The sequence below is a fragment of the Stenotrophomonas lacuserhaii genome (assembly GCF_014836545.1).
GTDB classification, from domain to species: domain Bacteria; phylum Pseudomonadota; class Gammaproteobacteria; order Xanthomonadales; family Xanthomonadaceae; genus Stenotrophomonas; species Stenotrophomonas lacuserhaii.
In genome coordinates, this window is sequence record NZ_JACSQS010000004.1 from 67,114 (window position 1) to 117,709 (window position 50,596).

The 50,596-nt window shown below is 67.2% G+C and carries 46 protein-coding genes, 1 other RNA gene, 1 pseudogene and 1 riboswitch; of the genes and pseudogenes, 20 read left to right on the top strand and 28 right to left on the bottom strand.

What is annotated here, in order from left to right; genetic code table 11:
* Window positions 1–80: 80 nt before the first annotated feature.
* From leuB to ilvC, 9 genes are all read right to left on the bottom strand, one after another.
* Window positions 81–1,145, bottom strand: coding sequence for a 3-isopropylmalate dehydrogenase (leuB, locus tag H9654_RS05750; protein ID WP_191769730.1), 1,065 nt, complete (start codon window positions 1,143–1,145; stop codon window positions 81–83).
* Window positions 1,135–1,713, bottom strand: coding sequence for a 3-isopropylmalate dehydratase small subunit (gene leuD, locus H9654_RS05755; protein ID WP_191769732.1), 579 nt, complete (start codon window positions 1,711–1,713; stop codon window positions 1,135–1,137). The genes leuB and leuD overlap by 11 nt, the downstream gene beginning before the upstream one ends.
* On the bottom strand, window positions 1,713–3,131 hold the full coding sequence (gene leuC, locus H9654_RS05760; RefSeq protein ID WP_191769734.1) for a 3-isopropylmalate dehydratase large subunit: 1,419 nt from the start codon (window positions 3,129–3,131) through the stop codon (window positions 1,713–1,715). Before leuC ends, leuD begins: the two co-directional genes overlap by 1 nt.
* A gap of 62 nt (window positions 3,132–3,193) precedes the next feature.
* Window positions 3,194–3,967 (bottom strand): class I SAM-dependent methyltransferase, encoded by a 774-nt coding sequence (locus tag H9654_RS05765; protein ID WP_191769736.1) that lies wholly within the window; start codon window positions 3,965–3,967, stop codon window positions 3,194–3,196.
* A gap of 10 nt (window positions 3,968–3,977) precedes the next feature.
* Window positions 3,978–5,561 (bottom strand): 2-isopropylmalate synthase, encoded by a 1,584-nt coding sequence (locus tag H9654_RS05770; RefSeq protein ID WP_191769738.1) that lies wholly within the window; start codon window positions 5,559–5,561, stop codon window positions 3,978–3,980.
* A complete protein-coding gene (locus H9654_RS05775) occupies window positions 5,558–6,658 on the bottom strand; it encodes a threonine dehydratase (RefSeq protein ID WP_191769740.1) in 1,101 nt (366 codons plus the stop codon). Before H9654_RS05775 ends, H9654_RS05770 begins: the two co-directional genes overlap by 4 nt.
* A gap of 87 nt (window positions 6,659–6,745) precedes the next feature.
* Window positions 6,746–6,997: an ACT domain-containing protein gene (locus H9654_RS05780; RefSeq protein ID WP_101099002.1), complete on the bottom strand. Its 252-nt coding sequence runs from the start codon at window positions 6,995–6,997 to the stop codon at window positions 6,746–6,748.
* On the bottom strand, window positions 6,981–8,717 hold the full coding sequence (ilvG, locus tag H9654_RS05785) for an acetolactate synthase 2 catalytic subunit (protein ID WP_101099003.1): 1,737 nt from the start codon (window positions 8,715–8,717) through the stop codon (window positions 6,981–6,983). Before ilvG ends, H9654_RS05780 begins: the two co-directional genes overlap by 17 nt.
* Window positions 8,718–8,756: 39 nt before the next feature.
* Window positions 8,757–9,731, bottom strand: coding sequence for a ketol-acid reductoisomerase (gene ilvC, locus H9654_RS05790; RefSeq protein ID WP_101099004.1), 975 nt, complete (start codon window positions 9,729–9,731; stop codon window positions 8,757–8,759).
* Between the two features lie 522 nt (window positions 9,732–10,253).
* Between ilvC and ggt the strand changes: the two genes are divergently transcribed.
* On the top strand, window positions 10,254–11,963 hold the full coding sequence (ggt, locus tag H9654_RS05795; protein ID WP_191769944.1) for a gamma-glutamyltransferase: 1,710 nt from the start codon (window positions 10,254–10,256) through the stop codon (window positions 11,961–11,963).
* A 512-nt stretch (window positions 11,964–12,475) separates the two neighbouring features.
* Here the strand turns inward: ggt and H9654_RS05800 are convergent.
* Window positions 12,476–14,053, bottom strand: coding sequence for a BCCT family transporter (locus tag H9654_RS05800; RefSeq protein WP_191769742.1), 1,578 nt, complete (start codon window positions 14,051–14,053; stop codon window positions 12,476–12,478).
* Between the two features lie 201 nt (window positions 14,054–14,254).
* Window positions 14,255–14,356, top strand: a riboswitch (TPP riboswitch).
* A gap of 81 nt (window positions 14,357–14,437) precedes the next feature.
* On the opposite strand from H9654_RS05800, the pseudogene thiC reads away from it, so the two are divergent.
* The 5 genes and pseudogenes from thiC to H9654_RS05825 all read left to right on the top strand — a co-directional run.
* Window positions 14,438–16,216: pseudogene (gene thiC, locus H9654_RS05805) on the top strand (phosphomethylpyrimidine synthase ThiC); the annotation flags it as partial.
* Between the two features lie 123 nt (window positions 16,217–16,339).
* Complete coding sequence (locus tag H9654_RS05810; protein ID WP_191769745.1) at window positions 16,340–17,017, top strand: ion channel; 678 nt, start codon at window positions 16,340–16,342, stop codon at window positions 17,015–17,017.
* Between the two features lie 251 nt (window positions 17,018–17,268).
* On the top strand, window positions 17,269–19,647 hold the full coding sequence (locus tag H9654_RS05815; RefSeq protein WP_191769747.1) for a winged helix-turn-helix domain-containing protein: 2,379 nt from the start codon (window positions 17,269–17,271) through the stop codon (window positions 19,645–19,647).
* 125 nt (window positions 19,648–19,772) lie between these two features.
* Window positions 19,773–20,672 (top strand): helix-turn-helix transcriptional regulator, encoded by a 900-nt coding sequence (locus H9654_RS05820; protein ID WP_057509181.1) that lies wholly within the window; start codon window positions 19,773–19,775, stop codon window positions 20,670–20,672.
* Window positions 20,673–20,719: 47 nt separating this feature from the next.
* Window positions 20,720–23,557, top strand: a complete 2,838-nt coding sequence (locus H9654_RS05825; RefSeq protein ID WP_191769749.1) for a TonB-dependent receptor plug domain-containing protein — start codon at window positions 20,720–20,722, stop codon at window positions 23,555–23,557.
* A gap of 208 nt (window positions 23,558–23,765) precedes the next feature.
* On the opposite strand, the gene H9654_RS05830 is transcribed toward H9654_RS05825, so the two are convergent.
* Window positions 23,766–24,893, bottom strand: coding sequence for an HDOD domain-containing protein (locus H9654_RS05830; protein ID WP_191769751.1), 1,128 nt, complete (start codon window positions 24,891–24,893; stop codon window positions 23,766–23,768).
* Between the two features lie 151 nt (window positions 24,894–25,044).
* A complete protein-coding gene (ppa, locus tag H9654_RS05835) occupies window positions 25,045–25,581 on the bottom strand; it encodes an inorganic diphosphatase (RefSeq protein WP_042614993.1) in 537 nt (178 codons plus the stop codon).
* A 157-nt stretch (window positions 25,582–25,738) separates the two neighbouring features.
* Between ppa and H9654_RS05840 the strand changes: the two genes are divergently transcribed.
* Both H9654_RS05840 and H9654_RS05845 read left to right on the top strand, forming a co-directional pair.
* On the top strand, window positions 25,739–26,287 hold the full coding sequence (locus H9654_RS05840; protein ID WP_191769752.1) for a hypothetical protein: 549 nt from the start codon (window positions 25,739–25,741) through the stop codon (window positions 26,285–26,287).
* Window positions 26,284–26,736 carry a hypothetical protein gene (locus H9654_RS05845; protein WP_191769754.1) on the top strand — a complete coding sequence of 151 codons (453 nt, stop codon included), beginning with the start codon at window positions 26,284–26,286 and terminating at the stop codon, window positions 26,734–26,736. Before H9654_RS05840 ends, H9654_RS05845 begins: the two co-directional genes overlap by 4 nt.
* A gap of 10 nt (window positions 26,737–26,746) precedes the next feature.
* Here H9654_RS05845 and H9654_RS05850 read toward each other — a convergent pair whose 3' ends face one another.
* Both H9654_RS05850 and H9654_RS05855 read right to left on the bottom strand, forming a co-directional pair.
* Entirely contained in the window at window positions 26,747–27,004 is a 258-nt protein-coding gene (locus tag H9654_RS05850) for a DUF2789 family protein (RefSeq protein ID WP_191769756.1), read from the bottom strand.
* A gap of 99 nt (window positions 27,005–27,103) precedes the next feature.
* Window positions 27,104–29,131: a sodium-translocating pyrophosphatase gene (locus H9654_RS05855; RefSeq protein WP_191769758.1), complete on the bottom strand. Its 2,028-nt coding sequence runs from the start codon at window positions 29,129–29,131 to the stop codon at window positions 27,104–27,106.
* A 241-nt stretch (window positions 29,132–29,372) separates the two neighbouring features.
* Here H9654_RS05855 and H9654_RS05860 point away from each other — a divergent pair, with 241 nt between their 5' ends.
* The gene (locus tag H9654_RS05860; RefSeq protein WP_191769760.1) at window positions 29,373–29,876 is read left to right on the top strand and encodes a hypothetical protein; all 504 of its coding nucleotides are present in this window, start codon (window positions 29,373–29,375) and stop codon (window positions 29,874–29,876) included.
* Between the two features lie 42 nt (window positions 29,877–29,918).
* Here the strand turns inward: H9654_RS05860 and H9654_RS05865 are convergent, their stop codons facing one another.
* Window positions 29,919–31,175: a 6-phosphofructokinase gene (locus tag H9654_RS05865; RefSeq protein WP_191769762.1), complete on the bottom strand. Its 1,257-nt coding sequence runs from the start codon at window positions 31,173–31,175 to the stop codon at window positions 29,919–29,921.
* A 135-nt stretch (window positions 31,176–31,310) separates the two neighbouring features.
* On the opposite strand from H9654_RS05865, the gene H9654_RS05870 reads away from it, so the two are divergent.
* The 3 genes from H9654_RS05870 to H9654_RS05880 all read left to right on the top strand — a co-directional run bounded on the left by H9654_RS05870 (window position 31,311) and on the right by H9654_RS05880 (window position 34,135).
* Entirely contained in the window at window positions 31,311–31,880 is a 570-nt protein-coding gene (locus tag H9654_RS05870; protein WP_191769764.1) for an adenylate kinase, read from the top strand.
* A 315-nt stretch (window positions 31,881–32,195) separates the two neighbouring features.
* Entirely contained in the window at window positions 32,196–33,560 is a 1,365-nt protein-coding gene (mpl, locus tag H9654_RS05875; RefSeq protein WP_406833455.1) for a UDP-N-acetylmuramate:L-alanyl-gamma-D-glutamyl-meso-diaminopimelate ligase, read from the top strand.
* Window positions 33,557–34,135: an LON peptidase substrate-binding domain-containing protein gene (locus tag H9654_RS05880; protein ID WP_191769767.1), complete on the top strand. Its 579-nt coding sequence runs from the start codon at window positions 33,557–33,559 to the stop codon at window positions 34,133–34,135. The genes mpl and H9654_RS05880 overlap by 4 nt, the downstream gene beginning before the upstream one ends.
* Before the next feature lie 11 nt (window positions 34,136–34,146).
* On the opposite strand, the gene H9654_RS05885 is transcribed toward H9654_RS05880, so the two are convergent.
* Window positions 34,147–36,138, bottom strand: coding sequence for a bifunctional DedA family/phosphatase PAP2 family protein (locus H9654_RS05885; protein WP_191769769.1), 1,992 nt, complete (start codon window positions 36,136–36,138; stop codon window positions 34,147–34,149).
* A gap of 96 nt (window positions 36,139–36,234) precedes the next feature.
* Here H9654_RS05885 and H9654_RS05890 point away from each other — a divergent pair, with 96 nt between their 5' ends.
* The 3 genes from H9654_RS05890 (at window position 36,235) to H9654_RS05900 (ending at window position 38,802) form a co-directional block, all read left to right on the top strand.
* Window positions 36,235–36,897, top strand: coding sequence for a protein kinase family protein (locus H9654_RS05890; protein ID WP_191769771.1), 663 nt, complete (start codon window positions 36,235–36,237; stop codon window positions 36,895–36,897).
* Window positions 36,898–36,934: 37 nt separating this feature from the next.
* On the top strand, window positions 36,935–37,792 hold the full coding sequence (locus H9654_RS05895; RefSeq protein ID WP_101098196.1) for an SDR family oxidoreductase: 858 nt from the start codon (window positions 36,935–36,937) through the stop codon (window positions 37,790–37,792).
* 71 nt (window positions 37,793–37,863) lie between these two features.
* Entirely contained in the window at window positions 37,864–38,802 is a 939-nt protein-coding gene (locus H9654_RS05900; RefSeq protein WP_191769773.1) for a YiiG family protein, read from the top strand.
* A gap of 40 nt (window positions 38,803–38,842) precedes the next feature.
* Here H9654_RS05900 and H9654_RS05905 read toward each other — a convergent pair whose 3' ends face one another.
* Entirely contained in the window at window positions 38,843–39,718 is an 876-nt protein-coding gene (locus tag H9654_RS05905; protein WP_191769775.1) for an ion transporter, read from the bottom strand.
* 65 nt (window positions 39,719–39,783) lie between these two features.
* Between H9654_RS05905 and H9654_RS05910 the strand changes: the two genes are divergently transcribed.
* Window positions 39,784–41,010 carry an acetylornithine transaminase gene (locus tag H9654_RS05910; protein WP_191769777.1) on the top strand — a complete coding sequence of 409 codons (1,227 nt, stop codon included), beginning with the start codon at window positions 39,784–39,786 and terminating at the stop codon, window positions 41,008–41,010.
* Between the two features lie 31 nt (window positions 41,011–41,041).
* Here H9654_RS05910 and H9654_RS05915 read toward each other — a convergent pair whose 3' ends face one another.
* Window positions 41,042–41,656, bottom strand: a complete 615-nt coding sequence (locus H9654_RS05915; RefSeq protein WP_191769779.1) for an HAD-IA family hydrolase — start codon at window positions 41,654–41,656, stop codon at window positions 41,042–41,044.
* A 105-nt stretch (window positions 41,657–41,761) separates the two neighbouring features.
* On the opposite strand from H9654_RS05915, the gene azu reads away from it, so the two are divergent.
* Window positions 41,762–42,211: an azurin gene (azu, locus tag H9654_RS05920; RefSeq protein WP_191769946.1), complete on the top strand. Its 450-nt coding sequence runs from the start codon at window positions 41,762–41,764 to the stop codon at window positions 42,209–42,211.
* On the opposite strand, the gene hemL is transcribed toward azu, so the two are convergent.
* Window positions 42,208–43,488 (bottom strand): glutamate-1-semialdehyde 2,1-aminomutase, encoded by a 1,281-nt coding sequence (hemL, locus tag H9654_RS05925; RefSeq protein ID WP_191769781.1) that lies wholly within the window; start codon window positions 43,486–43,488, stop codon window positions 42,208–42,210. The genes azu and hemL overlap by 4 nt on opposite strands.
* Window positions 43,485–44,120, bottom strand: a complete 636-nt coding sequence (thiE, locus tag H9654_RS05930) for a thiamine phosphate synthase (RefSeq protein WP_191769782.1) — start codon at window positions 44,118–44,120, stop codon at window positions 43,485–43,487. Before thiE ends, hemL begins: the two co-directional genes overlap by 4 nt.
* A gap of 34 nt (window positions 44,121–44,154) precedes the next feature.
* Between thiE and H9654_RS05935 the strand changes: the two genes are divergently transcribed.
* On the top strand, window positions 44,155–44,388 hold the full coding sequence (locus H9654_RS05935) for a rubredoxin (protein ID WP_406833456.1): 234 nt from the start codon (window positions 44,155–44,157) through the stop codon (window positions 44,386–44,388).
* Window positions 44,389–44,409: 21 nt separating this feature from the next.
* Here H9654_RS05935 and H9654_RS05940 read toward each other — a convergent pair whose 3' ends face one another.
* The 8 genes from H9654_RS05940 to H9654_RS05975 all read right to left on the bottom strand — a co-directional run bounded on the left by H9654_RS05940 (window position 44,410) and on the right by H9654_RS05975 (window position 48,456).
* A complete protein-coding gene (locus H9654_RS05940; RefSeq protein ID WP_191769786.1) occupies window positions 44,410–45,255 on the bottom strand; it encodes a SirB1 family protein in 846 nt (281 codons plus the stop codon).
* A gap of 88 nt (window positions 45,256–45,343) precedes the next feature.
* A complete protein-coding gene (locus tag H9654_RS05945) occupies window positions 45,344–45,790 on the bottom strand; it encodes a DUF192 domain-containing protein (RefSeq protein ID WP_042612971.1) in 447 nt (148 codons plus the stop codon).
* Between the two features lie 61 nt (window positions 45,791–45,851).
* The gene (gene rpiA, locus H9654_RS05950) at window positions 45,852–46,499 is read right to left on the bottom strand and encodes a ribose-5-phosphate isomerase RpiA (protein ID WP_101098205.1); all 648 of its coding nucleotides are present in this window, start codon (window positions 46,497–46,499) and stop codon (window positions 45,852–45,854) included.
* 21 nt (window positions 46,500–46,520) lie between these two features.
* Complete coding sequence (locus H9654_RS05955) at window positions 46,521–47,000, bottom strand: EVE domain-containing protein (protein ID WP_191769789.1); 480 nt, start codon at window positions 46,998–47,000, stop codon at window positions 46,521–46,523.
* Complete coding sequence (locus tag H9654_RS05960; protein ID WP_191769948.1) at window positions 46,997–47,584, bottom strand: 5-formyltetrahydrofolate cyclo-ligase; 588 nt, start codon at window positions 47,582–47,584, stop codon at window positions 46,997–46,999. Before H9654_RS05960 ends, H9654_RS05955 begins: the two co-directional genes overlap by 4 nt.
* Window positions 47,585–47,678: 94 nt before the next feature.
* A non-coding RNA gene (gene ssrS, locus H9654_RS05965) (6S RNA) lies at window positions 47,679–47,864 on the bottom strand.
* 80 nt (window positions 47,865–47,944) lie between these two features.
* Entirely contained in the window at window positions 47,945–48,238 is a 294-nt protein-coding gene (locus H9654_RS05970) for a cell division protein ZapA (protein WP_101098310.1), read from the bottom strand.
* Window positions 48,235–48,456 carry a TIGR02449 family protein gene (locus H9654_RS05975; protein WP_057509155.1) on the bottom strand — a complete coding sequence of 74 codons (222 nt, stop codon included), beginning with the start codon at window positions 48,454–48,456 and terminating at the stop codon, window positions 48,235–48,237. Before H9654_RS05975 ends, H9654_RS05970 begins: the two co-directional genes overlap by 4 nt.
* 139 nt (window positions 48,457–48,595) lie before the next feature.
* Between H9654_RS05975 and H9654_RS05980 the strand changes: the two genes are divergently transcribed.
* Together H9654_RS05980 and H9654_RS05985 are read left to right on the top strand one after the other, a co-directional pair.
* Window positions 48,596–49,144 carry a UPF0149 family protein gene (locus H9654_RS05980; protein ID WP_191769791.1) on the top strand — a complete coding sequence of 183 codons (549 nt, stop codon included), beginning with the start codon at window positions 48,596–48,598 and terminating at the stop codon, window positions 49,142–49,144.
* Window positions 49,145–49,164: 20 nt separating this feature from the next.
* On the top strand, window positions 49,165–50,487 hold the full coding sequence (locus H9654_RS05985; RefSeq protein WP_191769950.1) for an aminopeptidase P N-terminal domain-containing protein: 1,323 nt from the start codon (window positions 49,165–49,167) through the stop codon (window positions 50,485–50,487).
* Window positions 50,488–50,596 lie beyond the last annotated feature (109 nt).

Here is a 50,596-nt window from a genome sequence, read left to right on the forward strand (position 1 = left end):
CCCCCCCCCCCCCCCCCCCCCCCCCCCCCCCCCCGCCAACTCGCGGCCTTGCAGCTTCTGACGTTGACGTTGACGTTGCCTCAGCCCTGCAGTCGTTCGAGCACTGCTGCAGTGGCCTGCGTGGTGGACACCGCGCTGCCGGCGACAGCGAGATCCGCAGTGAACACACCTGCATCCAGCGCCGCGTGCACGGCCGCTTCAACCGCCGCGGCCTCGGCTTCCAGGCCCAACGAATGGCGCAGCAGCATCGCCGCGCTGAAGATCGTCGCGTAGGGATTGGCGATGCCCTTGCCGGCGATGTCCGGCGCCGAACCGTGGATCGGCTCGTAGATGCCGACCGAACCGGGCTCGCCCAGCGATGCCGACGGCAGCAGGCCCAGCGACCCGGCCAGCATCGAGGCTTCATCGGTCAGGATGTCGCCGAACATGTTCTCGGTCACGATCACGTCGTACTCGCGTGGCTTGGCCAGCAGGTGCATGGCCATCGAATCGACCAGCTGGTGTTCCAGCGCTACGTCGGGGAACTCATCGCGGCCCAGCCGGGTGGCAACGTCGCGCCACAGCCGCGAGGTTTCCAGTACGTTGGCCTTGTCCACCGAGGTGACTCTGCCACGGCGCTGGCGGGCCAGCTGGAAGGCGCTGCGCAGCACCCGCTCGATTTCCACCACGCTGTAACTGCACAGGTCACTGGCGGCGTCCGCAGTGCGGGTTTTTTCGCCGAAGTAGATGCCACCGGTCAGTTCGCGCACCACCACGAAGTCGACGCCGCGCAGCAGTTCGGCTTTGATCGGCGAGGCGCCCAGTGCCGCTTCATGGGTGCGCACCGGGCGCAGGTTGGCGTACAGGCCGAGTGCGCGGCGGATCGCCAGCAGACCTTGTTCCGGACGTACCTTCGCATTCGGGTCGGACCACTTCGGGCCGCCCACCGCGCCCAGCAGGATCGCGTCCGCCGCCCGGCAGGCGTCCAGCGTGCTGGCCGGCAGCGGTTCGCCGTGGCGGTCGATGGCAATGCCGCCGATGTCATGCTCGTTGAAGTTGAAGGTGTGGTTGAAGCGGGTGGCGACAGCTTCCAGCACGGCCACGGCGGCGGCGGCCACTTCCGGGCCGATGCCATCACCGGGCAGTACGACGATCTCAGCGTGCATGTTCAGTCTCGTAACGTTCGATTTCGGGGACGCGCCCCAGCAGGTAACCCAGCTGGTCGACACCTTCCAGCAGGCAGGTCTGCGAAAAACCATCCAGCGGGAAAGTGTAGACGCGGCCATCGGGCGTGCGCAGCTCGCGCGCGGCGATGTCCAGGGTCAGCACGTCATCCGGGCGCTGCATCAGCGCCTGTACGTCGGCCTCGTCGAGCACCACCGGCAGCAGGCCGTTCTTCAGCGAATTGCCACGGAAGATATCGGCGATCTCGCTGCTGACGATGGCGCGCAGGCCGAGGTCGGTCAGTGCCCATGGCGCGTGTTCGCGCGAGGAGCCGCAGCCGAAGTTGCGGCCCGCCAGCAGGATGCTGCGGCCGGCGTTATGCGGCTGGTTGAAGGCGAAGTCGGCATTGGGCGTGCCATCGGCGGTCCAGCGCCAGTCGTTGAACGCGTTGCGGCCCAGGCCGGCACGTTCGGTGGTGGACAGGAAACGCGCCGGGATGATCTGGTCGGTGTCGATGTTGGTCTGGCGCAACACCACGCTGGCCGACGCCAGGGTGCGGAAGCCGCTCATCAGGCCACCTCCTGGTTGAACAGATCACGGGTATCGGCGACGCGGCCATTGACGGCCGCCCACGCGGCGGTCATCGGCGAGGCCAGCAAAGTGCGCGAGCCCGGGCCCTGGCGGCCCTCGAAATTGCGGTTGCTGGTGCTCACCGCCAGCTGGCCCGGTGCTACCAGATCGCCGTTCATCGCAATGCACATCGAGCAGCCGGGCTCGCGCCATTCGGCACCGGCGGCGCGCACGATGGCATCGATGCCTTCGGCCTCAGCCTGGCGCTTGACGATTTCCGAGCCCGGCACGACCAGCATGCGCACGTGATCGGCTACCTGCCGGCCACGCAGCACCTGGGCGACTTCACGCATGTCACTCAGCCGCCCATTGGTGCAGGACCCCACGAACACCACGTCCACCGGCGTCCCCTTGAGGGTGTCGCCGGCATGCAGCTGCATGTAGTCCAGGCCCTTCTGTGCAGCGGCATCGTTGGCCGCCGGGATCGGCGCGTCCACAGCGATCGCGGTACCTGGATGGGTGCCCCAGGTGAGGGTCGGACGGATGTCGGCCGCGTTGATCGAAACCTCTGCATCGAAGCGTGCGCCGTCATCGCTGCGCAGCTGCGACCAGCGCGCCACGGCGGCATCGAAGTCGGCACCCTTCGGCCCGCGCGGGGTGGCGGCCACCCAGTCAAAGGTGACCTGGTCGGGGGCCACCATGCCGGCGCGTGCACCGGCTTCGATGGACATGTTGCACAGGGTCATGCGCTGCTCCATGTCCATCGCCGCGATGGTACTGCCGCGGAACTCCAGCACATGGCCGGTGCCGCCGTTGACCCCGATCACGCCGATGATGTGCAGCACCACGTCCTTGGCGCCGACGCCGGCCGGCAGCGCGCCGTCCACGGTGATCGCCATGGTCTTCGCCTTGCGCTGCAGCAGGCACTGGGTGGCCAGCACGTGGCCGACTTCACTGGTGCCGATGCCGAACGCCAGCGAACCGAACGCACCATGGGTGGAGGTATGGCTGTCGCCGCAGACGATGGTCATGCCGGGCAGGGTGAAGCCCTGTTCCGGCGCGATGACATGCACGATGCCGCGGTCGGCCGAGGCCATGTCGAACAGTTCCACGCCGTACTCGGCGCAGTTGCTGGCCAGCATCGCCACCTGGGCTTCGGAGGCCGCGCTGGCATAGGGCAGGGAGCCATCGGCGCGCGCGGGCAGCGTCGGCGTGGAATGGTCCATGGTGCCCTTGGTGCGGTCCGGCCGGCGCGGCGACAGGCCGCGTTCGCGCAGCTCGGTGAAGGCCTGTGGCGAAGTCACTTCGTGGATCAGGTGCAGGTCGATGTACAGCACGGCGGGCGCGCTGTCGGATTCGGGGACGACCACGTGGGCGTCCCACAGTTTGTCGTACAGGGTGCTGGGTGCGGGGGTCATGCGATGGCCTGGCAGGAAGGTGCGATGAAGAACATCAGGGGTAATCGGGAGGAGGTCAACACTCAGCGGCGACGCGCAAGCACGCGCAGCCGCACATGGTCGGCGAGCGGCAGGCCCGACGCATCACGTGGCAGGTCCGCCAGCAGTGCTTCGGCGGCACCACGCATGCGACAGGCAGTCGTGCTGTCCAGGTCGGCCAGCAACGGCGCGGCGAACACCCGCAGCCAACCCGCGATGCCGGTGGGCAGCGGCGTGGGGCGCTCCACGCGCTCGGCGAACTGCACGTGGAAGCCATGCTGGCGCAGCCGGTCGCTGTAGGCTTCCACGGTGGGAAAGTACCAGCTGAACGCGCTTTCGCCGTGGCCGTGCGCCACGCGGGCGGCCTGCACGGCACCGACGATGGCGGCGACGTTGCCATCGCCACCGAACTCGGCGACCAGGCGTCCGCCGGGTTTCAATGCACGCCGCACACCAGCCAGTACGCGGTCCGGCTCGCGCATCCAGTGCAGCGCGGCGTTGCTGAACACTGCATCGAATTCGCCATCGAAGGCCAGCGCATGGCCGTCCATGACCTGCGCATCGACCCCGCGTGCGCGCGCGGCGATCACCAGCTCGGGCGAGGCGTCCACGCCGATCACCTGCGCGCCGGTCAGTGCCAGTTCGGTGCTGAGCACGCCGTCGCCACAGCCGAGGTCGAGGACCCGTTCACCCCGCCGCGCATCGAGCAGGCGCGCGATCGCGCTGCCCAGCACCGGCACGAAGCCGGCGTCGATGGCGTAATCCTGGGCATTCCAGGTCTGGCCGGCGTCGATGCCGACGGAGGTGAAAGCGCTCATGCTGGGATACTCAGGCGTGGGCCGCCGCAGCGGCGGTGTCAGGGGCGGCAGTGGCTTCGCGCTGGCGCAGCAGGCGGTTGGCGACGTCCAGCCAGGCCAATGCCGAGGCCTCGATGATGTCGCGGCTGGTGCCGGTGCCTTCGAAGACGTCCTCGCCACTGCGTACGCTCAGGTTGGCCTCGCCGCGTGCGTCCGCGCCGATGCCTACGCTGTGCACCTGGTAGCTGTCCAGCTGCAGGCTGACGCCGGTGGCCGAAGACAGGGCACCGAACAGCGCATCCACCGGGCCATCGCCCTGTGCGGTTTCGGCCACCCGGTTGCCATCCGGATCGGACAGTTCGACCAGTGCATTGGCACGGCTGCCGACATCGCTGATGGTCATCGAGGCCAGACGGTAGCCCGGGGTGCTGGCGCCGCCCTGCATCAGGGTCTGCAGGTCCGCATCGGTGACCACGCGCTGCTGCTCGCACAGCGACTTGAACTGTTCAAACACCAATTTCAGTTCTTCTTCTTCCAGCCAGAAGCCCAGTGCACGCAGGCGCGCCTCGACCGCGGCGCGGCCGCTGTGGCGGCCAAGCACCATCTGCGAGTCTTCCCAGCCCACGTCTTCCGGGCGCATGATTTCGTAGGTGCCGCGGTGGCGCAGCATGCCGTGCTGGTGGATGCCGGATTCGTGGGCGAAGGCGTTCGCACCGACGATTGCCTTGTTGCGCTGTACGGGCATGCCGACCAGCCGCTGCAGCAGCTGCGAGGTACCGACGATGCGCGGGGTGTTGATGGATGTGTCCTGCTCGTAGAAGGCCTGGCGCACCTTCAGCACCATGGCGATCTCTTCCAGCGAGCAGTTGCCGGCGCGCTCGCCGATGCCGTTGACGGTGCATTCGACCTGGCGGGCGCCGCCTTCGATGGCGGCCAGCGAATTGGCCACGGCCAGGCCCAGGTCGTTGTGGCAGTGCGTGCTGAAGATCACCTGCCCGGCACCGCTGACATCGGCGACGCCGGCGATGACCTGCTGGAACATCGCGCGGATTTCCTCCGGCGTGGTGAAGCCGACCGTGTCCGGCAGGTTGATGGTGGTGGCGCCGGCGGCGATCGCCACGCGTGACACTTCGATCAGGTAGTCCAGTTCGGTGCGGGTGGCGTCCTCGGCGGAAAACTCGACATCATCAATGTACGAACGCGCCAGCGCGACGTGCTTGTGCACCGATTCCAGCACCTGCTCGCGGCTCATGCGCAGCTTGTGCTCGCGGTGCAGCGGGCTGGTGGACAGGAATACGTGTAGGCGCGGGTGCGCGGCTGCGTCCAGCGAGCGCGCCGAGGTTTCGATGTCGCCGGCCAGGCAGCGCGACAGCACCGCCAGGATCGGGCGCTGCACTTCGCGACCGATCATCGTCATCGCCTCGCGGTCGGATTGGGAGCTGGCCGGGAATCCGGTTTCGATCACGTCCACGCCCAGCTCGTCCAGCGCACGCGCCATGACCAGCTTCTGCTGCGGGCTCATGCTGCAGCCGGGCGACTGTTCGCCATCGCGCAGGGTGGTGTCGAAGATGCGGATGCGCGGCTGGGTAATTCGTTCGTTGGTCGGCGTGGTCATGGGGAAGTCTCCTCGACAGCGGGCAGTGCGGCGTGCAGGTGGGAAGGGGAAGAAGCAGGTTTCAACGCAGGCGGTGCGACCGCCATGGCGGGCGTTCGCAGGGTTTCGGGGCGGCGCCGGCGCGGTTTGCGCGGGGCGCGTGGGCGCACGTCGGTGAGCAGGCCGGCCAGTACCGAGGCGTCGATGTTGCCGCCGGAGACGACCGCGAACTTGCGGCGTCCGGCAACCCGGCGACCGGCGGCCAGGGCCAGTGCGCCGGCGCCTTCGGCAATCAGGTTTTCTTCCAGCGCCAGCCGCACCAGCGTCTCGCGCAGCTCGGCTTCGCGCACGATCACCACGTCGTCCAGCAGCGAGGCGCACAGGCGGCGGGTCAGGAAACCGGGGATCTTCACCCGCACGCCGTCGGCCAGCGAGGGCACCGGGGCAATCGGGCGGACGTCGCCGCGGATCGCGCGGGCCATCGAGTCCACGCCTTCGACCTGCGCGCCGACGATGCGTACGCCCTGCGATTTCAGCGCCAGGGCGACACCGGAGGCCAGGCCGCCGCCGCCGATGGGCACGATCACCACGTCCGGCGAATGGGGGGCCAGTTCGATGCCGACCGTGCCCTGGCCGGCGATGACATCGGCATCGTCGAAGGCGGACAGGAAGCGGTAGTCATGGCGCTGGGCCAGTTCCACCGCGAAGGCCCAGGCGTCGTCGTAGCTCTCGCCATGCTGGCGCACGGTGGCGCCCCAGTGGGCGACGCCGGCGATCTTGTTGGCCGGCGCGCCGTGCGGCATGACGGTGATCGCCTGCACGCCCAGCCGATGCGCGGCCCAGGCCACGCCCTGGGCGTGGTTGCCGGCAGAGGCGCAGATGATCGGACGCAGGTCGCCGCGCTCGCGGCCGGCCAGCAGTGCATTGAGCGCGCCGCGGACCTTGTAGGAGCCGGTACGCTGCAGGTTTTCCAGCTTCAGCCAGGTGCCGAAGCGTTCGGCGTGATGCAGCGGCGTGGGCGGCAGGAAGCGGCGCAGGCGGGCCTGCGCGGCCAGCACGTCGGCGACGGTTACATCGCCTACGTCAGGTTCGGTGCCGGCGCGGTCAGCGGCAGGCATGGTGGACCACGCGTTGTGCGCACGGCCACGACGACGGGCGCCGAAGAAGACGCCTCCGTGCCGGCACCGCTTGCACGGTACGGGCGTTCATGCGGCTGCTCCCTGCAGTTCGGTCACCTGCACCGATACGCAGTCGTAGATTTTTTCGATCTGCCGGCACAGGGTTTCCGGCGGACGGGTACCATCCACCACCAGCTGCAGGTGCCAACGGCCCTGGTCATCGGCATCGGGTGCACCGTGGATGGCGCGCGGGGCGAAGCCGCGTCGCTCGGCCATGCCGATCACGCGCAGCAGCGCGCCTTCGGCCGGATGCAGCACCAGGTCAAGCCGGTATTGCATTGGGAGCCTCCTGGCTGACATGGGCGGGGTTGGCTTCCAGCATCGTGCTGTTGGCGGTGTTGGGCGGCACCAGCGGCCACACATTGGCGCGCGCATCGATGGCCACGTGCAGCAGCGCCGGGCCGGGTTCGGCCAGCAGCGCCGCCAGCCCACCTTCCACGTCGTCACGCGCGTCGATGCGGGTGGCGGCGATGCCGAACACCTTGGCCAGCGCGACGAAGTCCGGGTTGTCGGACAGGTCGATCTCGCTGTAGCGCTCGGCAAAGAACAGTTCCTGCCACTGCCGGACCATGCCCAGCGAGCTGTTGTCCAGCAGCACGATCTTTACCGGCAGGCGACAGCGCGCGATGGTGGTCAGCTCCTGCACGTTCATCATGAAGCTGCCATCGCCGGAGACCAGCACCACGGTGCGCTCGGGGCAGGCGAACTGCGCGCCCATTGCCGCCGGCAGGCCGAAGCCCATCGTGCCCAGCGCGCCGCTGGTCAGGTGGTTGCGCGGGTGGTTGAAGCGGCAGTGCTGGGCCACCCACATCTGGTGCTGGCCGACATCACAGGCGATCACCGCATCGGCCGGCGCCAACTCGCTCAGTCGCTTCAGCAGCGCGGGCGCGTAGATGTGCTTGCCCGGTGCGTCGTAGCGGGCAATGAACTTCTCGCGGTGCTGCGCGCAGCGGTTGCGCCAGGCGGACTGGGTGGCCGGCGGTGCCGGGAAGGCGGCGTGCAGGGCGCGGATGGCCTGGGCCACATTGCCGGGGACGGCGACGTCGGCGGTACGCAGCTTAGAGATTTCATAGGCGTCGGCATCGATGTGCACAACGCGCGCGAAGGGCGCGAACTCGGTCAGCTTGCCGGTGGCGCGGTCATCGAAGCGCGCGCCCAGCACCAGCAGCAGGTCGGCTTCCTGCACGGCCATGTTGGCCGCGCGGGTGCCATGCATGCCCAGCATGCCCAGCGATTGCGGGTGTCCTGCCGGCAGTGCTCCCAGGCCACGCAGGGTCAGCACGGTGGGTATGCCGCTGGCCGCGGCGAAATCGCGCAGCGCATCGACGGCGTCACCCAGTGCGATGCCGCCGCCGGCGTAGATCACCGGCTTTTCCGCGCCTGCAATGGCGGCGATGGCATCGGCGATGGCCTGCCCGGTCGGCGCAGGCGGTGCCTCCACCGTGGCCGGGACATGGGCCGGCAGATGGCTGGCATCGGCGACCTGGACATCCTTGGGCAGATCGATCAGCACCGGGCCGGGGCGGCCTTCGCGCGCGATGCGGAACGCCTCGGCGACCACGCGCGGCAGGTCATCCACGCTGCGCACCAGCCAGCTGTGCTTGACGATCGGCAGGGTCAGTCCGAACACGTCCAGTTCCTGGAACGCATCGGTACCCAGCAACGGCGTGGCGACCTGGCCGGTGATGCAGACCATCGGCACCGAATCCAGCATCGCATCGGCGATGCCGGTGACCAGGTTGGAAGCGCCCGGGCCGGAAGTGGCGATGCACACGCCGACCCGGCCACTGGCACGCGCAAAGCCGTTGGCAGCCAACGCGGCGCCCTGCTCGTGGCGCACCAGCACGTGCTTCAACCGCGAATCCACCAGGGCGTCGTAGAACGGCATGATCGTACCGCCTGGATAGCCGAACAGCGTCTGCACGCCTTCGGCCTCCAGTGCCTGGGTCAGCCAGCGCGCGCCGTTGGGCGGCGCGCTGCGTTGTGCGGGGATGTTCATGGGGAACCTTGCAGAGCGGGTGGGGGAGGGCTGCGTGGATTACGCAGCCTGGCCTTGCAGCCAGACCATCTTGGCGCGCAGTTCCTTGCCTACCTTCTCGATCGGGTGGTCCAGGTCGGCCTGCTTGAACTTGTTGTAGTTCGGCAGCCCCGCTTCGTACTCGGCAACCCAGTTCTTGGTGAACGTACCGTCCTGGATGTCCTTCAGGACCTCCTTCATGCGCTCCTTGGTGCCGGCGTCGATGACCCGCGGGCCGCTGACGTAGTCCCCGTACTGCGCGGTTTCAGAGATGAACTCCAGCATCCGCGAGATGCCGCCTTCGTAGAACAGGTCCACGATCAGCTTCAGTTCGTGCAGCACTTCGTAGTACGCGATTTCCGGCTGGTAACCGGCTTCCACCAGCGTTTCGAAACCGGCCTGCACCAGCGCCGAGGCGCCGCCGCACAGCACTGCCTGTTCGCCGAACAGATCGGTTTCGGTCTCTTCCTTGAACGTGGTCTGGATCAGGTTGGCACGCGCGCCGCCCAGGCCGGTGGCATAGGCCAGCGCATGCTTGGCGGCGTTTCCGCTCTTGTCCTGGTGCACGGCCCAGATGCACGGCACGCCGCGGCCGATTTCGTATTCGCGGCGGACCAGCGCGCCCGGGCCCTTCGGCGCGACCAGCACCACGTCCAGGTCGTCGCGCGGGGTGATCATGTCGAAGTGGACGTTCAGGCCGTGCGCGAACAGCAGCACCGCGCCCTGTTTCATGTTCGGTGCCAGCACGTCTTCGTACAGCTTCTTCTGCACCATGTCCGGGGTCAGCACGGCGACCAGGTCGGCATCCTTCACTGCCTCGGCCGGTGCCTTGACGGTGAAGCCATCGGCCTGGGCCTTGACTTCGGTCGGGCCGCCGGGCCGCAGGCCCACCACCACGTCGAAGCCGGATTCACGCAGGTTCAGTGCGTGCGCGCGGCCCTGGCTGCCGTAGCCGACGACAGCGATCTTGGTCTGGGGCAGGTCGTTGGTGCTCATCGTGGTGGTTCCTTGCAGAGGGGTCGGGTGAGGAGGAAGGGTGTTGCCATGTTCTGAAACGAAAAAACCCGCGCCGGGACCGGTGCGGGTTTTGATCGAGTACCTGTGTGTCTGTTGCTTACACGCTGGCTCGTCCCGCTCCGGTGGGCTGGCTAATAAGTACGAGTACGAGGAGCGAACGCAGCGAGGCGGCGCCGATGGCGGCGGGCTCGAAGTTCGTTGGCGGTGGCGTGTGGCGCTGCAACATGGGTCCGAGGAAAACATGCGGGCCAAGGTGTGTCAACCCTTGTCGATGCCTGCGGATTGGTTGCCGCTGAATCCACGCGAAAGCCTTGTGCCACCTGCATTGTTGCGCATGAAACCAGCGTCGCACCGCAGTGCGGGGCGCGTCGTTCGCGCCATTCGCGCAGTCGCTGGGCAGCGGCGCCGCACGTCCATGACCTATGCCGGATACCCGGCAACGCGCAGACAGGCCACTATCGCGGTATCCCTTCCCAGGAACTTCCCGACGTGACCCGACGACTGACCCGCTGCCTGCTGGCCGCTGCCCTGCTGGCGACGCTGCCGACGCTTGCCCTCGCCGCTGATCGTGTGACCGGCCATGGCTTTGCCACCCGTTCGGAAGTGATCGCGCCGCATGCGATGGCGGCGACGTCGCAGCCGCTGGCCACCCAGATCGCGTTGGACGTGATGAAGAACGGCGGCAGCGCGGTCGACGCCGCAATCGCCGCCAACGCGGCGCTGGGGCTGATGGAGCCCACCGGCAATGGCATCGGCGGCGACCTGTTCGCCATCGTGTGGGATCCGAAAACCCAGCAGCTGCATGGCTACAACGGCTCCGGCCGCTCGCCGCGATCGCTCACCCTGGCCGAGTTCCAACGCCGCGGGCTGAAGGAAATCCCGGCCACCGGTCCGCTGCCGGTGTCGGTGCCTGGTGCGGTCGATGGCTGGTTCGCCCTGCACGAGCGTTTCGGCCGCAAGCCGATGGCCGACAACCTGGCGCCGGCCATCCGCTACGCACGCGAAGGCCATCCGGTGGCCGAGGTCATCGCGTATTACTGGGATCGCTCGGTGCCGCGCCTGTCGCAGTATCCCGGTTTCAAGGAACAGTTCACGATCAACGGCCATGCCCCGCGCAAGGGCGAGCTGTGGAAGAACCCGAACCTGGCCAACACGCTGCAGCAGATCGCCGATGGCGGCCGCGATGCGTTCTACAAGGGCGACATCGCGCGCACCATCGGCAGCTACTTCAAGGCCAACGGCGGTTACCTGAGCTTCGACGACATGGCCGCCCACCATGGCGAATGGGTCGATCCGGTGAGCAGCAACTACCGCGGTTACGATGTGTGGGAGCTGCCGCCCAACAGCCAGGGCATCGCCGCGCTGCAGATCCTCAACGTGCTGGAAGGCTACGATTTCTCGAAGATTCCCTTTGGCTCGGCCGAGCACGTGCACCTGTTCGTGGAAGCCAAGAAGCTGGCCTTTGCCGACCGCGCGCGCTTCTATGCGGACATGGCGTTCCAGCCGGCCGCGCCGGTGGCCAAGCTGATCTCGAAGGAGTACGCGGCCGAGCGCCGTGCGTTGATTTCGATGGACAAGGCACTGAAGGAAGTGCAGCCGGGCACGCCGAAGCAGCTGGAAGAGGGCGATACGATCTACATGACCGTCGCCGACGCCGACGGCATGATGGTGTCGCTGATCCAATCCAACTACCGCGGCATGGGCAGTGGCATGGCGCCCCCGGGACTCGGTTTCATCCTGCAGGATCGTGGTGAGATGTTCGTGCTGCAGAAGGACCACCCGAACGGTTATGCGCCGGGCAAGCGTCCGTTCCAGACCATCATCCCCGGCTTCATCACCAAGGACGGCAAGCCGTATGCGAGCTTCGGCGTGATGGGCGGGGCGATGCAGCCGCAGGGGCATGCGCAGATCGTGATGAACCTGGTGGACTTCGGCATGAACCTGCAGGAGGCCGGCGATGCGCCGCGCATCCAGCACGAGGGTTCGACCGAGCCGACCGGCCAGGCCACGGCGATGAGTGACGGCGGCGAGGTCAACCTGGAAACAGGGTTTGCGTATGACACGATCCGCGCGCTGATGCGCAAGGGCCATCGCGTGGTGTTCGCTGACGGTCCGTATGGTGGCTACCAGGCGATCCTGCGCGACCCGGAGACGGGCGTGTACTACGGCGCATCGGAGAGCCGCAAGGATGGGCAGGCGGCGGGGTATTGAGGGGGGCGTCGAACGGGGAGACCCCCCTCGCGGCTGGGCCGAGAGCCGCCGCCGCGTTTGGGCCGGGCGGTGGGGCTGGTCGGGGGACGGCAAGAGCCGCTCCTGGGGGCCTCGTTTCGCGCCATCCATGGCGCTCAACGCCCCCGCCCAGCCCCCCCGCCCGACCCCCTGACAGGTTCCGGTGGCCTTCACCCGCGTAATTAAGAAAAGAACAAAGGCAGGGGTCAGAGTCCTTTCGCTACGCGAAAGGACTCTGACCCCATCTTTCTCCCACTCTTCCAGTCCCTGCCTTGTCCATGGCCACCATGGACCTGTCGAAGGCGGGGCGGGGTGGGTTGGCGGGAACGCTCATCCGCATGGATGCGGATGGCGAGCCTCCATGGACGGATTCACGGCGATTCCCGCCAACCCACCCCGCCGCGCCAACAAGCAGCATTGCAGGCTGTTGCTTTTGACGTTGACGTTGCTTCGAAGCGGGCCGCCGGGCGCAGCCCGGCAACCCACCACACCCATCAGTCGCGCTCAGCCGCGTTCTCTGCTTCCAGCCGCGTTTCTTCCTGCGCCGCCATCTCGCGTTCGATCCACGCCTCGATCATCTGCCGCGCGCGCTGCGCCTTGCGCCGCTCGCGTGTCCATTCCTGGTCCAGCACGCGGTACAACGACACCATCACCAGGATCATCAGCACCGCGAAGGGCAGCGCAGCGATGGTGATCATGCCCTGCAGCGCGGACAGTCCGCCGGCCAGCAACAAGGCCGCCGCGATCAGCGCAACACCGACGCCCCACGCCAGCTTGCGCTTCGGCGGCGGGTCACCGGCCTCATCGGTGGACATGCTGGCCAACACCAGTACTGCCGAATCGGCGGAGGTCACGAAGAAGATCATCAGCAGCACCAGCGCGACGCTGGCCAGCAGCAGCGGGAAGGGCAGGCTGTCGAACATGGTGAACAGCACCGTTTCGTAGCCATTGCCCAGCGCGGCCACCAGATCGACATGGCCGAACAACTGCGACCACAGCGCGGTGCCCCCGAATACGGAGAACCAGACGAAGCCCAGCACGGTCGGCGCGATGACCACGCCGATCACGAACTCCCGCACGCTGCGGCCCCGCGAGATGCGTGCGATGAACGACCCCACGAACGGTGCCCAGGCAATCCACCACGCCCAATAGAAGATGGTCCAGTCGGCCACCCAGGTGCTGCCGGAAAACGGCGACATGCGCAGGCTCATCGTCACCAGCTGGTTGAGGTAGGACCCCAGCGTGGTGGTGAAGGTGTCGAAGATGAAGCCGGTCGGACCCAACACCAGCACCATGGCCAACAGCAACGCAGCCAGGCCCAGGTTGAAGTTGGACAGCCATTTGACCCCGCGCTCCACCCCGCTCAGGGTCGACGCCATGTACAGCACGAACGCCACCGCGATGATCACCATCTGGGTCGGTACGCTGGAGGGAATGCCGAGCACCCGTTCCAGACCGGCCGCGATCTGGATGGTGCCGAAGCCCAGCGTGGTGGCCACGCCGACCGCGGTCGCCACCACGGCGGAGATGTTGACCGCGTGGCCGATCCAGCCGCGATGGTGTCGGCCGATGATCGGCTGCAGCATGTCGCTGACCAGGCCGCGGCCGTTGCGGTTGAACTGGAACCAGGCCATGGCCAGGCCGATCAACGCGTACACCGCCCACGGATGCAGGCCCCAATGGAAGAAGGCGTAGCGCATCGAGGCACGCGCCGCGTCCATGCCCATGGGTTCCAGCCCTTCCGGCGGTTTGACGAAATGCGAAACGGGCTCGGCCGCGCCCCAGAACACCAGACCGATGCCCATGCCAGCGGCGAACAGCATCGACATCCAGCTGGCGCGGGAGAAGTCCGGCTCGGCATCTTCGCCACCGATGCGCAGGCTGGCGAAGCGTCCGAACGCCAGGTACAGCAGGAAGGTCAGCGCAAGGAACACGACCAGCAGGTACAGCCAGCCAGCGCCGCGGACCACCTCGGCCAGCACGGCCTGTACGACGGCGTTGAAAGAATCCGGTGCGAGCCCGGCGAGCAGCACCAGGACAGCGACCAGTGCGATGGAAATTCGAAACACCATGGAGGGGCTTCTCCGATCAGCGAATGAGGGAGCGAGCAGAAGCTTGCAGTGCGATGCCGGGCAATGCCAGCAATGCGGAGGACGGCGGACGGTCGCATGCCTGCAGGAGCAGGCGCGACAGTGCGCTGCGTCATGTTACCCAGCGTGGCGTCATGGACTCGTCAGTGTGTCGTCCGCGACAGCGGCGGTATGTTCTAATGCGCGCTGAAGCGGGGGTACCGCGGCGAACTGGCCGCGGTTGAGATAGTCCCTTGGAACCTGATCCGGCTCATACCGGCGTAGGGAAGCTTTGCAATGCCGTCCGTGCGTGGGCCCTCCCGGGGGTCGGCGTGCGTGCGTCGGCGCACCGCCGCTTCGTCCCCGAACCTGATTGGACGAAGCCCGATGAACGCACCGTACGATGACCTGCAGCAGCAGGTGCAGCAGCTTTCCGAAACCGTCACCCGGCCTATCCCGGGATCGCGCAAGGTGCATGTGGCCGGTTCCCGGCCCGACCTGCAGGTGCCGATGCGCGAAATCGCGCTCAGCCCGACCCCGGACGCGTTCGGCGGCGGCGACAATGCCGCGTTGGCGGTCTATGACAGCTCCGGCCCCTATACCGATCCAGCGGCGCGGATCGAGCTGGCGGCGGGCCTGCCGGCGCTGCGCCGGGGCTGGATCGAAGAACGCGCCGACACGGGACTGCAGGGCGGGCCGGGGTCGGTGTTTGGTCGCTCGCGCGAACTCGATGCCCGGCTGGCCGCGGTGCGGTTCCCGGCGCGCCACCCGCCCCGTCGCGCGCATGCCGGCGCCAACGTGACCCAGATGCACTACGCCCGCCAGGGCGTCATCACCCCGGAGATGGAGTTCGTCGCCATCCGCGAGAACCAGCGCCTGCATGCGGTGCTCGATGCCGGACTGCTGCAGCAGCATCCGGGACAATCCTTCGGTGCTGCCATCCCGCGCGTCATCACTCCGGAATTCGTGCGAAGCGAGATCGCCCGTGGCCGGGCGGTGCTGCCCAACAACATCAACCATCCAGAAAGCGAGCCGATGATCATCGGCCGCAACTTCCTGACCAAGATCAACGCCAACATCGGCAACAGTGCGGTGTCCTCGGGCATCGCCGAGGAAGTGGAGAAACTGGTCTGGGCGATCCGCTGGGGCGGCGATACGGTGATGGACCTGTCCACTGGCAAACACATCCACGAAACCCGCGAGTGGATCATCCGCAACTCACCGGTGCCGATCGGTACCGTGCCGATCTACCAGGCGCTGGAGAAGGTCGGCGGTCGTGCCGAAGACCTCAGCTGGGAGGTATACCGCGATACCTTGGTCGAACAGGCCGAACAGGGCGTGGATTACTTCACCGTGCATGCGGGGGTGCGGGCCGCGCATGTGCCGCTGGCAGCGGACCGGATGACCGGCATCGTCTCGCGCGGCGGCAGCATCCTGGCCAAATGGTGCATGGCGCATCGCAGGGAGAACTTCCTGCATACGCATTTCAACGACATCTGCGAAATCATGAAGGCCTACGACGTGACGTTCTCGCTGGGCGACGGGTTGCGCCCGGGCTGCATCGCCGATGCCAACGACGCGGCACAGTTCGCCGAACTGGAAACCCTCGGCGAACTGACCAGGGTGGCCTGGCGGCACGACGTGCAGGTGATGGTGGAGGGCCCGGGCCACGTGCCGATGCACCTGATCAAGGAGAACATGGACAAGCAGCTGCGCGAATGCGGCGAGGCCCCGTTCTATACCCTGGGGCCACTCACCACCGATATCGCGCCGGGCTACGACCACATCACCAGCGCGATCGGCGCGGCGATGATCGGCTGGTACGGCACGGCGATGCTCTGCTACGTCACCCCCAAGGAACACCTGGGCCTGCCGGACCGGCAGGACGTGCGCGACGGCATCATGGCCTATCGCATCGCCGCCCACGCCTCGGACCTGGCCAAGGGCCACCCCGGCGCGCAGGTGCGCGACAACGCGCTCAGCAAGGCCCGTTTCGAGTTCCGCTGGGAAGACCAGTTCCACCTCGGCCTGGATCCTGAAAAGGCCCGGGAACTGCACGACCAGACCCTGCCGAAGGACGCACACAAGAGCGCCCATTTCTGCTCGATGTGCGGGCCACAGTTCTGTTCGATGAAGATCAGCCAGGAGCTCCGCGGGCAGTCCGCGGGCGGGTAGGGGTGACGACCTTGGGTCCGGGCAGGTGACGACCGTGGGTCCTGGTGGGTGACGACCGTTGGTCGTCACGCTCTCCCCCGGTATCCTCCGCCCATCGTTTCCCAAGGCCGCGCCATGCCCATCCCGCACACCCTGCGCTGGCTCGCCATCGCCCGTCGCCATCCCTCCGCCTGGTTGCTGGCGGTGCAGTTGCTGGGCGTGCTGGTGTATCCGGCAATGGATGACACCGCGGCGGGGCGGGCGGCAGTGGGCACTTTCGGCATCGCGGTGCTCGGGCTCGCCCTGTGGGTGGTGCAGCGCAGCCCGCTGGGCACCTGGCTTGCGTTGTTGCTGGCCATTCCCTCGGTGGTGTTTTCCATCGCCGCGGTGCTGTTGGGCAAGACCGGGTTGGGCACCACGGCGCAGCTGCTGGAAAGCCTGCTGTACTTCTATACCGCCGGTGCGTTGATCGCCTACATGCTGCAGGACCATAAAGTCACCCGCGACGAACTGTTTGCTGCAGGCGCCACCTTTACCCTGCTTGCGTGGGCGTTTGCTTTCGCCTTCTCGGTCTGCCAGCAGTGGTATCCGGGCAGTTTCCTGGCCACCAGCCAAACCCAATTCCGCACTTGGATGGAGCTGCTTTATCTCAGCTTCAGCTTACTGTCCGGAGTCGGTCTCAGTGACGTCGTTCCGGTACACCCCCAGGCACGCGCATTGGTAATGCTGGCGCAGTTCTGCGGGGTCATGTACGTGGCCTTGGTGGTATCGCGCCTGGTCGGTCTGACCATGCTCGAGCACCGACAAAAATGAATGGCAGATAAAAAAATCGCGCCCCGGAAGGCGCGAAGAGTGAAACTGATTATCTGAATACGTGGGCGAGAGAGTGCCTGATGTCCGCCGCAGCATGTGCGGTTAACTCGCATAGGCTAGTATTCGCGCGCTTCGATTCATTTGCGTTATGGGTTCATGCTGTTTGCAGAGTCTGGCTGTTCGCGATTGCACCTCCCGGTCATTCACGCGCGCCTGGCTGGCATCCCGCCTGCCGCCCGCGTTCGAGATAGATGACCATCAGCAACAGCCCTTTCCATGATGCAGATATCCTGCGCATCGGCGAATGCACCGTGACCTTGTCGTCACGTGAAGTGCAGGTGCCCGGCGCGCGGCGACTTCGCAGGCTCACGCCGAAGGCGGTGGGCGTGCTGCGCGTGCTCGTCCGCAGCAATGGGCGCGTGGTGACCCGGGATGAGCTGTTCGCCGAGGTGTGGCCGGACACGCTGCCCACCAATGATGTGCTGACCCAGGCCGTGACCCAGCTGCGCAAGGCCTTCACCGCCGACAGCGAGGACGGTCCCGCCTACATCGAGACGATCGCCAAGACCGGCTATCGCCTGCGGGTAGCAGTGAGTGCGGTGGATCCGCTTGAACGATCCGCCGTGCCGGCGGGCGACGCGCCAACGCCGCCGCCGGTGCAGCCGCCCGCGGGCAGGGATGTGGACGTAGACGCAGACACGGACGTGGACCTGGCCATGCACATGGACACGGACACGGGCGCCATCCACACGCCTCCCGAGCCCCTGCTGCTGGCGCCGATACGGCCCCGCAGTGCCTGGCGACGCGCCCGGCGCTGGGTGCTGCTGGGCGTGGGTCTGTCCATGCTGCTGGCGCTGGGCGTGATGGCCTGGCTGCTGCTGCATCGGGATACGTCACCTTCGGCAGTCGACGCGGCGGTGGAAAACGGCACGCGGGTGATCGGCAGTCCGCAGCGCCCGTATCGACTCATCACCGCCACTGCGGGCTTTGAAACCTATCCCACGCTGTCGCCGGATGGCTCGCAGGTAGCGTACGAAGCCAGTGAAGAAGACGGCAGCGGCCAGATCAAGGTGCAGACCTCGGGCAACGCGCCGGCGCGCAATCTGGTGGACCGTCCGGACGGGGCGGTGGACCGCTTCCCGAACTGGTCCCCGGACGGCCGCGAGATCGCCTTCGCGCGCTTCTCCGGCAACGGTCGCTGCCAAGTGCTGATCGCCAGCGCGACCGGCGGCAACGTGCGCGAGGCCACGCGCTGCGACGGTACCGAACTGCTCAGTTTCGACTGGACGCCGGACGGCAGCGGGCTGGTGTTCGGCAGCATGGTGGGCACCTACGCCCACCGCGGGATCCGGGTACTGGACCTTGCCAGCGGGCGGTGGCGTGCGTTGACCTATGCCGCGCACAAGGACGACTTCGATTACGCCCCGCGTATTTCCCCGGACGGGCGCTGGCTGGTGTTCGTGCGCAACCCGCAGGTCGGTGACCTGTGGCGGATGCCGGCCGAAGGGGGGCCGCTGGAGCAGCTGACCGACGACGCCGCCGAGTTCCGTGGCTGGGCCTGGCTGGGTGACAGCCGGCAGATCGTGTTCGGTCGCCGGGTGGACAGCGAAGCGCGCCTGTACCAGCTGGACACCGAGGCACGCACGCTGCGCGACCTCGGCCTGGACGACGCACAGTGGCCGGCGGTCGCGCGCTCGACGAACTTCCTGGCCTTCGTCCACCGCAAGGCACAGTTCGGTTTGTACAAGGTGCCGGTGAAGGACCCTGCGCGGGCACAGCGGCTGTTCGCCTCCAGCGGCCGCGACAGCCAGCCGATGCTGGCACCGGACGACCGCCAGATGGTGTTCGCTTCAGACCGTTCCGGCAGCTACGCCCTGTGGTGGGCCGATCTGCAGCAGCCGCAATCCCTGCGCCCCATCGAGGGACTGCGGCCGGATACCCGGCAGCCACCGGCATGGTCGGCCGACAGCCGCCACCTGCTGGTGCTGGGCCGTGATGACCAGGGCGAGCCCCACGTCTACGAGATCACTCCGCGCGATGAACAGCTGAGCGTGGTGCCGGTGCCGGTGGCACGCCCGTTGCAGGCCTTGTACCTCGATGATCCGGATCGTTTGCTGGTCATAGAGCGCGGCGACGACCAGCGCACCCGCATGAGTCTGTACGACCGGCGCGACTGGCAGCGACTGGCGACCTTGTACGGCGTGTCCCAGGCGCGCTTTGACAGTGAGCGGCGACGCGTGGTTTTCACCCAGCTGGGCGCCAGTGGACTGTGGTCGGTGGATGCATCACTGTCGCCGGCCAGCGTCCAGCAGCTGAGCGCCGACAAGCCCTCGCGCTGGCGCTACCGCGCATGGTCGGTTGCCGGCGGCGGTCGCGTCGACTATCTGGATGAATCCAGCCAGTGCAGCTCCGGCCTGCTGCGTATCGCCGATGGGGTCGAGGCGGTTTCGCGTTGCCTGGATGCGTCTCGGCTCAGTGCCGGCAATGGATTGAGCAGCAGCGTTGACGGGAATGACGTGTACGTGTCGCTCGCCGTGTCCGACGGTGCCGACATCGGCGTGATGGCGCTGCCCGAGCGCCCGGCAGAAGTCTTCCCTGCTTTCGTCAACTCATTGAAAATAAAGCCATAAATGGTTTCGTAAGTTTTTCGTGGGGACATCGTGTCGATTTCGTCGCGAAGTCGTCGCAACGTCCTGACCGCTGACGCCTGATTTGGCAAAACGGACACCCTGTATTGGTAAATACGTGGTGCTCCATGCGTCAGCTCTCCCTGGCCGATCGCGGTCAAACGATCTCCCTCGACAAGTCGCCCGATGACGCGACGCCGATCTGCCTGAGCGTGGCCCGGCTGGGCAGCCTGCAGACCGCCGGCAGCTGCTTCACCGTGTGGATCCAGGTCCGCGGCAGTGCGTGGGTGGAGGCCAAGGAGGGTCGCTTCCGGATGCGCCGTGGCGAGTGGATCGCCTTCGAGAAGGAATCGCGTCCGCTGGTCCAGGCCGGCCGCAGTGGCCTGTGCATCGGCCTGGCGCTGAATGCCGATGCGATGCGCATGCTGATGGAACTTGCCGATTGCGGCCTGTATGCCGGCCGTGGCCTGATGAAGCAGGCCGAGCTGCGGGTTGCCCTGCGCCTGTGGCGCGATGCGCTGGACAGTGGCCTGCCGGCGCAGGCACTGCGCCCGATGCTGCTGCACCTTGCATCGCTGCAGCGCACGATGGCCGGTACCGTGCAGCGTTGCCCGGGCCGCTCGCGCAGCCGCAAGCGCCAGGTGTTCGGTCGCATGCAGCGCGCCCGTCTCTATCTGGAAGGCAACAGCCACCGCGTGGTGCGCATCGGCGAACTGGCCGAACTGACCAACTTCTCCAGCTGGTACCTGTCCAAGACCTTCCAGAGCCTGTACGAAGAAAGCCCGCAGGCACTGTCGGCACGGCTGCGGCTGGAACGCGCCGCCGACCTGCTGCGCGATACCGACATGATGATCGGCGAAGTCGCTTCTGCCAGTGGCTTTGACAACTGCTGCAGCTTCGCGAGGGCGTTCCGCGCCCGTTTCGGCACGTCTGCGTCGCATTATCGTGAAAGCGCCGCCAAGCTGTCGCCACACTCGGCAAAGTCTCTCGCTGCATCACGCAAACCAAGGATCGCAACACAATCGTAACGTTTGATGGCGTTTTAACACGCCACTAACGTACCTTGGAGAGAGACATGAATTTCCGTACCCCCGCCGTGCGGCTGGGCATGCTGCCGGCCGGCATTGCGCTGGCGCTGAGCCCGAGCTTCGCCTCGGCGCAGGAAGCCGCAGCAGGCACCACCGACCTGGATCGCATCTCGGTCACCGGCTCGCGCATCCGCGCGGCCAACGTTGAAACCCAGCAGCCGATCCTGACGCTGAGCCGCGAGAGCCTGGAAAAGCAGGGCTTCTCTTCGGTCGCCGACGTGCTGAACAACCTGACCTCGGCCGGTTCCCCGGCGATCTCCCGTTCGGAGTCGCTGGCTTCGGGTGAGAACGTGGGCGGCTACTATGTCGACATCCGCAACCTGGGCGCTGAGCGCACCCTGGTGCTGATGAACGGCAAGCGCTTGGGCGCGACCACCTCGGGCCTGCAGGATCTGAGCCAGATCCCGATGGGCGCCGTCGAGCGCATCGAAGTGCTGAAGGATGGCGCGTCCGCCATCTACGGTTCCGACGCGATCGCCGCCGTGGTCAACGTGATCACCCGCAAGAACGTGGAAGGTGGCGAAGCCACCGCCTACTTCGGCCAGTACGGCGAAGGTGACGGCAACACCGAACAGTACTCGATGACCCTGGGTGCTACCGGCGAGCGCGGCAGCCTGACCCTGTCGGCTGAATACAACAAGGCCGATCCGGTCTTCGCCAAGGACCGTTGGTACAGCAAGGACGGCAGCCGCGGTCCGAACTCGACCCCGGCCACCTGGAGCGCGCTGAGCCAGAACGGCAGCTGGTGCAACCCCACCGTCTACGATTGCGAAAGCGCGTCGGCCGTGTGGCAGACCCTGAATGCCGGTGGCAACCCGAACAACCCGGCTGACTACCACCCGCTGACCCAGGGCGAATGGTCCAACGCCAACCAGCAGATGACCGCGCTGACCGGCGTGGAGCGCAAGTCCGTCTATATCAACGGCACCTACGACTTCACCGACTCGATCAGCCTGAACAGCGACCTGCTGTACAACGAGCGCAACACGTTCCAGCAGATCGCCGGCTATCCGTACCAGTCGCAGGCCTTCGGCACCCCGCTGTCGGCTGACAGCGCCTTCAACCCGCTCGGCCAGGACATCGACTTCCGCCGCCGCCTGTGGGAAGTGCCGCGCACCACCGAAAGCCAGCTGAAGACCACGCGCTTCGCGCCGACCATCAGCGGCTTCTTCGACTTCGCCGGCAAGACCTTCGACTGGGACGTCGGCGCGCTGTGGAACCGCAACGAGTCGATCGTCACCCAGCGTGGTGATGCCAGCCTGATCGCCACCGAGCAGGCCCTGGGCCCGTCGTTCATCAACAGCGCTGGCGTCGCGACCTGCGGCACCGCTGCAGATCCGATCGTGGGCGACTGCCGTCCGTGGAACCCGCTGCTGCCGAACGGCGTTGCAGGCCAGGGCTCGCTGGCTGACCCGGCGCTGCAGGAATTCCTGTTCCCGACCTTCACCACCCGTGGCGAGACCAAGACCACCAGCTTCACCGCCAATCTGGCCGGTTCCATCGTGACCATGCCGGCCGGTGACCTCGGCTTTGCCGTGGGCGTGGAGCACCGCAAGGAAGAAGGCAGCTACGTGCCGGACGCCTTCGCACAGTCGGGCATGTCGACCGGTCTGGGCCAGAAGCCCACCCGCGGCGAGTACGACCTGAACGAGGCCTACCTCGAGCTGAACGTGCCGATCCTGTCGGATATGCCGTTCGCCAAGGAACTGTCGCTGAACATGGCGACCCGTTACTCGGACTACAGCAACTTCGGTGACACCCTCAACAGCAAGTTCGGCGTGACCTGGCGTCCGCTCGATGAACTGCTGGTCCGTGGTACCTATGCGGAAGGCTTCCGTGCTCCGACCATCAGCGATCTGTACGGCGGCCTGAGCTCGAGCTTTGAACGCTACATCGATCCGTGCGGCGTGGGCGCCCCGGGCAGCGTTGCCGGCAATGCCGCCTGCACCGCCGCCGGCGTGCCGGCCAACTACGTGCAGCTGGGTCAGGGCAACCAGCCCTGCGCCACCCTGCCGTGCGCGACCAACGACCAGTTCATCTCCGGTGCCAACCCGAACCTGAGCCCGGAAACCTCCAAGAGCACGACCGCAGGTCTGGTCTGGAGCCCGCGTTGGGTGCAGGGCCTGGACATCTCGCTGGATTGGTACAAGTACGAAATCAGCGACATGATCATCGCCGACAGCGTCGACCGCATCCTGCGTGACTGCTACGTGCTGGGTGATTCCTCGCGCTGCGCCAGCGTGGTGCGTGCACCGGCCGGCAACATCACCGCGCTGACCTACGGCACCGCCAACCTGGGCAAGGTGGAAACGCAGGGCTACGACCTGGGTGTGAAGTATCGTCTGCCGGAAATGGCGATCGGTAACTTCAGCATCGACTGGCAGACCAGCTACCTGTCCTCCTACGATGAAGAAGGCCAGAACAGCGCAGGTGACACCATCACCATCGGTCAGGTCGGTACTACGGGCCTGTTCCGCGTCCGTTCCAACGCCACCGTGGGTTGGACCAAGGGTGACTTCGGCGTCAACTGGACCGCGCGTTACTACTCGGGCATGGCCGAAGACTGCATCGACATCGGCTGCACCGATCCGGATCGTTACCAGAATGGTGAAGCAGCGCCGATCCGCAAGACCGGTTCGAACACCTTCCACGATCTGCAGGTCAGCTACACCGCACCGTGGGACGCCACCATCGCAGTTGGCGCGAACAACGTGTTCGACCACCGTGGCGCATTGCAGTACTCGGCTCCGAACAGCGCCTTCGCCTACTACGGCGGTTTCGATGTGGGTCGCTTCCTGTACATGAAGTACACCCAGCGCTTCTGATCCATCCAAGCACTGATGCGTAAGTGAAAAGGGGCGGACCGCAAGGTCCGCCCCTTTTCTTTGTGCGTGGTCTGGAGGCGCTGGCGCCAAGCCATGCTCGGCGGCTGCCTGTCATGGCCCCTGACACGCTTCGCCGAGCACCGTAGGCATGTCGAAGCGCCCCGCCAACCCGTATCACGACGCGGGCCTCAGCCGTCTGCGATGGCGATCAGGCGTCCGCCGGTGACAACCCCATCAATGCATTGGCGTGCTCGCGCCATTCCGGCAGCTTGTGCAGCACGTTGGCGCGCTGCAGGTAGTCTTCGTCCACCGCTTCGCCGTTGACCAGGGCCAGCGCCACGTGCACCGCGCCGGTCACCCAGAAACTGCGGGTGTTCGAGCGCTGCGGCTGCAGGTGGAAGCCGACCGCCTCCACGATGGGCATGGGCAGGCCCCACAGGCCGAGCAGATAAGCGCCCGCTTCGGCATGTCCCGGACGGCCATCGTCGCTGCCTGCAGCGGCCGGTTCAGTGCGTTCGTTGCGTACCCCCGGCAGCAGCAGGCCGATGTCGGCCAGCAGCGCAGCGGTGGATCCCAGTTCGGCGCTGGACGCCGGCAACAGGCGCGCAGCCAGCCGCGAGGCGAGCAGGGCACGCTGCTGCAGCGCGTTGCGCTCGGCCGCCGACAGCGTGGAGGCGGAAAATACCTCGCTGGCCAGAACCAGGTCACGCAGCGTGGACAGGCCCAGGCGGGTCACCGCCGTACGCAGGTCGGAGATGGTGCGGCCGCTGCTGAAGAAGGCCGAGTTGGACAGCTGCAGCACCTTGGCGGCGATCGCCGGGTCGGCCGCGACCAGCTTGGCGACCTCGTTGCTGTCGGCGTCGTCGTCACGTTCCAGCGCGCGGGTCAGGCTCATGTAGAGATGCGGCGGGGAAGGCAGCTTCTCGATGCGGCCGATGGCATCGCGCAGGCGCGGGCTGTCCAGCAGTTCGCGCAGCTCTTCCAGGCTGCTCAGCGCCTCAAGCAGCACCTCCGGCGCCAGCGGCAGCGGCAGGAAACGGTGGGCGATGCCGATCAAGCGCGCCGGCGGCGGGCGGTTGCCCTGCTGGGCATCGATAAGCGCCACGCGGATGGTTTCCGGGCGCAGGGTGCGGATCTGCCCCAGCAGCGTGGTGGCATCCATGTCCGGCAGGTAAGGGCTGACGATCACCGCATCCAGCGATGATGCCGCTACGGCCGCCATCGCGGCATGGCCGTCGACAACGGTGGTGGTATGCCATTCTTCCCCAAGATCGGCAATGAATTCGCTCAGCTCAGCCGGCAGGCTGGCCTCGTCCCCAACAAACAGAATGCGCACGACACGTTCCCCTTGCGGACCATGGCACGGCCATGGTCGATGTGAAGTGTCGCAATTTAACCGATTCGGCGTGACGAGAGATGTGCCACAAGGCCGAAAACCGCGAACTGCACCGCCCTGGCGGGGAAGGCCAGGGCGACGGACGGAAGGCTCAGGCCTTGCCGTCGAGGTAACGCTGGTGGGCTTCGACCAGGATCGCCTTGGCTTCGGCAGCGCCGGCCCAGCCGTCCAGCTTGACCCACTTGCCCTTTTCCAGGTCCTTGTAATGCTCGAAGAAGTGGCCGATGCGCTCCAGCCAGTGGCTGGACACCTGGGCGATGTCTTCCACGTGGGCGTAGCCGCTGAACACCTTGGAGATCGGCACGGCCAGGATCTTCTCGTCGCTGCCGGCTTCATCGCTCATCTTCAGCACACCCACCGGGCGGCAGCGCACCACCGAACCGGGGATCAGCGGCAGCGGCAGCACCACCAGCACGTCGGCCGGGTCGCCATCGCCACACAGGGTGCTCGGCACGTAGCCGTAATTGCAGGGGTAGCGCATCGGGGTGGAGAGGATGCGGTCGACGAAGATCGCGCCGGTGTCCTTGTCCACTTCGTACTTCACCGGCTCGGAATCCTTCGGGATCTCGATGATGACGTTGATTTCTTCCGGCGGGTTCTTGCCGGGGGAGACGAGTTCCAGACCCATGGGTGTACTCCGGTTGTGGGGCGAAAAAAAGAAGACCATTTTATGCGTTTGCCCGGCAGCGTGCTGCGGCATGCCCGCGACCGGCACCACGAGGTTCTCTGATGGAGCGCCCGGCCGCGCGGGGGGAGGATGGATACACCTGCCGAAGGGGTGATTCATGTTCTTCTTCAATGACTTGAAGGTACGTTCCGGGCGTCCCGTGGCGTGCGGGATCAGCAGCCTGCTGGTGGTCGCCGGCATCGCCGTTGCTGCGGATGGGCCGCTGGTGCCCCGATCACCGGGGCCGGCGACCTTCATCGATCTGGTCGACCATCCCGCCCCGGAGGCCAACTGGGACCGGTTCTATGCCCTGGAGGACCATCTGGCCGGCGCCTTCCACAAGGCATGCGGCGAAGGGGCCTGCCTGCCCCGGCGATTCCTGTGGCCCATGCAGCTGCGCTGTTCGGTCCGGGTGGCCGACGCCACGGTCGCGGCGTGCATCTGGGTCATCGCCGGCAGCGATCTGCAGGTGCGCGCGGCAGGCAGCATCGACCCCGACGTGGTGGTCTGGCGTTGCGTGCTGCCGGTCGGCGACGCCGTTGCAGTGGACGCCTTCCACGCAGCGCTGGAGGCGGACGATCCGCTGGCGGCTCGGCTGCCCGGCGCGGCCGAAAGCCTGCGGCAGGGCGTTGCGCGGTGCCTGGCCAAGCAGGGGGCCGCCTCATGATCATCGCCGGAATGCTGCTGCTTGCGGCTGCACCGTTCGCCGCAGGCAGCCATGTCGATGCCCGGGATTACCCCAGCGCGGGCGCGGGCGAGGCGGCCTTCGCGGTGATGGAACGCGCGCTGGTGCGCGGCTTCGATTACATCTGCGGCGACACCTTCTGCGAAGGCGACTACGGCAACCTGCGCGCCCTGCAGCTGCGCTGCGCGGTCTCCCGCGATGGTGGCACGGTCGCCGGATGTCTGTGGAGCTTCGCCGGCAGCCATGCCTCGGTAGGCCCCTTTGATCCGACGCCTTCGGTGGATGCGCGGACCTGGGCCTGCCGCCTGCCGGTGGTGCCGGGTACATCGCTGGCGGCCCTGCTGGAGCGCCTGCGCGGGCCGGACGCACTGGATACGCCGCTGCCCGGCACGGACGTCAGCAGTTACGATGCATTGACCGACTGCCTCTAACGGCTGCGGGTCAGGCCGGATTCGCCTGCACGGTGGCGTCGCTGTGCAGTGCTTCGTTCAACTCATCCACCACGATCGCCCAGTCGTTGTCCGACTTCAGCGACTCGGCCAGGAAATGACGCTGCCCTTCGCTCCAGAACCAGGCCGTGGTGACCTTGACCTCCGCGGGCAGCTGGTGCTGCAGGATGAAGGCGGCGATGTCCGCTTCACCGGCGTCCAGGCCGAGCTGCAGGAACAGGTTGGTCATGTTCGGTTCGGTGGTGATCATCGTATCGCTGCATCTGCTGGGAAAGGTCATCGCCATTATGCCGGGACCCTGCGCGGGCGCGATGTGATGGATGTGCCCATCCCATCGCGCCCGCCGCTGTCAGAGCAGCGGCACCAGCAGCAGTGCCACGATGTTGATGATCTTGATCAGCGGATTGATCGCCGGTCCTGCAGTGTCCTTGTAAGGGTCGCCCACGGTGTCGCCGGTCACCGCGGCCTTGTGCGCTTCGCTGCCCTTGCCGCCGAAATTGCCATCCTCGATGTACTTCTTGGCGTTGTCCCACGCGCCTCCGCCGGTGGTCATCGAGATGGCCACGAACAGGCCGGTGACGATGGTGCCGATCAACAACCCGCCGAGCGCGCGCGGTCCCAGCAGCAGGCCGACCACCACCGGCACGGCGACCGGCAGCAGGGACGGGACGATCATTTCGCGGATCGCAGAGCGGGTCAGCATGTCCACCGCGCGGTCGTACTGCGGCTTGCCGGTGCCTTCCATGATGCCCGGGATCTCGCGGAACTGGCGGCGGACTTCTTCCACCACCGCGCCTGCCGCGCGGCCTACCGCTTCCATCGCCATCGCACCGAACAGGTAGGGAATCAACCCGCCGATCAGCAGGCCGATGATCACCTCATGGTCGGACAGGTCGAAGCGGAACTCGATGCCCGGATTGGCCGCCTGCAGGTTGTGCGTGTAATCGGCGAACAGCACCAGCGCGGCCAGTGCCGCCGAGCCGATCGCATAGCCCTTGGTGACCGCCTTGGTGGTGTTGCCGACGGCATCCAGCGGGTCGGTGATGGCGCGGATTTCCGGCGGCAGGTCGGCCATTTCGGCGATGCCACCGGCGTTGTCGGTGATCGGGCCGTAGGCATCCAGCGCGACGATCATGCCGGCCATCGACAACATCGCGGTGGCCGCGATGGCAATGCCGTACAACCCGGCCAGCGCATGCGCGCCCCAGATCGCCACGCACACTGCGATCACCGGCAGCGCGGTGGACTTCATCGAGATCCCCAGCCCGGCGATGATGTTGGTGCCATGGCCGGTGGTGGACGCCTGCGCCACGTGCTGCACCGGCTTGTACTGGGTGCCGGTGTAGTACTCGGTGATCCACACGATCAGCCCGGTCAGCACCAGGCCGATCAGCGCGCAGCCGTACAGCGCGTAGGGGCCGAACACGTTGTCATCCATCAATGCGGTGGTGACTGGATAGAAAGCGATCGCCGCCAGCACGCCGGACACGATCACCCCCTTGTACAGCGCGCCCATGATCGATCCGCCCGGCTTCACCTTGACGAACAGCGCGCCGATGATCGAGGCGATGATCGACACCCCGCCCAGCACCAGCGGATACAGCACCGCGTTGCGTCCGGCTTCGGCGATCATCAGGCTGCCCAGCAGCATCGTGGCGATCACCGTCACCGCGTAGGTTTCGAACAGGTCGGCGGCCATGCCGGCGCAGTCGCCGACGTTGTCACCGACGTTGTCGGCGATGACGGCGGGATTGCGCGGATCATCCTCGGGAATGCCGGCTTCCACCTTGCCGACCAGATCGGCGCCGACGTCCGCGCCCTTGGTGAAGATGCCGCCGCCGAGGCGCGCGAAGATCGAGATCAGCGAGGAGCCGAAGGCCAGCCCGACCAGTGCATGCAGGGCCTGCGCCACGTCCAGGCCGAGCCGCAGCAGGATGGCGTAGTAGCCGGCCACGCCCAGCAGTCCCAGCCCGACCACCAGCATGCCGGTGATCGCACCGCCGCGGAACGCCACGTCCATCGCCGCGCTGATGCCATGCCGCGCCGCTTCGGCGGTGCGCACGTTGGCGCGTACCGAGACGTTCATGCCGATGTAGCCGGCGGCACCGGACAATACCGCGCCGATCGCGAAGCCGATCGCGGTGTACCAGCTCAGGAAGATCCCGACCAGCACGAACAGCACCGCCCCGGCGATGCCGATGGTCAGGTACTGGCGGTTGAGGTACGCACGGGCACCTTCCTGGATCGCGCCGGCGATCTCGGCCATGCGTGCGTTGCCACTGGGTTGGCGCAGGATCCAGCGCGCCGAGACGATTCCGAACAGGATTGCGATGACGGCGCACAGCAGCGCCAATGACAGCCCGTGACGTTCCAGCATGACCTCTCCCGATGTGGATGAAAGACATCCAGCGGTGGTGAACTTCACCACGAGGGGGACGACGGGCTGCAGCCGTGTAACCAACCCGTAACTGACCGTGATGGTCGTCCGACGTATGGCGGTGTTCAGCATTCCCTGGTGGCCGCAGTATGCGGTCCGGGGCCAGCAGGCGCCAGCGCCTTTGCGTGCGGTTAAGCCAGGCTCTGCGACCGTGCGGCCATTACTGTCGTGGAGAACACCGATGCGCCTGCCCGTACTGATGATGGCCCTGCTGGCCCCGGCGCTGCCGGCGCTGGCGGTGGAAACACCCGAGCTGCAGCGTGCGGTGGGCGCCGCCCAGGCGGTCGGCGCGGTGCATACCCTGCGCCAGATTCCCGAAGCCTGCGCGCGGCTGGAAGGCACCTTCACCGGTGATGCGGCGCAGCCCTACCGCTTCGCACCGGTACGCACCAGCGAGCAGTGCCAGCCGCGGGCGCGCTTCGTCGATTACGCCAAGGCGCAGCCGAGCCAGGCCAAGGGCTGGAAGCTCAACGACGTGATCCGGGTGCCGTCGGCGGCGTGTCCGGCCCAGCAGGCGGTGGTGCGGGTGTGGCGGCTGCCGGTGGCGCCGACCACCGAACGCGACGGCCAGGGCCAGTCGCGCATCTATCTGGAAGACGCCAAGAAGCAGGCCAGCAGCGGCACGATCCCGAAGGTGACGATGTTCGCCGCGCAGCTGCAGATGGAAGGCAAGGCCTGCCAATAAAGCGGGTAGCGCCGGGCCCTGTCCGGCGCCACCGTAGGCGCTTCAGGCTTCGAACGGCTCCAGCTTTTTCTTGACCGCGACATTCTTCAGTGTGACGTACTTCGGCAACCCGTCCGACCCGTAGGGCAGGGGGGCTTCGCCCTTGATCAGCGGCTGCAGGTAGGCCCGGGCCTTTTCGGTGATGCCGAAACCGTCCTTGCGGATGAAGCTGGCCGGCATCTTCTTCTCATGGTTGGCGATCTTCGCCAGCGGCGCCGATTCGATCTTCCAGCGGTAGGGCTTGTCGCTGCTGCGCACGATCACCGGCATCACTCCGTTGTGGCCGGCCAGCGCCAACCGCACCGCCGCCTTGCCCACCGCCTGCGCCTGTTCCCAGTCGGTCCTGGAGGCGATGTGGCGTGCCGAGCGCTGCAGGTAGTCAGGCACGGTCCAGTGCACCTTCAGGCCCAGCTGGTCCTTGACCCGGCCGGCCAGGTGCGCGGCCACGCCGCCGAGCTGGGTGTGGCCGAAGGAATCCTTGCTGCCGCCGGCATCGGCGACGAAGGTCCCATCGGCCGTGGCAATGCCTTCGGAGGCCACCACCACGCAGTAGCCCACCTGTTCGACCACCGCGCTTACCTTGGCCAGGAAGGCTGCTTCGTCATAGGCGCGTTCCGGCAGCAGGATCACCTGCGGGGCCTCGTCCGGTCCCGTACCGGCCAATCCGCCTGCCGCTGCCAGCCAGCCGGCGTGGCGGCCCATCGCTTCGTAGATGAACACGCGGGTGGAGGTCTCGGCCATGGCGGCCACGTCCAGCGCCGCCTCGCGAACCGATACCGCGGTGTACTTGGCCGCCGAGCCGAAGCCGGGGCAGGTGTCGGTCACGGCCAGGTCGTTGTCGATGGTCTTGGGCACGCCGATGCAGCTCAGCTCGACCCCCCGCTCGCGCGCCAGTTCGGACACCTTCAGCGCGGTGTCGGCCGAATCATTGCCGCCGTTGTACAGGAACCAGCGCACGCCATGGGCCTGTAGCACCTGCAGCAGCCGGTCGTAACGGGCTGCATCCTGTTTCAGGGATTTGAGCTTGTAACGGCAGGACCCGAACGCGCCGCCGGGCGTGTGGGCCAGCGCCCGGATGGCACTGATCGGTTCGCGCGAGGTATCGATAAGGTCTTCGCGCAGCGCGCCGAGGATGCCACTGCGTGCGGCAAGCACCTTGACACCGCGGGCGCGGGCTTCCTGGATCACCGCCGAAGCAGTGGCATTGATGACGGCGGTGACGCCACCTGACTGTGCGTAGAGCAGGGTGCCTGGGCGCATCGGAACCTCGTGTCGGGACAGGGACATTGCAGGGACATTACCCGGATGCGGTAAAGTGCGGGTATTGCGGTGCAGCGATACCGGTCCGTCCGGACGCCGTGCGTTCATGAATTTAAACACGTTGGAGTCAGCTAGATGCGATTGGTTCTGTTGGGGCCGCCCGGTTCGGGCAAGGGTACGCAGGCAACCCGCCTGAAGGAAAAGCTCGGCATCGCCCACATTTCCACCGGCGACCTGCTGCGCGCCGAAGTGGCCGCTGGCTCCGAGTTGGGCAAGCAGGCCAAGGCGGTGATGGATGCCGGCAACCTGGTATCCGACGAGATCCTGCTCGGCATGCTGCGTTCGCGCCTGTCGCAGGACGACGTGGCCAAGGGCTTCATCCTGGATGGCTATCCGCGCAACGTGGCCCAGGCCAAGGCACTGGACGGCGTGCTCGCCGACATCGGCCAGCCGCTGGATGCGGTGGTGCAGCTGGACGTGGATGCCGACCAGCTGATCGAGCGCCTGGCCGGCCGTGCGAAGGAGCAGGGCCGTGCGGATGACAATCCGGATTCGGTCCGCCATCGCCTGCAGGTCTACACCGAGCAGACTGCGCCGGTGGTGGATTTCTATGCCGAACGGGGCACCCTGGCGCGCCTGGATGGCATCGGCGAGCTGGAAGAAGTCGAAGCGCGCATCCACGGCGTGCTGCCGAAGGCCGGATGAGGCCGTCGAGGCCTGCGGTTCGCGCCTGAAAAAACACAGGCCTGGTCCCTTCGGACCAGGCCTGTGTCGTTTTAAAGCCAGCGGTGGGCTTGCTCAGGGCCCCGCAGCGTGAGCTCCCATGGGGATGGCCTCTTGGGGAGTAGGACCGGTTGGGAACTGCGGCTGGCACTGTGAATTGTGTCTATGTTGATAGGCAGCCGCTATCAGGAATTCCCTGACAAGTCTTTGGCTTTGTCTGAGCTGTCTGTCGGACTTATCTGACGTTCTGCTTGTCAGGATGGCCCACTACCGGGTCGATCGGTAACAATGCGGGTCATGAGCAACGTACATATTCTTGGAATCGCCGGCACCTTCATGGGCGGCGTGGCCGCACTGGCGCGTGAGCTGGGACATGGGGTCAGCGGCAGCGACCAGGCGATCTACCCGCCGATGTCGACCCAGTTGGAAACGCTGGGGATCCAGCTGGACCAGGGGTATCGTGCCGACAGCGTCCCGCCGGACACTGCCGAGGTGGTCATCGGCAATGCCCTTTCGCGCGGCAATCCCGCCGTCGAGGCGGTGCTCGACGCCGGCCAGCGCTATGTTTCCGGTGCACAATGGCTCAGCGAGCAGGTGCTGCCAGGTCGCGACACACTGGCCGTGGCCGGCACGCATGGCAAGACCACCACCACCACCATCCTGGCCTGGCTGCTGGAAAGCGCAGGGCGCGCGCCCGGCTTCCTGATCGGCGGGGTCGCCGAGGATTTCGGCGTGTCCGCACGGGTGGGGCAGGGCCGCGAGTTCGTGGTCGAGGCCGACGAGTACGACACCGCCTTCTTCGACAAGCGCAGCAAATTCGTGCACTACCGGCCGCTGGTGGCGATCCTCAACAACCTCGAATACGACCACGCGGACATCTTCCCGGACGTGGCGGCGATCCAGCGCCAGTTCCATCATCTGGTGCGCACCGTACCGGCGCGCGGCCGGCTGATCGTCAACGGCGAGGACCCGCGCCTGGCCGAGGTGCTGGCGATGGGCTGCTGGACCCCGGTGGAGCGCTTCGGCTTCGATGCGACGCTGGAATGGCACGCTGAACTGCTGCGCGCCGATGGCAGCGCGTTCGTCGTGCATCATCGCGGGCAGCGGGTGGGCGAGGTCCACTGGGCGTTGCTGGGCCGCCACAACGTGCTCAATGGCTTGGCTGCGCTGGCCGCCGCACACGCAGTAGGCGTGGTGCTGGCCGACGTGCTGCCGGCGTTGTCACGCTTCCACAGCGTCAAACGGCGACTGGAAGTGATCGGCCAGGCCGGCGGCATCACCGTGTACGACGACTTCGCCCATCACCCCACCGCCATCGCCACCACGCTGGAGGGCCTGCGTGCCAAGGTGGGCGATGCGCGCATCGTGGTGGCGATGGAGCCACGCAGCAATTCGATGCGGCTGGGCGCACACGCCGAGGCCCTGGCGCCTTCGCTGGCGTTGGCCGATGCGGTGGTGTTCCTGCACCGGCCCGGGCTGGAATGGGATGCCGCCGCGGTGATGGACGCGGTGCGCGGCCAGGCGCTGGCGGTGGCCGATACCGACGCGTTGCTGGCCCGGTTGGACGCCCTCGCCAAAGCCGGTGACCACGTGGTGTTCATGTCCAATGGCGGCTTCGATGCCGCGCCGCGCCGCTTCCTGGCGCAGCTGCAGGGGACATGAGCGTGGTCGCGACGCTGCCGTTGTTTCCGTTGCACGCGGTGCTGTTGCCGGGTGCGAGCATCGGCCTGCGCGTGTTCGAGCGGCGCTACCTGGACATGCTGCGTGATTCGAGCCGCGACGGCGGCGGATTCGGGCTGTGCCTGATCCTGCAGGGCGATGAAGTGGGCGCGCCTGCGGTGCCCGCAGCCTTCGGCGTGGAAGCCCGGGTGGATGATTTCGACATGGGCAGCGATGGCGTGCTGCAGCTGCGGCTGCGCGGGGCGCGGCGCTTCCACGTGGAGCAGACCCGCGTGCGCGACAACGGGCTGGTGGTGGGCGAGGTGCGCTGGTGCGCGCCGGATACCGACGACGAACTCCGGCCGCAGCACGCGCTGCTTTCGACCCTGCTGCAGCACATCATCGAACAGGCCGGTGAGGACTATGCACCGGCCACGCCGGCGCTGCTCGACCAGGCATCCTGGGTAGGCTGGCAGCTGGCGCAGCTGCTGCCGCTGGAAGAATCCCAGCGGCTGCAGTTGCTGCAGCTCGACGATGTCCACGCCCGCCTGGACCTGTTGCTGGGCTGGATCCCGTAACGGCCGAGGCGTTATTCGGTGCGCAGGCGCAGCACCGGCAGGCCCGATCCCGGATGCACGCCTTCCTGCATCGGCAGGCCGTCCACCGATGCCTTGACCGCCGCCATCGCCGGGTCGATCCCGCGCAGCGGGTGCCACATGCCGATCCACTCGAAGTGGCGGGTGAAACGCAGCGTCTGCGCACTGCCCAGCCACAGTGGCACGTCGCCGGGCTGCAGCACCTTGGTCGCCGGCCACAGGCGCAGCACGTGGCGCTCGTCCGGCCGCTCGCCATCGCGCACCATCAGCAGGCTTTCCACCTGCGTATCCAGCGTGGCCGGCAGCACCGGCAGCGCTTCCGGGCCGGTGTCCTGGTCGAGCATCAACAAGGCCTGTTCCCATCCGGCCTGCGGCTGCATCCTCCAGCCTTGTGATTCCAGCCGCGCCTGCAACGGGGCCAGCGGGCCGGCCACCTGCACGTCCAGCGGCCAGCGCTGGTCATCGTCGAATTCGTTGCGACGCGCCGGCATGGTCTGCCAGTCGTGCTGCCACCAGCGATCGGCCTGCAGCGGCGCCGGGGCGGCCTGGTGCGGTTCGAAGCGTTCCAGCTTGACCGGGATGTTGCGCGGTGCGTACCACACCGCCGCCAGCACGAACGTGCCGTAGAACAGCCAGGCGACCGGCTTGACCCAGAACGAACGGTTGAAGCGGCGACGGTAGGCGATGCCCAGCACCAGCAGCCAGAACAGCCCGAACAGCATGCCGCCGATCACATCGCTCAGCCAGTGCGCGCCGAGGTAGATGCGCGAAAAACCGATCAGGCTGACCACGAAACCGGACACCAGGTAGGGCCACACGCGGGTCCGGCCAGGCAGCTCCCGGGCGATCAGCACGGCGAAGAAACCGAAGGTGATCGTCGCCATGGTTACCGAGACCGACGGGAAGCCGAAGCCGCTGCTGGCATCCGGCGGGCGCACCACGTCCACGGTGGCGCCCAGCAGCATCGTCAGTGCCAGGCCGAAGGCCAGTGCCGCCAGCCAATGTGCGGCGGCCATCCAGCGCCGACGCCAGAGCAGGTACCCCATGCCGACCGCGGTGGCCGGCAGCAGCACCTGCCAGGCGCCCAGCGAGGCCAGCGCGGCCATCGGATGATCAGCCAGCGGGTTGCGCAGCGCGAGCATGGCCTGGTGCACGGCCAGGTCGATGCTGAGCGGCTCGCCGTGCGCCACCACCACCATCAGCAGTGCGAACCAGCACCAGCCGAGCACCAGCAGCATCAGCGCCAGCATCGCCAGCGGCACCGATTCGCGCCGCTGCGGATCGAATACCGACACCGAGTAACGCCCCAGCGTGGGGTGGCGCTGCGACCAGTCCAGCAGCCGCGCCAGCCAGGTATCCATGCGTGCGGCCGACCAGCGATAGCCATACAGCACGATGGCCCACACCAGCCCGAGGATCACGCCGAGCAGGCCAACCACCACCACCAGCCGCCCGGCGACCGCCGCGACGGCGTCATACGCCCCGCCCAGCACCCAGCCCGGCAACAGGAACAACACCGCCCAGGACACGCTGGCGATGGCGCTGGCCCGCATGTAGCGGCTGGCCTGCATCTTCATCATGCCGGCGATGGCCGGCACGAACGGCCGGATGGCGCCCACGTAACGGGCCACCAGGATGCTCTTGAAGGCATTGCGGCGGAACATCGTTTCGCCGCGGTCCAGCAGCTGTGGATAGCGGCTGAAAGGGAACACGCCGCGCAGTCGGTCGCCCCAGCGGCGGCCGATCCAGTAACTGATGCCATCGCCGGCGAACGCGCCCAGCGCCGCACAGGCCACCGCATACGGGCCGGATATCTGCCCCAGGCCGATGAACACGCCCACCGCGAACAACAACGGCAGGGCAGGCACGATGGCGCCCAGGATGATGACCGCATCGCAGAAGGCGATGAGGAAGATGGCTGCACCGGCAAGCACCGGATTGGCGGCAATCCAGGCGAGGGTGGCGTCGATCCATGAAGAGTCCATCGCCGGATTATAAAGGCGTGCAGGTGACTGGTTGCCTGCTTGATGCAGGCTGATCGAGACACGTGGCTCCTCTGGAGGGATCGCCTAGAATGGGCCATGGCAGATAACCGCACGCTCGCGCAGCACGCGCTCAAGTCAGACAGTTTCGGCCGCATCCTGCTGGTGCAGCAGGCCGACGGCCATTTCCTGCGTCGCGACCTGGGTGCTACGCCGTGGTGGTTGCGGGTGCCTGCCTGGTGGCTGGCGCGACGCGAAGCGCGCGCGTTGCGGCACATCGATGGCATGCAGGCGGTGCCGAAGCTGCTGGCATGGGACGGCCGCTGGCTGGACCGCAGCTTCATGGCCGGCGATGCGATGTACCAGCGGCCGCCACGCGGCGACGTGGCCTGGTTCCATGATGCGCGCCGCCTGCTGCAGGAACTGCACCGGCGCGGGGTGGCACACAACGACCTGGCCAAGGAAGCCAACTGGCTGGTGACCGAAGCCGGGCATCCGGCGTTGATCGATTTCCAGCTGGCGGTGATCGGCAACCCGCGTTCGCGCTGGATGCGCCTGCTGGCGCGCGAAGACCTGCGCCATCTGCTCAAGCACAAACGGATGTACTGCCGCGCATCGCTGACGCCGGTGGAAATGCGCGTGCTCAAGCGCACCTCGTGGGTGCGTGAGCTGTGGTTCGCCACCGGCAAGCCGGTCTATCGTTTCGTCACCCGGCGCATCCTGCACTGGGAGGACAACGAGGGACAGGGGCCCAAGCCCTGAGGCCGCGCTGCCGCCGCGCGAGGTGGGCGCGCGCATAATGCAGCGTCGGCGTTGGCCGGTGACCAGGAGAAACGTGGTGTCCAACCTGCAGGGCAAGACTCTATTCATCACCGGCGCATCGCGCGGGATCGGGCTGGCGATCGCCCTGCGTGCGGCGCGCGATGGCGCCAACGTGGCCATCGCGGCCAAATCCTCGGTGGCCAACCCGAAACTGCCCGGCACCATCCACAGTGCCGCCGAAGCGGTCACCGCCGCTGGCGGGCAGGCGCTGGCGCTGAAGTGCGACATCCGCGAGGAAGACCAGGTGCAGGCGGCGGTTGCCGCGGCCGTGGACACCTTCGGCGGCATCGACATCCTGGTCAACAATGCCAGTGCGATCTGGCTGCGCGGCACCCTGGAGACGCCGATGAAGCGCTTCGACCTGATGCAGCAGGTCAACGCGCGTGGCAGTTTCCTGTGCGCGCAGGCCTGCCTGCCGTACCTGCTGCAGGCGCCCAACCCGCACATCCTGAGCCTGGCGCCGCCGCCCAGCCTGGACCCGAAGTGGTGGGGGCCGCATACCGGCTATACGTTGGCCAAGATGGGCATGAGCCTGGTCACGCTGGGGCTGGCGGCGGAGTTCGGCCCACGCGGGGTGGCTGTCAATGCGCTGTGGCCACGCACGGTGATCGCCACCGATGCGATCAACATGATCCCGGGCGTGGACGTGCAGGGATGCCGCACGCCGCAGATCGTGGCCGATGCCGCGCACGCGGTGCTGGTGCGCGAAGCGGCCGGCTTCCACGGCCAGTTCCTGCTCGATGACGAGGTGCTCGCCGCGGCCGGCGTGACCGATCTTTCCGGTTACGCGGTGGATCCCGCGCATCGACTGCTGCCGGATCTTTTCCTGGATTGATTCAACGGCGCGTTGACGGCGGCGTCTGCTATGGTGCGCGGCTGTAATCGTTTCCAACAGGGAAGTACCCCATGAATCCGACCTTCCGTACGGCCTTGCTCGCGGCCTCCGTTGCGCTGTGCCTGGCCGCCTGCCAGAAGGGCGCATCGACGCCTGCCGCGAATGAGGGCGCCGACAAGATCAACGCCTACATCGCCTGCTTCAACGGCGTGCAGCAGCCGATCCAGGAAAGCTTCCAGCGCTATGTTTCGTGGATCGCCGATCCGGCGGCCGGCCCCACCGGCAAGGAAGAAACCGTACGCGCACCGGGCACGGTGCTGTCCCACCGCGTCGAGTTCTGCGGCGCGCCGCTGACCGCCGCCCTGGCACAGCAGCCGGCCAACGCGGCGCTGGATCCGGCCGCGCGCCGTTACCAGGAAACCTTCACCGCGCTCAACGAGAAGATCGGCGATGCCGTGCGTTATTACGATCGCGAAGACTACAAGCGCGATGGCGGTGAGGGCATGCGCCAGCGGCATGCGCCGCTGATGCAGGCCTATTCGGCGTTCTTCGAAGCCGGTGATGCGATGGATGCGGCGCTGGAAGCGAACGAAGACCAGCGCCGCAAGGAGCAGATCGCGGCGATCGAGAAGGAAGAGGGACGCAGTGCGGCGTTCTACCACCTGAGCATCATCGGCGAGGGCAAGCAGCTGGTGAAGGTGCTGGACGGCGACGCGCCGGACCTCGCCGCCGGCCGTGCACAACTGGCGCGCTACCAGGCCGTGCTGGAAGAAGCGGCCAAGGCGAAGGTCGGCCAGGGCGATCCGATGTGGGGCCACATGGAGCGTTCGGCCGATAAGCTGGCCAGCGAGGGCGGGCGCCGCATCGAACGCCTGCAGGCCAACCAGCCGTTGAGCCGCAGTGACCAGATCCTGCTGGAGAGCGGTGGCATGCCGCCGTCCGGCACCGCGCCGGCGCTGCTGGCCAGCTACAACGACCTGGTCGACATGAGCAACCGCATGGCACGTTGAGGTCGGCAGGGTGGGGGGGCGCGCCTGCGCCGCCCGCCCGTTACACCTGGTTGAACAGGTCCGGCAGGGGCTCGGCGCACTGCCGGCAATAGCGTGCGTCGGGCGCGTGGCCTTCCAGCCCGCAGCGCAGGCAGCCACGTCCATCGCGTTTCTCGTTGTGCTCGGCCTCGCGCATCGTGCTGGCCAGTTCGGCGGTGTAGATGCCGGTCGGCACCGCGATGATGCTGTAGCCGATCAGGATCAGGACGGAGGTGACGAAGCGGCCGAGCATGGTCTGCGGCACGATGTCGCCGAAGCCGACCGTGGCCATGGTCACCACCGCCCAGTACATGCTGCTGGGGATGCTGGTGAAGCCGTTGTGCGGCCCTTCGATCAGGTACATCAGCGCACCGGCGATGATGGTGATGGTGATGACCGTGAACAGGAACACCAGGACTTTGCGCCGGCTGCGCCACAGCGCCAGCATCAGCACGCCGCTTTCTTCGATGTAACGGGTCAGCTTGAGGATGCGGAACACCCGCAGGATGCGCAGCGCACGCACCACCAGCAGGCTCTGCGCGCCGGGGATGAACAGGGACAGGTAGGTCGGCAGGATCGACAGCAGGTCGATGATTCCCCAGATGCTGACCGCGTAGCGCAGCGGGCGCTTCACCACCGCCAACCGCAGCACGTATTCCAGCGTGAACATCGCCGTGAACGCCCATTCCAGCACGTACAGGCCTGCGGCCCAGCGCAGGTGCAGGTGCTGCACGCTGTCGACCATCACCACGATGACGCTGGCGATGATCGCCAGCACCAGCAGCAGGTCGAAGTTGCGCGAAGGCTGGGTGTCGTGGCGGTAGATGATGTCGAACCAGTACCGGCGCCAGCCGGTGGCGCTGGCGGGATTGAGCTGTGGAGCGGAGAAAGGGCGCATGGGCGCATTGTGCCGCACCGGCTGCGGGGCGAGAATGGGCGCTTTCCGAAGCTCGCCGGACCGCCATGACCGCCGCCACCGACCCCCTGATTTCCCTGTCGCACTACTACCTGCCGGTGTACAAGCCGCGCCAGGTCGTGCTCGAGCGCGGGCAGGGCGCGCGCGTCTGGGATTCGCAGGGCCGCGAGTACATCGACCTGGCGGCGGGCATCGCCGTGTGCGGCCTGGGCCACAACGATCCGGACCTGACGGCGGCGCTGCTGGAACAGGCCGGAAAGCTGTGGCACACCAGCAATGTGTTCTACAGCGCCCCGCCGCTGCACCTGGCCGAGGAACTGGTGAAGGCCAGCCGTTTCGCCGAGCGCGTGTTCCTGTGCAACTCCGGTGCCGAAGCCAACGAAGTGGCGATCAAGATGGTGCGCAAGTGGGCTTCATCGCAGGGGCGCCCGGCGGATCGGCGGGTCATCGTCACCTTCCGCGGCAGCTTCCACGGCCGCACCCTGGCAGCAGTGACCGCCACGGCCCAGCCGAAGTACCAGGAAGGCTACGAGCCGCTGCCGCAGGGCTTCCGCTACGTGGATTTCAACGATGAAGTGCAGCTGGAAACCGCGATGGCCGCCGGTGACGTGGCCGCAGTGATGCTGGAGCCGGTGCAGGGCGAGGGCGGGGTGATGCCGGCCAAGCCGGGCTTCCTCAAGCGCGTGCGTGAACTGTGCGACCAGCACGGTGCGCTGCTGGTGCTGGATGAGATCCAGGCCGGCATGGGCCGCACCGGTACCCTGTTCGCGCACTGGCAGGATGGCGTGGTGCCGGACATGGTGACCCTGGCCAAGGCGCTCGGCGGCGGCTTCCCGATCGGCGCGATGCTGGCCGGCCCGAAGGTCGCCGAGACCATGCAGTTCGGCGCCCATGGCACCACCTTCGGCGGCAATCCGCTGGCCGCTGCGGTGGCGCGGGTGGCGTTGCGCAAGCTGGCTTCCGATGAAATCGCCGCCAACGTCGAGCGCCAGTCACGCGCGCTGCGCGATGGCTTGGAGCGCATCAATGCCGAGTTCGGCGTGTTCGGGCAGGTGCGTGGACGCGGGCTGATGCTCGGTGCGGTGCTGTCCAAGGACCACCTGGGCCAGGCTGGCGTGATCCTGGATCACGCGGCCGAACACGGCCTGCTGACCCTGCAGGCCGGTCCGGACGTGCTGCGTTTCGTGCCTTCGCTGAACATCAGCGACGAGGAAATCGCCGAAGGCCTCAAGCGCCTGCGCGCAGCCGTGGCCAGCTATATCGCCGCACGCTGAGCGCTGCGGACGCAATGACGGCCTCCGGCCGTCATTGCAGGCCGTGGCGCTTCAGCACGCGGCCCACGCTGCGCCCATCGCGCACGGTTTCGGCCTGCAGGCCCGCCAGCCGCGCACCGCGCACGTTGGTGAACAGGTCATCGATGAACAGCGTGCGCGACGGCGCGGCCTGCAGTCGCTGCAGCGCGCGTTGGTACAGCGCCTGATCAGGTTTGCGGCCACCCAGCGCGCCGCTGCACAGCAGGCCCTCGCCCACGCGGTGGCACAGCGTCGGCAGCAGGGCGCGAAGCACCTCGGCCATCAACGGCCCGTTGTTGGTCAGCACACCGATGCGCACGGATTCGGAAAGGGCCAGGATCCGCTGCACCACCTCGGCGCGCGGCCGCGATGCCGCCAGCCGTGCCTGGATCCACAGCGCCTCGCTGACCTCGGCCTGCAAGGCCTCGCTCAACGCATGCAGGTAAGCCGCGGTACTGATCGCACCACTGTCGTAGCGCGTTTCCAGGCCAGTTCCGGACAGCACCTGCTGCACCTGCGCGCTGTCCACGCACAGGCTGCGGGCAAGATGCCGCACACGCACGCTGCGCTGGTAATCCAGCAGCACGCCGTCCACGTCCAGCAGCAGCAACTCGATGCTCGGTTTCATGACCGGAGCATGCCCGATATGCCGGCGGGGGGGGGGGGGGCGCCCCCCCCCGCGCTGCCCTTCCTTCCTACAATGGAGCGCACCAGCAACCAGGAGCAGCCAATGATGAAGCAATGGGCATGGGGGGCAGGGCTGGGCGCGGTGCTGTTGGCCCCGTCGGCGATGGCGCGCGTCTGCGCGGTGAACATCGACAGCACCGACCAGATGACCTTCAGTGCGCGTGAGATCACGCTCGCCGCCGACTGCACCGAAGTGGCCCTGACACTGCGCCACACCGGCCGCATGGCGGCCACCGCGATGGGCCACAACTGGGTGCTGACGCGCACCGCCGATTATCAGCCGGTGGCAATGGCCGGCATGCGCGGCACGCTCGCCGACAGCTACCTGCCCAAGGGCGATCCGCGCGTGCTGGCGCATACCAAGGTGATCGGCGGCGGGCAGAGTACCAGCGTCCGGTTCTCCACCCGCGCCCTGCAGAAAGGCGGCGACTACACCTTCTTCTGCTCGTTCCCCGGCCACTTCGCGATGATGAAAGGCAGGCTGGTGTTCGGTTAGGCCTTGAAGGCGATGCGGGCGGCGGCGAGGGTGGCCTCGATCACCGCATCGTCGTGTGCGCTGGACAGGAAGCCCGCCTCGTAGGCGGACGGAGCCAGGAACACGCCCTGTTCCAGCATCGCGTGGAAGAAACGGTTGAAGGCGGGGATGTCACAGGCAGTGGCCTGGGCATAGGTCTCTACCTTCTGGTCGGTGAAGAACAGGCCGAACATGCCGCCCACCTGGGTGGTGGTCACGCTCACGCCGGCCTCGGCGGCGGCCTGTTCCAGGCCCGCGCACAGGCGCGCAGCGCGCGCCGACAACTGCGCGTGGAAGCCCGGCTGCTGCACCAGCTCCAGCATCGCAAGGCCCGCGGCCATCGCCACCGGATTGCCGCTCAGCGTGCCGGCCTGGTAGATCGGGCCGGCCGGTGAGATCTGCTGCATCAGCTCGCGCTTGCCGCCGTAAGCGCCCACCGGCATGCCGCCGCCGATGATCTTGCCGAAGGTGGTCAGGTCCGGGGTGATGCCGTAGTGCGCCTGTGCGCCGCCCAGCGCAACCCGGAACCCGGTCATTACTTCATCGAAGATCAGCACGGTGCCGAAGCGCGTGCACAGCTCGCGCAGGTGCTGCAGGTAGCCCTCGCGCGGCGGGATGCAGTTGGCATTGCCGACCACCGGTTCGATGATCAAGCCGGCGATCTGCTCGCCCTGGGCTTCGAACAGCGCGGTGGCGGCATCGAAATCGTTGTAGGGCAGGGTCAGGGTCAGCTCGCTCAGGCCGGCCGGCACGCCCGGTGAGGTCGGCACGCCGAGGGTCAGCATGCCGCTGCCGGCCTTGACCAGGAACGAGTCGCCATGGCCGTGGTAGCAGCCTTCGAACTTGACGATGCGGCTGCGGCCGGTGGCACCGCGCGCCAGGCGGATCGCCGACAGCGTGGCTTCGGTACCGGAGTTGACCATCCGCACCATCTCGCAGGAGGGCACCAGCCGGGTCAGCGTCTGCGCCATGGTGACTTCCGCCGCGCACGGCGCGCCGAAGGACAGGCCACTGTCAGCGGCCTTCTTGACGGCCTGGCGCACCGCCGGGTGGTTGTGGCCGACGATCATCGGGCCCCACGAACCGACGTAGTCGATGTAACGGTTGCCATCCACGTCGTACAGGTAGGCGCCGTCGGCGCGTTCGACGAAGAACGGCTCGCCGCCCACCGACTTGAACGCGCGCACCGGCGAATTGACGCCACCGGGCAGCAGCGCCTGGGCGCGGGTGAACAGGGCGTGGGACTGGTCGTGGTTCATGCGGGATCCTTGAAGCAGGCGAGATAGGCATGCAGGGCGGAGACCGGGTCGGCGGCCTCGAACACGCTGCTGATCACCGCCACCAGGTCTGCACCGGCGGCGATGACGGGACCGACATTGTCCGGCGTCAGCCCGCCGATCGCCACCCGCGGCACGCCCAGTGCGGCGCTTTGCCGCAGCAGCTCCGGGGTGGCGCGGCGGCTGGTCGCCTTGCTGCGGCTGGGGAAGAAGGCACCGAAGGCCACGTAGCTGGCGCCCGCGGCGACCGCCTGCTGCGCCAGCATCTGTTCGTCGTAACAGGACGCACCGATCAGCGCCGCCGGCCCCAGCAGCGCGCGTGCCGCCGCCACGCCGCCGTCGTCTTCACCGATATGCACGCCGGCCGCGCCGACCGCATGCGCCAGCGCTGCGTCGTCGTTGATCAGCAGCGGCACGCCGTGACGTCCGCACAGCGCCTGCAGCGCGGTCGCCTGCTCGTGGCGCAGGGCCGCCGTGGCAGTCTTGTTGCGGTATTGCAGCCACGTGGTGCCGGCGGCGAGCAGGGGCTCGACACGGGCCAGCAGGCGCGCGGTATCGGCTTCGTCGGGCGTGATCAGGTACACGCCGCGAGGCGTGGCAGGTACTTGGGACATGGATGGCTACCGGTTGCGTGGCCACGATGGGACAATGGCCGGGAAGTGCATAGAAGGACGTCATTTTGAAGGGGAACATCCGATGAGCGACACCCCCCGGTTCCGCACCTGGATGTGCGTGGTCTGCGGATTCCTGTACCACGAAGCGGACGGGCTGCCCGAGGAGGGCATCGCACCGGGCACGTCCTGGGACGATGTCCCCGGAACCTGGACCTGCCCGGACTGCGGCGTGACCAAGGATGACTTCGAGATGGTCGAGCTGGACTGAGGCGGGCGTCGTAGCGGCGGCTCAATGCAGCCGCGTGCGCGGCCCGCCCAGGTCCACCAGTTTCTCGCGCAGGGCCTGCGCGTCGCCCGCATCGGGATTGCGCTGCACGTAACGCCCGAGGTCGCGACGCGCACCGGCCAGGTACTCCAGCTTCAGGTAGGCCAGGCCGCGATCGCGCAGCGCCTCGTCGTTTTCCGGCGCCAGTTTCAGCAGGCGGTCGGCACTGCGCGCCGCACGGTCCCACTGGTGGTTTTCCGCATAGACGCCCTGCAGGTTGCGCAGCATGCGCATCAGGATCGCGCGGCTTGGCGCGGCGTCGAGGATCTGCGCCAGCACCTGGTCGTCCGGTCGCTGGCCACCCAGGTGGGAGCTTGCGCGCTCGCGCAGTTCTTCCACGCCCAGCGGCCGGCCGCCGTTGAACGGATCCATCACCAGCATGCCTTCTTCCATCGGCAGGCGCACCAGGAAGTGGCCGGGGAAGGACACCCCGTCCAGCGCGATGCCAAGCCGCCGCGCGACCTCCATCTGCACCAGGGCCAACGAGATCGGATTGCCCAGGCGGCGTTCGAAGACTTCGTTGAGGTAGCTGTTGCGCGGATCGTAGTATTCGTCGTGGTCCCCGCTGTAACCCAGCTCATCGAACAGATGGCGGTTGATCGCGGCCATCTTCAGCGGTGCTGAAGGGATGATCTCCACTTCCGCGCGCAGGTGGTCGACGTGGGTCTGCACCGTCGCGTCGTACACCGTCGGGTCCAGCGCGGGATATTCGTCGCGCGCGATCAGCAACGCAGTGGGCAGCAGTGGCAGCGACTCGTCGTCGAGTTCGGCCAGGGTGTCCCAGTCGGGCAATGTGATGCGCTCCTGCATGCCTACACACTGGCGGCAATGCCGCAAGGTTTCAAGCTGCAGCAGGTGAAAGAATGCCGGCCGACGGCCGGCATCCTGGTCCTTCCGGTCAGAGCGGCGGGATGCCCGGGCCCAGCTTCAGTTCAGTGCCGTCCTTCAACTTGATCTTCTCCGCCTGGCCGGCGTTCAGCTCCAGCACGTAGCGTGCCGGCCCACTGCTGGGATACGGCGGGCAACGGTCACCCGCCGAGCACGGCGGCACATCGCGCTGCTGGCTGACCAGCCTGCGTGCACTGTCGAAGTACAGGATGTCCAGGCCGATCCGGGTGTTCTTCATCCAGTAGGCGAGGGGTTCCTCGCGGTCATGGATGAAGAGCATGCCGTGGTCTTCGGGCAGGCTGTCGCGGAACATCAGGCCGCGCGCGCGGGTTTCATCGTTCTGCGCAAGTTCCACCTTGTAGCGGGCGCCATCGAGTTCCACCCAGTGCTGGGACGCACCGGTGGCGCAGCCGGCCAGCGCGAGCAGCGGCAGCAGGAGCAGGGAACGGATAGACATGGAATTTTCCTTGAGAGGGGAAACAGTCAGGCGGGACTTGCAGCGCACGCCCCGCAGGGAATCAGAGCACCACCGGCGGTTCGCCGCCGACGATCACCACATCGGCGCGGCGGCGCGCGAACAGGCCCACGCAGACCACGCCGGGCAGCTGGTTGAGCTCACGCTCGAGCTTTTCCGGATCGGTGATCTGCAGGTGGTGGATGTCCAGGATCTGGTTGCCGTTGTCGGTCACCACGCCCTCGCGCCAGGTCGGCTGGCCGGCGGTCATGTCGCGGATCTGGCGGGCGACCAGGCTGCGTGCCATCGGGATCACTTCTACCGGCAGCGGGAACCGCCCCAGCACCGGCACCTGCTTGGACGGGTCCACGATGCAGATGAAGCGCTCGCTGGCCTCGGCGATGATCTTCTCGCGGGTCAGTGCGGCACCGCCGCCCTTGATCAGGCACTTGCCCGGATCACACTCGTCGGCGCCGTCGACATACAGCGACAGCGTGCCGGTGTGGTTGAGCTCCAGCACCTCGATGCCGAGCTGCTTCAGGCGCGCGGTGCTTTGTTCGGAACTGGACACCGCGCCCTTGATGCGGTGCTGGATGCGGCCCAGCGCATCGATGAAGTAGGCGACCGTGGAGCCGGTGCCGACCCCGACGATCATGCCGTCTTCGACGTATTCGATGGCTTTTTCAGCGGCCAGGCGCTTGGCTTCGGACATGCGGGCGGTCTCGATGGAGGATCAGGATCTGCGTTCCAGCGACAGCAGCAGCTTCCACTGCGCGGCCGTCACCGGGAACACGGAAAGGCGGTTGCCCTTGGCGGTGAGCGGGAAACCCTCGCCCAGCGCATCGGCGTGCAGCTTGATTTCATCCAGCGCGATGACGCGCTCCAGCTTGCGCTCGAAGTCCACGTCCACCAGCATCCAGCGCGGCTCTTCGCGGGTGGCCTTGGGGTCGTGGTAGTCCGATTCCGGATCGAACTGGGTGTCATCGGGATAGGCGGCACTGGCCACCGTGGCGATGCCGACGATGCCAGGCACCTTGGTGTTGGAGTGGTAGAACAGGATGCCGTCGCCGACGTGCATCCCGTCGCGCATGAAATTGCGCGCCTGGTAATTGCGGACGCCGTTCCAGGGCTCGGTGCCGACGCGTTCCAGGTCGTCGATGGAAAAGGCGTCCGGTTCGGACTTCATCAGCCAGTAGCGCTTGCGGGCGGTCATGCGGTCACGTGCGAGGCGAAAAGGGTGTCGGCTTCGGTGCAGATGGCGTCCACCGCCACGTCCCAGGACGCGACCGGCAACGCATCGACGTGCTGCACGGCAAATGCCGCGCCGACCAGCCACGGCGGAGCAGGGCGGTCGTGCCGGAAGGCGAAGCTGCGATCATACCAGCCCCCTCCCATGCCCAGCCGGCCGCCCTGTGCGTCGAAGCCGACCAGCGGGGTCACCACCAGGTCCATCGCGCCGGCATCCAGCGTATCGGCAGGGTCCAGGTCGGGTTCGGGAATGCCGAAACGGTTCTGCCGCAGCGCCTGGCCCGGACGCCAGGGCGCGAAGCGCAGGACGTTTTCGTGCAGCACCGGCAGGCAGTAGGTCACCGTGTCGGGCAAGGTCAACTGCCAGCGGTGCAGGGCGATTTCGCCATCCATCGCCCAGTAACCGGCCACATGCCCGCGTTGCGGGGCGAACGGCAGGGCCAGCAGGCGTGCAGCGAGGCGGTCGGCGGCGTCGATCCGGGCGGCAGCGGGCAGGTCACGGCGACGCTGCCTGAGTTCGGCGCGCAGCGCGTTGCGGGGGGCGGGTATCGAGGGGGGCGATGAGGGCATGGCGCTATTGTGCCGCGCCGCCGAGCGGAAAAAACAAAGGCGACATCCGAAGACGCCGCCTTTGTCGAATATTGCATTCTCCGCGATGACGATGCATGCGAAACGACCTTGAACCCAGGGGCTCAAGTGGGAACGCTGGGGAACCATCGGGCTTCCCGCTGCAAGGCGGACATGCACTCCCGGCGCCGTCGCGCTCCCGGTGTCGTTCTTAAGGGACAAGGCGAATGTTTGCACATGCCGTCGTGTACCGCAGAGAACGCAGGAACAGTATAACCAGCTCGCTGCGCAGGGGGAGTCCGTTCGTCGGCAACAGTGCGTGCCAATTCAGACTCCACGATGTTACGCGTCGATCGCGCGGTCCAGGCGACGGTTCATGTCGGCCAACGTCTGCTGCAGGGCGACGGCCTGGCGGGCGTTTTCATCGCGCAGCTGCTGCAGCTCATGTGCCAGGTTCAATGCCGCCAGCACGGCGACGCGGTCGACGGCCGCCATGCGGTTGCTGCCGCGGATTTCGCGCATCTTCGCGTCCAGCAGGCGCGAGGCGGCCACCAGGCTGTCGCGCTCCTCGGCGGTGACCCCGACCGTGTAATCGCGATCAAGCAGGCGGACGTTTACCGGTTCGGCACCGCTCATGTGTGCTGCTCCAGGGATTTGAGCCGGGTGATCATCGCTTCCACGCGCGAGCGGGCCTGCTCGTTCTTGGCCAGCAGCGTGGAGCGTTCGTTTACCAGCTGTTCCTGCTGGTGGCGCAGGCTGCGGTTCTCCTCGGCCAGCCGCTGGTTACGCTCAAGCAGCGCCTCCACCCGGGCGGCGAAGGCCTGCAACTGGTCGAGCGGGCTGGGATGGTCCATGGCGGCAAGAGTCTCAGGGCCGTTGATGACGGTCAAGCGTCAGCGGCACGGGCTGCGGGGCGACGCGCCACGTTCTAAACTAGTCCATCGACGACACAGGCAGCAAGGCGTGTCGTCCCCATCACCTATGAGCCCGCAGATGACCGAACTTCCTTCCATCGACGACGTTTCCCGTGCCAGCGCAGCGCTCGGGCTGGGCGCCAGCCCGGCCGAGCTGCACGGCGGCCTGTGTGGCTGGCTGGCCGCTGGCGGCGCGCCGGGCAATGACTGGCCGGCCCGCGTGCTGGCCGACGATGCGCTGCAGCCGGTGGCCGAGGGCAGCGCGCTGGCGCAGTTGCTGGAGGTGACCATCAAGCAGCTGGAGGACCGTGATTTCGGCTTCGAGCTGCTGCTCAGCGACAGCACCGAGACCGAGCCGCAGGTGGATGCCCTGTTCACCTGGGCGCGCGCGTTCCTGGGAGGCTTCGGGCTGGGTTCGGGGCACAAGCGCCCGGCGCTGTCCGAAGAGGGCGAGGAGGCCCTGAACGACCTGGCCAAGCTGGCCCAGGCGTCCAGCGAGGACTTCGACAGTGACGGCGAGGACGACGACGAAGCGCTGGCCGAGATCGAGGAATTCATCCGCATTGCCGTGCTGCTGCTGCACGGTGACTGCGTGATGGCCGCGCGCCACCGCCAGCGCCTGAACTGATGGCCGGCGATCGATTGGACCTGCGCCAGCGCACCGGGATCGGCGCGGCCGAGTACAAGCGGCGCCGACGCCAGTTGATGGAGATGGCCGGCGATGAGGCGATCCTGGTGCTGCCGGCCGCCTCGGAGAAAGTGCGCAGCCTGGATACGCATTACCCGTACCGCCAGGATTCGGATTTCCAGTACCTCAGCGGCTTCCCGGAGCCCGAAGCGGTGCTGGTGCTGATTCCCGGGCGCCGGCACGGCGAGGTCATCCTGTTCTGCCGCGAACGCGATGCCGAGCGTGAAGCCTGGGATGGCAGTCGGGCCGGCCAGGAAGGCGCCGTGGCGGATTTCGGCATGGACGACGCCTATCCCATCGAGGACCTCGACGACATCCTGCCGGGGATGCTGGAAGGGCGCTCGCGGGTGTATTACCACTTCGGGCGCGATGCGGATTTCGACCTGAAGCTGATCGGCTGGGTCAACCGCGTACGTTCGCAGGTACGCCATGGCGCGCAGCCCCCGCACGAGTTCCAGGAGCTGGGCCATCTGCTGCACGAGCAGCGCCTGTTCAAGTCCGGCGCGGAGATCGCGCTGATGGAACAGGCCGCGCAGATCAGCGTGCAGGCACACTGCGCGGCGATGCGGGCTGCGCGCGCGGGCATCCATGAGTATGAGCTGCAGGCCGAGCTGGAGCGGGTGTTCCGCGCCCATGATGCGTGCCCGGCGTATTCGAGCATCGTCGGTGCAGGGCGCAACGGCTGCATCCTGCATTACCGCGACAACAACGCGCGTACGCGCGACGGTGAGCTGGTGCTGATCGATGCCGGCGCGGAGTACCGTGGTTATGCCAGCGACATCACCCGCACCTTCCCGGTCAACGGTCGCTTCACTGCCGAACAACGCGCGCTGCACGATCTGGTGGGCGCCGCACAGGCGGCCGCGCTGGCGCAGGCACGGCCGGGCGTGGCGTATGAAGCGGGCCACCTGGCCGCGGTGCAGGTGCTGACCGAGGGGCTGTTGCGGCTGGGGCTGCTCAGGGGGAGCGTGGAGGACAACATCGCCCAGGAGCAGTACAAGCGCTTCTATCGCCACAAGACCGGGCACTGGATCGGGATGGACGTGCACGACGTCGGTGATTACCGCCTGGCGGGTGAGTCGCGGCTGCTGGAGCCGGGCATGGTGTTCACCATCGAGCCGGGGTTGTATGTCGGTGCCGACGACACCAGCGTGGAGGCGCGCTGGCGCGGCATCGGCATCCGCACCGAGGATGACGTGCTGATCACCGCTGATGGGCATCGGGTGTTGACCGAGGGCCTGGCGCGCAGCGCCGACGAGATCGAAGCGTTCATGCAGGGGTGAGGGGGTTTGCCGGGCCTGCGGCCCGGCGGCCCGCTTTTCAAGCAACTTCAACGTCAAAAGCGTGCAGGGCTGGGTGTTGGTGGGGGGGGGGGGGGGGGGGGGGGTGGGG

Excerpts from the sequence above, each read along its gene's own strand:
- thiE (WP_191769782.1), bottom strand. The coding sequence starts at position 44,120 with ATGTCCCAAGTACCTGCCACGCCTCGCGGCGTGTACCTGATCACGCCC.
- H9654_RS05820 (WP_057509181.1), top strand. The coding sequence starts at position 19,773 with ATGCGTCAGCTCTCCCTGGCCGATCGCGGTCAAACGATCTCCCTCGAC.
- H9654_RS05910 (WP_191769777.1), top strand. The coding sequence starts at position 39,784 with ATGACCGCCGCCACCGACCCCCTGATTTCCCTGTCGCACTACTACCTG.
- H9654_RS05895 (WP_101098196.1), top strand. The coding sequence starts at position 36,935 with ATGCAGCGTCGGCGTTGGCCGGTGACCAGGAGAAACGTGGTGTCCAAC.
- H9654_RS05870 (WP_191769764.1), top strand. The coding sequence starts at position 31,311 with ATGCGATTGGTTCTGTTGGGGCCGCCCGGTTCGGGCAAGGGTACGCAG.
- leuB (WP_191769730.1), bottom strand. The coding sequence starts at position 1,145 with ATGCACGCTGAGATCGTCGTACTGCCCGGTGATGGCATCGGCCCGGAA.
- H9654_RS05880 (WP_191769767.1), top strand. The coding sequence starts at position 33,557 with ATGAGCGTGGTCGCGACGCTGCCGTTGTTTCCGTTGCACGCGGTGCTG.
- H9654_RS05865 (WP_191769762.1), bottom strand. The coding sequence starts at position 31,175 with ATGCGCCCAGGCACCCTGCTCTACGCACAGTCAGGTGGCGTCACCGCC.
- H9654_RS05890 (WP_191769771.1), top strand. The coding sequence starts at position 36,235 with ATGGCAGATAACCGCACGCTCGCGCAGCACGCGCTCAAGTCAGACAGT.
- ilvC (WP_101099004.1), bottom strand. The coding sequence starts at position 9,731 with ATGAGCACCAACGACCTGCCCCAGACCAAGATCGCTGTCGTCGGCTAC.
- ppa (WP_042614993.1), bottom strand. The coding sequence starts at position 25,581 with ATGGGTCTGGAACTCGTCTCCCCCGGCAAGAACCCGCCGGAAGAAATC.
- H9654_RS05840 (WP_191769752.1), top strand. The coding sequence starts at position 25,739 with ATGTTCTTCTTCAATGACTTGAAGGTACGTTCCGGGCGTCCCGTGGCG.
- H9654_RS05845 (WP_191769754.1), top strand. The coding sequence starts at position 26,284 with ATGATCATCGCCGGAATGCTGCTGCTTGCGGCTGCACCGTTCGCCGCA.
- H9654_RS05855 (WP_191769758.1), bottom strand. The coding sequence starts at position 29,131 with ATGCTGGAACGTCACGGGCTGTCATTGGCGCTGCTGTGCGCCGTCATC.
- H9654_RS05850 (WP_191769756.1), bottom strand. The coding sequence starts at position 27,004 with ATGATCACCACCGAACCGAACATGACCAACCTGTTCCTGCAGCTCGGC.
- leuC (WP_191769734.1), bottom strand. The coding sequence starts at position 3,131 with ATGACCCCCGCACCCAGCACCCTGTACGACAAACTGTGGGACGCCCAC.
- H9654_RS05765 (WP_191769736.1), bottom strand. The coding sequence starts at position 3,967 with ATGAGCGCTTTCACCTCCGTCGGCATCGACGCCGGCCAGACCTGGAAT.
- H9654_RS05955 (WP_191769789.1), bottom strand. The coding sequence starts at position 47,000 with ATGACCGCCCGCAAGCGCTACTGGCTGATGAAGTCCGAACCGGACGCC.
- H9654_RS05800 (WP_191769742.1), bottom strand. The coding sequence starts at position 14,053 with ATGGTGTTTCGAATTTCCATCGCACTGGTCGCTGTCCTGGTGCTGCTC.
- hemL (WP_191769781.1), bottom strand. The coding sequence starts at position 43,488 with ATGAACCACGACCAGTCCCACGCCCTGTTCACCCGCGCCCAGGCGCTG.
- ilvG (WP_101099003.1), bottom strand. The coding sequence starts at position 8,717 with ATGAACATCCCCGCACAACGCAGCGCGCCGCCCAACGGCGCGCGCTGG.
- H9654_RS05935 (WP_406833456.1), top strand. The coding sequence starts at position 44,155 with ATGGCCGGGAAGTGCATAGAAGGACGTCATTTTGAAGGGGAACATCCG.
- H9654_RS05915 (WP_191769779.1), bottom strand. The coding sequence starts at position 41,656 with ATGAAACCGAGCATCGAGTTGCTGCTGCTGGACGTGGACGGCGTGCTG.
- H9654_RS05970 (WP_101098310.1), bottom strand. The coding sequence starts at position 48,238 with ATGAGCGGTGCCGAACCGGTAAACGTCCGCCTGCTTGATCGCGATTAC.
- H9654_RS05980 (WP_191769791.1), top strand. The coding sequence starts at position 48,596 with ATGACCGAACTTCCTTCCATCGACGACGTTTCCCGTGCCAGCGCAGCG.
- H9654_RS05775 (WP_191769740.1), bottom strand. The coding sequence starts at position 6,658 with ATGCCTGCCGCTGACCGCGCCGGCACCGAACCTGACGTAGGCGATGTA.
- azu (WP_191769946.1), top strand. The coding sequence starts at position 41,762 with ATGAAGCAATGGGCATGGGGGGCAGGGCTGGGCGCGGTGCTGTTGGCC.
- H9654_RS05825 (WP_191769749.1), top strand. The coding sequence starts at position 20,720 with ATGAATTTCCGTACCCCCGCCGTGCGGCTGGGCATGCTGCCGGCCGGC.
- H9654_RS05945 (WP_042612971.1), bottom strand. The coding sequence starts at position 45,790 with ATGTCTATCCGTTCCCTGCTCCTGCTGCCGCTGCTCGCGCTGGCCGGC.
- H9654_RS05810 (WP_191769745.1), top strand. The coding sequence starts at position 16,340 with ATGCCCATCCCGCACACCCTGCGCTGGCTCGCCATCGCCCGTCGCCAT.
- leuD (WP_191769732.1), bottom strand. The coding sequence starts at position 1,713 with ATGAGCGGCTTCCGCACCCTGGCGTCGGCCAGCGTGGTGTTGCGCCAG.
- H9654_RS05905 (WP_191769775.1), bottom strand. The coding sequence starts at position 39,718 with ATGCGCCCTTTCTCCGCTCCACAGCTCAATCCCGCCAGCGCCACCGGC.
- H9654_RS05780 (WP_101099002.1), bottom strand. The coding sequence starts at position 6,997 with ATGCAATACCGGCTTGACCTGGTGCTGCATCCGGCCGAAGGCGCGCTG.
- H9654_RS05900 (WP_191769773.1), top strand. The coding sequence starts at position 37,864 with ATGAATCCGACCTTCCGTACGGCCTTGCTCGCGGCCTCCGTTGCGCTG.
- H9654_RS05815 (WP_191769747.1), top strand. The coding sequence starts at position 17,269 with ATGACCATCAGCAACAGCCCTTTCCATGATGCAGATATCCTGCGCATC.
- H9654_RS05885 (WP_191769769.1), bottom strand. The coding sequence starts at position 36,138 with ATGGACTCTTCATGGATCGACGCCACCCTCGCCTGGATTGCCGCCAAT.
- H9654_RS05940 (WP_191769786.1), bottom strand. The coding sequence starts at position 45,255 with ATGCAGGAGCGCATCACATTGCCCGACTGGGACACCCTGGCCGAACTC.
- H9654_RS05770 (WP_191769738.1), bottom strand. The coding sequence starts at position 5,561 with ATGACCACGCCGACCAACGAACGAATTACCCAGCCGCGCATCCGCATC.
- H9654_RS05860 (WP_191769760.1), top strand. The coding sequence starts at position 29,373 with ATGCGCCTGCCCGTACTGATGATGGCCCTGCTGGCCCCGGCGCTGCCG.
- rpiA (WP_101098205.1), bottom strand. The coding sequence starts at position 46,499 with ATGTCCGAAGCCAAGCGCCTGGCCGCTGAAAAAGCCATCGAATACGTC.
- H9654_RS05975 (WP_057509155.1), bottom strand. The coding sequence starts at position 48,456 with ATGGACCATCCCAGCCCGCTCGACCAGTTGCAGGCCTTCGCCGCCCGG.
- mpl (WP_406833455.1), top strand. The coding sequence starts at position 32,196 with ATGAGCAACGTACATATTCTTGGAATCGCCGGCACCTTCATGGGCGGC.